This is a genomic window from Kribbella sp. NPDC051952 (assembly GCF_040680855.1).
Lineage (GTDB): Bacteria > Actinomycetota > Actinomycetes > Propionibacteriales > Kribbellaceae > Kribbella.
The window spans coordinates 56717-112443 of the sequence record NZ_JBFAXQ010000021.1 but is presented as its reverse complement, the minus strand read 5'-3'; the positions used below and the strand labels follow the sequence as shown (position 1 = coordinate 112443).

Here is a 55727-nt window from a genome sequence, read left to right as displayed (position 1 = left end):
GGACGGCGTACATCGAGCCCGCGCTGGCCGAGAAGGTCCGGGTACTGCGGGACCACCAGGTCAAGCCCTGCACCGGCGGGACCCTGCTCGAGATCGCCTGGCTGCAGGACCGGGTGGACGAGTTCTTCGAGTTCGCCACCTGGGCCGGATTCGAGTCTGTCGAGGTGTCGCGGGGCAGCACGGACATGCTGCTGGCCGAGAAGCACCGGATCATCCGGCAGGCCCGGTCACTCGGTTTCGAGGTCTTCGCCGAGGTCGGCAGCAAGAACCCGGGCGACGTGGTGTCCGCGGCGGAGTGGACGGCCGAGCTCGAGAGCGACCTGGAGGCGGGCGCAAGCTGGCTGGTCGCCGAGGGTCGCGAGAGCGGCACGGTCGGCCTGTACGACGCGGGCGGCGAACTGCGCGACGACCTGCTCGACCGGCTCGCCGCATCGGCCGCAGCCGGGCTGCTCATCTACGAGGCCCCGCAGCGATCGCAGCAGGCGGTCCTGATCCGCCGGCTCGGCCCCGAGGTGAACCTCGGCAACATCGCGCTCGACGACGTGATGGGCCTGGAGACACTGCGGCGTGGACTCCGGTCCGACACGATCGGGATCGGCGCCGGGCTGGAGAGCTCGGTCCGTGCGCACTGACGAGCGGATCGAGAGCCGGCCGACCGATCTGGCCGCGCCGAACGTGGTCCCGTCCCGGTACCGGCAGGTCGCGGTTGCCGCCGTACCGACGCTCGACTCGGCCTGGCTGGTCGACCACTTCACCGACCGCGAGGTGTACTTCCGGACCCGGTTCGTCGTGGCCCGGCACGAGGGTCGGGTAGCGCTGGTGGAGGTCGATCGCAGGCCGTCGCCGGAGCTGTTCACGCTGACCGCCGACGCCAGGGTGCTGGCCGGACCGGATGACTGTGCCGTCCTTGTGGACGAGACCGTCGACACCGGGGTGCCGTCGCAGTTGGCCGAGGCCGCGGAGGCGTTTCCCGGCATGCGCTGCGTGGTGGTCGAAGGCTCGTACTCGCACGTGAGTTTCATCCTCAACCCGGCTCCGCTCCGGATCCGGCTGATCGACGTGATTCCACCGGGACCAGCCAAGCTGCTCGACCAGGTCCGCCGCGTGCTGGCCACGGCCGAGGACCTCCCGCCGGTGGTCGTCGTACCCGATCTGGTCGACAGTCGTCAGTTGCTTGCCGAGGCGTACGACGTGCCTCCCCAGGATGTGCTGATTCCCTGTCGTGGTTCGGGGATGGAGTTCCCGGGCAGCACCGTGTCGTTCCTGGACGAGCGACCGCCGGTGCGGGACTGGACCCTGCTCGGGTGTGAACGCTCCAACCAGATCCACCAATGGTTCTACGGCAGTACGCCGGAACGCGTCGACATCTGTCCGCGGCAATGGCTGGCCACGGGTGATCCACGCACGTTGACCCGGTGCTGTCTGCTCCAGGAGGGCATCGAGACGACGCCCACCGCGACGGTCGTGCCGTGGGGTGCCTCGCTGGCCGAGGTACGCGCGGCGATCGAGACGATCGTCGAACGGTCGGGGGTGGCATGGACGCACATCTGATCGACTCCGCGATCTTCGGGCATCAGTGGAGCACCGCCGAGAGCCGCGCGATGTTCGGGGAGCGAGCCCGGGTCGCCCGCTGGCTCGACGTGATCATCGCGCTCGCCGAGGCGCAGGCGGACGTCGGAATCATCCCGGCCTCCTCGGCAACCGCGATCGCCGGGCTGCGCGGAACCGAGCTGGATCTGGACGCGATCGCGGAAGGCACGCGGACCACCTCGCACTCGACCCTCGGCCTGATCCAGGTGCTGCAACGGTTGCTGCCGACGGACGCGGCCGAGCATGTGTACTACGGCATCACGGTTCAGGACATCTCCGACACCGCGCAGGTGCTGGAGATCGCTGAGGTCGGCAAGCTGTTCTGGCGGCAGCTCTGGGCGATCGAGGCGGACCTGCTGGCGTTGGCCGCACAGCATCGCGAGACGCCAATGGTTGGTCGCACCCACGGTCAGCCGGGAGCGCCGATCACCTTCGGGTTCAAGGCCGCGACGTGGGCCGACGAGGTCGGTCGCAGCCTGGAGCGCCTGGGCCAGGGTCGCGATCGGTGGCTGGTGGGCGAGCTGGGCGGAGCGGTCGGCGTACTCGGGTTCTTCGGGGAACAGGCGATGCCACTGCGAGCAGCGTTCTGCGAGCGGCTCGGGCTGGTCGAGCCGGCCATCTCGTGGTTGACGACGCGGGATCGGCTGGCGGAGTTCGCGCAGGTGCTGGCTTCGGCGGTCAATGCGATGGCCCGGATCGCGAACGAGGTCTACGTGCTCGCGCGCGCCGAGTTGGCCGAGGTTCGCGAGCCGACGGCGTCGACCACGGTCGGCAGTATCTCGATGCCGCACAAACGCAATCCCGAGGTGTCCGAGCAGATCGTCACGCTGGCCAGGCTGGTCCGATCGTCGGCCGGCGTCCTCAGCGAGACGTCGATCGGCGAGCACGAGCGGGACGGCCGGTCGTGGAAGACGGAGTGGGCGGTGTTGCCGGAGCTGAGCCATTACGCGCTCGCCGCGGCGGGCATGACCAGGACCCTGGTGCGCGATCTCGAGGTCGACCCGGAGCGGATGCTCGCGAACCTGCGCTCGACCGGGACCGCGTCCTCCGAGCGGCTGTTGAGCGTGATGTCGGCCCGGTTGGGCAAGCACACGGCGCAGGCCACGTTGCAGGACGCGTACCGGGTCGCAATCGGTTCCGGCCTGTCGTTGACCGCCGTACTCGAAGGTCAGATCGAGGCCGGCGAGCTGGCTGAGCTTGATCGGTTCGACACCGGCGCCGCGGCGGAGATGGCCGACGAGGTGGTGGCCCGCGCCGTCCGCCGCCGCGCGAGGGAGGGTTCGTCGTGGCGCTAGCGGATCTCCCGCGGGTGCCGCTCGGGATCTTCCCGACCCCGGTGCAGCAGGTCGCGGATCTCGCCGGTACGCCGGGCCTGCGCGACCTCCTCGTCAAACGCGACGACCTGACCGGGTTCGCCTGGGGTGGCAACAAGGTGCGGACACTCGAATACGTCCTCGGGGACGCGCTGTCGCTGCAGGCCGACACGATCGTGGTTGCGGGTGGACCAACCTCCAACTTCGCCGGTTTGCTGGCGGTGGCGGCGGCCGGCCAGGGGATCGACGTCGTACAGGTCTGTTACGGCGAACCGCGCGGTGGTGCGGCCGCGTTGGCACTGTCGAAACGGGCTGGGGCTCGGGTCGAGTTCACCGGCGTTGCCGATCGCAGCAGCATGGATCAGTACGCGGGCGAGCTGGCGGGTCGCCTGCGCGCCGAGGGCCGGCGTCCGTACGTCGTACCGCGCGGGGGAGCGACTCCGATCGGTGCCTGCGGATTCGCTGTCGCCGCGACTGAGTTGATCGAGCAGTTGGGCGACCGCGGCATCACCGTGGTGATCCCAGTCGGTTCGGGCGGCAGCATCGCCGGATTGCTCGCGGGACTCGCATCCACGCAGGTCGACGTCGTGGGCGTGTCCGTCTCCCGGCCCGTCGACGAGATCGAGGCACAGGTCTCACGTCGTACGGCGGAATGCGCAGAACTTATCGGCTCCGCCGGTCCGCCACCACCGTGGCGCGTGGTCGACGGACGCGGACCCGGGTACGGCGGTGGTTGGCCCGAGGCGGACGAGTTGGCCCGGACCCTCTTGGCGTACAGCGGTTTCGTCGCCGACCCGGTCTACAACGCGAAGGCGCTGTACTGGCTCAACGGCCATCGCGACGAGCTTCCCGGACCCGTCCTGTACTGGAGCACCGGTGGGGCACTCGCCGCCGCCGACGAACTCACCACCACACCATCGGTGGTCGGCAAGGAGGCGTCGTCATGACCGCTGTGAACTCGGCCCGCCGGGTCGAAGGCCCGTCCAAGGACGGTCCTGCCCAGCAGCTCATCGACGCCGGGTTCGCCTGGGAGATCGCCGACGCGCCCCTGCTCCACCACGGCCTGAACATGGCCGACATCGCGCACGTCCTCGACCTCCGGCACCGCCGGATCATCCCGGAACGTGCCGCCGCGTCGCTGCTCGGCGTACTGCTGGACACGCATCAGACCAAGCCGGAGGACTTCCCGTACGACGCCGCGTACGGCGAGCCGTACAACTCGCGGGAGCGGCACTTCGTCGCCACCATCGGGGACGACGCCGGCTGGCTGCACGCCGGCCGGCCGCGGCGGGAGGCGGCCCGGGTCGCGCTCCGGATCCTGCTGCGCGGGTTGACCGCCCGGCTCGCGGTCGGTGCGTCGGAGTTCGCGGCCACTACCTGCCGGACCGCGGCGAAGTACCGCGAGGTCTACATGCCGGATCAGACGTACCTCCAGCAGGCTCAGCCCTCGACGTTCGGCCATTACCTGCTCGGGTTCGCGCCGCCGGCGATCCGGGACTGCGAACGCCTGCTGGATGCCCTGTCCCAGCTCAACACCAGCCCCGGTGGCGCGGGGTGCGTCAACGGCAGCCGGTTGCTGGCGGACCGGCGCGTGATCGCGGACCTGCTCGGGTTCGACGACGTCATCACGCACACCCGCGACGCGATGTGGCAGACCGACACCTTCGTGGACGTGCTCAGTACGAGCGTCAGCCTGCTGTCCAACCAGTCCAAGCTCGCCGAGGACCTGGAGATCTGGTCCAGCCAGGAGTTCGACTACGTCGATCTGGCCGGGCCGTACACCCGGGCGTCGGTCCTGATGCCGCAGAAGCGCAACCCGTACGCCCTCTCGATCGTCCGCGGTGGTGGCGGCGTCCTGATCGGACGGCTGACCGGATTCCTGGCCGTGGTGAAGAGTCCCTCGGCCCGCAGCGACAACCTGATCTTCGCGTACGGCGAGATCCCCAAGGCGGTCGAGTTCGCCACCCGGATCACTGCCCTGATGGAGGGCGTGGTCGACACCCTCAGCGTCAACGAGGCGCGGATGTGGGAGCGTCTGGAGGAGGGGTACACGCAGGCCACGGACCTGGCCGAGTTCGTCATGCTCCGGTGCGGGCTGGACTACCGAGCGGCGTACCTGGTCGTCGGTGAGGTGGTTCGAGACGCCAGTGGGCGCGGGGTTCGCGGGGTCGACATCACCTCGGAGGATCTGGATCGCGCCGCCACCTCGGTGGTCGGGCGGACACTGGGCCTCGATGCCGAGGAGATCCGGACCGTGCTGGATCCGCGGGCCATCGTCGCCACCCGTAGCGCACTCGGCGGCGCCGCGCCGGAGGCCGTCGACGCGATGACCGAGGAGTACCTCGCCCGGTCCGTGGACCTCGGGTACCGGGCCAACCATGCGCTGGAGAAGTACGCCGCGGCCGAGGCCCGGCTGCTCGCCGAGGCCGAGCAGGTCGCCGCCGGACGGGGTGCCTGAGCTGCCTGGACGAGGTGCCTGAAGCGGCGTTGCAACGCCGTGCAACAGCTGTGCAACAGCGGGCGGCAGTATCCGTTCATGGACACGTACACCGCTGGACCCGAGTGCTGTGGATGCCGCTTCGAGCGGCGCGCGCCGGCTCATCACCGGCGCCTGGTCGCGTTGGAGGCGCAGCCGATGAACTCCCTGGTCGAGCTCATCGAGATGGCCGCCACCTGGGGCGAGATCGAGTACGGCGAGATCGAGCCGGTGATCCCTCCGGACGAATGGATCGACTTCGCCGAGGCGCACGCCTGGGACGACGGTAATCGCGTGTTCGACGCGCTCGTGGCACTCGCCTCCCTGGTGCCACGGGCGCGCACCACAGCTGCCAATCGGTCGGCACCACTCCTGGTGTCGGTGTGATCCGCGTGAGGAGGCCCCGATGACGGAGTCCGCAGCGACGGCGGCACCCCGGATCGCGATCAACGGCCTCGGCCGGATCGGGCGCGCGCTGCTGCGTGCCGTCATCGCCCGCGACTCGTTCGTCGACGTGGTCGCCGTCCACGACCTGACCCCCGCGGCGACGCTGGGCTACCTGCTCCAGCACGACACCGTGCACGGCAGGCTCGGCGTACCGGTTGTAGCTACCGACGACGAGCTGCTGGTCGGCGACCGGCGGATCCAGGTACTGCGCTCGAACCATCCGGGGAACCTGCCCTGGGGCTCGCTGGGAGTCGACGTCGTCGCCGAGTGCAGCGGCCACTTCACCAGCAGAGAACGGGCCGGCGGTCACCTCCGGGCCGGCGCGAAACGGGTGATCGTGTCGACCCCGACCGACTCGGCCGAGGCGACGGTCTGCCTCGGCGTCAACGAGTCGACGCTGGACCCGAACTCGCACCGGATCATCTCGAACGCGTCCTGTACGACGAACTGCGTGGCACCGATCTTCGCGATCCTGGACGAGGCGTTCGGCGTCGAAGGTGGCTGGGTCGACACCGTCCACGCCTACACGAACGACCAGCAACTGCTCGACCTGCCGCATCACGATCTGCGTCGGTCCCGGGCCGCGGGTCAGAACATCATCCCGACCGGCACGGGTGCGGACAGCGCACTGGCCCAGGTGATGCCGCAACTGAAGGGCCGCGTGCACAGCGTCGCGGTACGGGTTCCGGTGCCGGACGGCTCTCTCAGCAACGTGGTCGGCATGCTCCGCGGCCGGGCCACGACCGAGGAGGTACGCGACGCGTTCATCCAGGCGTCGCTGTCGGAACGGTGGGCCGGCATCGTCGGCGTCAGTGACATGCCGATGGTCTCGAGCGACGTGATCGGCGACCCACGGTCGTGCGTCGTGACGCTGCAGGACATCGAGTCGCACGGCAACGCCGTACGGGTGTTCGGCTGGTACGACAACGAGTGGGGCTATGCCAACCGTTTGCTCGACCTGATCGAGATGGTGACACTCCGGACGAACGTCAGGCGACCGTCGACCGAGCGCGGCACGCCTCGATCAGCCCTGGTGCCCTGATCACCCGCGGCCGTGCTTGATCAGCCGCGGCGCTCCGGCAGGGACATCCAGACGATCTTGGTCGACCGGGAGGACGGATTGCGCCATTGCTGCAGGTCCTCGGTCCGGACGTGCAGCGAGTCGCCCGCGCTGAGCCGGTAGGTCTGCTCGCCGACGGTCGCCTCCAGCGTGCCTGACTGGATGTGCAGCAGCGTCTCGCCGGTCGCCCGCCGGTCCTCCTCGGCGGACTGCGCACCGGCGGCGAGCTCCGTGATGCTCGCGGTCAGCTCGAACGGGCCGGAATCGGCCGAGATCGAGCCGCGGACGACGTCGCCGTCGGGCGAGGTGAGCACCCGCCGCTCGTTCCGCGGCGTGAAACTGACCGGCGTGGCCGGAGCGTCGGCCTCGTCGATGAAGTGCGCCACCGGCACCTGGAACGCCGCCGCGAGCTTCAGCAGCGTGGTGATCGTCGGCACCATCGTGCCCTGCTCGACCTTGTGAATCGCGGCCGGCGAGACGTCGGAGCGCTCCGCGAGCTGCTGCAGCGACAGGCCCAGCCGTCCGCGTAGCACCTTCAGCCGTGGCCCGATCCCGGACACGACCGCGGAGACCTCGGACTCCGACAGTGGCGCAGCGCGCTCGGCCGGTTCGTCGTCGCGGGCCCGGGCCGGGCGCTGCGCTGGAGGTGTCACCGGTGGCTCCTTCGTCGTCCGCCGATCCGCTTCGGCGTTTAGTGGACGGAGTATATCGGATGGTTGACGGATGACTGTGTCTCTCATAGTGTACTAGCTTATCGGATACGAGATTTCTGTCATCCCCACCGGGGCAAGGAGTTTGTTCGTGGACGGTGACCGGAGCGTCGAAGCGGTCTGGCACGGCGGGTACCACACGACCGTCGCGGCCGGCTCTTTCACGATCGAGGTCGACGAACCGGAGTCGGTCGGCGGCACGAATCTCGGGCCGCAACCGACCGACCTGTTCCTGGCCTCGATCGCCTCCTGCTTCACCCTGGCGCTGAGCTACGCGGCCCGGAAGCGGTCGATCGAGCTGACCGAGCTGTCGGTCCGCGCGATCGGCACGTACGACGGCCTGCAGTTCGGGGCCGTCGAGGTCGAGGCCCGGATCGGTGCTCCCGAGGCCGAGCTCCAGCGCCTGGTCGAGACGGCCGAGCGGGTCTGCTATGTGACCAACACCCTGCGCTCCGGACTGAAGCTGACCACCCGAGCGGTGTCCGCCACCGCCGTTCCTACTGACGGAAGTGAGATCCCGTGAAGATCGTTGTGATCGGCGGCGGTGCCGCCGGCCTGGGGGTGGCAGGCGCCGCCAAGGGCCAGGACCCGTCGGCGCAGACCGTCGTCTACACCGAGTACGAGGACGTGGCCTACAGCCCGTGCGGGATCCCGTTCGTGCACGGCAAGGAGATCGAGTCGTTCGAGAAGCTGTTCCTCGCGACCAAGGAACAATATGTTGCTCAGGGCATCGATGTGCACTACGAGACCACGGTCGAGAGCATCGACACCCGGTCCCGCGTCATCAAGGTGGCCGGCGAGGGTGAGGTCAGCTACGACAAGCTCGTGCTGGCGACCGGCTGGAACTACGGCACCCCAGACGTCCCCGGCGCGGAGCTCGGCGGGATCTACCACGTCAAGAACATCCGGGCCGCGATGGAGTGGGACAAGTTCCTCGACACGGTGAAGTCGGCCGTGGTGGTGGAGTCCGGCCCGATCGCGATGGAGATGGTCTCCGCCCTGCAGCACCGCGGTATCAACGTCACGCTGGTCGATCCCGGTCCGTGGCCGATGGCCGACGTGATCGATCCGGACATCGTCGAACCGGTCCGCAAGGACTGGGAAGAGTCCGGCGTGACCCTGAAGTTCGGCGAGCGGGTCACCGCCTTCCGGGGCACGGACACGCTCACCCATGTGAACACGACCTTCGGCGATGTCGAGGCCCAGCTGGCCATCATCGGCAGCCACAAGGTCGCCAACACCGCCCTCGCCGGTGCGGCCGGTCTCAAGCTGGGCAGTACGGGCGGTATCGCGGTGGACCCGCACATGCGCAGCTCCGACCCGAACGTCTACGCCGCGGGTGACTGCGCCGAGATCCCGCACGGTGTCTCGAACGTGCCACTGCAAGGACTCTCGGGGAGCCACGCGTACGCCCAGGGCAAGACCGCGGGCATCAACGCGGCCGGCGGCACCCGACTGCACAACCCGGTCTATGTGCCATGGGGCATGCTCGCCGGTCAGTGGATGATCGGCGGCGTCTCGTTCGGCGAGACCCTGGCCACCGCGCTAGGACTGCCGTTCGTGACCGGCGTGGCCGACGGCATCACCCGGGCTCGCTACTACCCGGGCGTGAAGCCGATCAAGGTCAAGCTGCTCGCGGACCCGACGACCCGCCGGCTGATCGGCGCCCAGATGGTCGGTGGCGAAGGGATCAAGGAGCGGGCGGACTTCCTCGGCATCGTCGCCCGGACCGGCGTCACGATCGACACGCTGGCCACGATGGAGAACGTCTACTCGCCCGCGATCGGCGCGCTGAACGAGCCCATCGCGATGGCCGCCCAAGCGCTCGTCAAGAAGCTCTGAGGCGGCCGCCATGCCCTTCTTCCGCTGGCTCCGCTCGAACTCCGAGCACGCCCTGCTCCGGGACGCGCAACGCCGCGTCGCCGCCAAGTACGACGCCAACCCGCCGGCCGGCCCGCACGGGCTCGCCGACCGGTGGTGGCGCCAGGTGTTCGCACCCGTCTACCGATTCCTGCCCTGGGGACTGCGCCGGGCCACCATGCAAGCCATGCCCGGCAGTCACCGGATGGGATGGCCGAAGCCGGAGTATCTCCCGCCCGGCGACCACTGAACCCCTGCCCCCGACCGGGCGCAGGTCATCCCACCAACTCCGTACCGTCAACACCCGAAGGAGTCAGCATCATGCCGAAGACGGTCACCATCGAGCCGCCCCAGGAGGGCGACATCCTCTTCGACGTCGAGGAGAAGGTCTTCCCCGACTTGCAGGCCAACGAAGGCGACAAGGCGTACGTCTTCATGCACACGGTTCCCTTCGAGGGCTCCGTCGGCCTGGTCAACATGCTCACGGCCACCAGGCTGCAGCGGAAGGGTTTCGACCTCACGTTCGTCCTCTACGGCCCGGGCGTCCTGATGGCCTCGGCGGCCCGCGGGTACCCGGCCGTCGGCAACGAGGGTTTCCCGGGCAACCTCGGCTACAACAAGCAGTTGCGGACGCTGATCGACGAAGGCGCGAAGGTGTACGCCTGCCGGTTCGCGATGGGCGCCCTGTACGGGATGCGCGAGGACGACCTGATCAAGGGCGTCACCCCGTTCAACCCGCTCGACGTACTGGACGCGAACATCCAGGCCTGGCGGGACAAGGCCCTGGTGCTCGCGACCTGGACGGTCTGATCACCCGACACATCGATGCCCCGCAGCCTGGCTGCGGGGCATCGTCATACTCGCTGCTGGAACCAGGCCGACAGAGGCGGATCCTCGAACCCGGCCGCGATCAGCTCCGCCCCGGACAGGTCGTCGTCGTGGGTGTAGTCGTTGTGGACAGCAACCACCCGCAGGCCGGCCGCGACCGCCGCCCGGACGCCGTTCTGCGAGTCCTCCACGGCCACGCTCCGATCGGCCGGGCAGCCCGTCCGGCGCAGCACCTCCAGGTACGCCGCCGGGCTGGGCTTGAGGTCGGGTACGTCGGTGCCGGTGACAACGACCTGGAAGCGCGGGCCGAAGACCCGGTCCAGCAGCGGCTCGACCCAGGCGCGCGTACCGGTCGTGGCCACATGCATCGGTACGCCGCCGGCGTCGAGCTGATCGAGCAGCCGGTGCACTCCGGGTCGTGCCTCGATCTTCCCGGCCTCGATCAGCTCCCGCATGATCGCGGTCTTGCGCCCATGCAGTCGCTTCGCCAGCCGCTCGGCTTCATCTGGCGACCGGCCGACGCTCCCGAACCACGATGCCAGCCGGCGAGCTCCACCGGTGATCCGCAGCAGACGCCCGTACGTCGGGATGTCCCAGCGGTCCGGCAGTCCCGCCTCCTCGAAGGCTGCGTTGAAGGCGACCCGGTGGCCGTCGCGTTCGCTGTCGACCAGTGTGCCGTCGACATCGAACACGACCGCGGCCAGCCGGTTCACCGCAGGTACCGCAGGTGCTCGCGGATGCGGGCGACCACCGCCGGGACGGTGAAGCCGTGATAGGCCATCACCTCGTCCCCGGGGCCACAGGTGCCGAACTGGTCGAGCCCGATGGCCAGGTCGACCAGTCCGCGCCAGCCCGTCGTACTCCCGGCTTCCAGGCTGACGGTGGTCGCGTGCGGATCCGGCGCGTAGGCGGACCGGTCCAGTGCCGAGACGAGGCGTACGTCGTACCCCTCGGATCTCAGGGCTTCCGCGACCTCGGCACCGAGAGCGACCTCGGAGCCGGTCGCGACGAGCTCGACCGTGGCGCTCGATCCGTCGTCGACCAGGCTGGTCTGGGGGAGTGTCTGCCGGGACAGGATCAGGGCGGTCGGTCCGTCGGTTCGCTCGAGCGCGAGCTGCCAGGCCAGCGCGGTCTCGGCGTCGTTGGCCGGCCGGAGCACCTGCAGTCCCGGGATCAGACGCAGCGACTCGATCTGCTCGACGGGTTGATGTGTCGGGCCGTCCTCGCCGACCGCGATCGAGTCGTGCGTCAGCACGTGGATGACAGGCTGCCGCATCAGCGCGGCGAGCCGCAGCGCCGGACGCAGGTAGTCGGCGAACACCAGGAAGGTGCTGCCGTACGCGCGGAACCCACCGTGCAGGCTGAGCCCGTTCATGACCGCGGCCATGCCGAACTCCCTGATGCCAAAGGCGATCGCGGACCCCGAGTAGTCGTCCCGGGCCACGATCGCGCCGCCGAGCGCGGTCCCGGTGGAGCCGGCCAGGTCGGCCGAACCACCGACGAGCTCCGGCATCAAAGCCGTGATGGCCTTCAGACAAGCCTGGGACGATTGCCGCGTGGCCCGTGGGGAATCCCCGGAGACCGCGAGCAGCGCATCCCCGAGGCCCTCCGGCAACCCCCGATCGCGGCTGCGGTGGAACTCCGCCGCCCGCTCCGGCGACGCAGCCTCGAAGTCGGCGAGCCTCGCCTGCCAGGCAGTATGCTCGCGGGCGCCGCCGGCTGTCAGTTCTGCGCAGACTTGCCGCACGGGCTCCGGGACGCTGAACGCTGGATGTTCCCAGTCGACCAGTCGCTTGGCCTCCGCAGCCAGTTCCTCACCGAGGGGCGAGCCGTGGGCCTTCGACGTACCGGCAATGCCTGGTGCGCCGTGGCCGATCATCGTCCGGACCGCGATGAAGCTCGGGCGCGGGTCGGCCTTGGCGCGGATGATCGCGGCGTCGACCGCCTCGATATCGGTGCCATCAGCAACTTCTTCGACATGCCAGCCGTACGCCGCGAACCGGGCCGACTCGTCGTCGCTGCACGACCGGTCGACCGAGCCGTCGATCGTGATCGAGTTGTCGTCCCAGAGCACGACCAGCCGGCCCAGACCGAGGTGCCCGGCCAGCGAGGCCGCTTCGTGACTGATGCCTTCCATCAGGCAGCCGTCGCCGACGATCGCGTAGGTGTGATGGTCGGTCAGCTCGGGGTACCGCGCGGCCGTCATTCGCTCCGCGAGCGCGATCCCGACCGCCATGCCCAGCCCCTGTCCGAGCGGACCGGTGGTGCACTCGACGCCGGCGGTGTGGCCGTACTCCGGATGTCCGGGCGTGCGCGACCCGAGCTGCCGGAAGCGGCGCAGCTCGGCCTCGGGGAGGTCGTAGCCGAAGACGTGCAACAGGCCGTAGAGCAGCGCGGAACCATGCCCGGCCGAGAGCACGAAGCGATCGCGATCGGCCCAGTCCGGCGCCGACGGATCGTGCCGCAGGTGCCGGCTCCACAGCGTCCAGGCCATCGGGGCAGCGCCCATCGGCATCCCGGGATGCCCCGAGTTGGCCGCCTGCACCATGTCGACGGCCAGGAACCGCAAGGCGTTGACGGCCAGCCGATCGGTCTCAACCACGGACCTTTGCAGAAGCTCGGTCATCAGGCCGCCACCTCATTCCGTACGGCGTCGACGGCAGCGCGGAGCTCCTTCACAGCCGCCGCCTTCCCATCGGGATGGGCATACATCCACGAGCCGGAGATGAACGCGTCGGCACCGGCCGCCGCCGCGCCGCTGATCGTGGCCGCGGTGATGCCGCCGTCGACCTCGAGCTCGATCGGCAGACCGGACTCGTCGATCATCCGCCGCAGCTGCGCCACCTTCGTTTCGACGGCAGGGATGTACTTCTGCCCGCCGAACCCAGGGTTGACCGTCATCGCCAGGATCAGGTCGGTCTCGGTCAGCACATGCTCGACCAGCCCGGCCGGCGTGTGCGGGTTCAGCGCGACACCACTGCGTACGCCGAGGTCCCGGATTCGGGCCAGGGTGCGATGAAGATGAGGGCAGGCCTCGGCATGGACGATGATCAGTTCGCACCCGGCATCGGCGTACCGCGACAGCAGTTCGTCGGGGTTCGCGACCATCAGATGCGCCTCGAAGGCGACCCGGCTGTACTGCTGTGCGGCCGCGATCATGTCCGGTCCGAAGGTGAGGTTCGGGACGAACACCCCGTCCATCACGTCCCACTGGATCCGGTCGACGCCCGCGTCGCACAGGTCGCGGATCTCGTCGCCGAGCCGGGCGAAGTCCGCGGGCAGCACCGAGGGGATGATCAGCGGAGGTGGAACCCGCGGAGTGGGGTCGGTCATGGAAACGGCCCTTCCTGCTCGGAGACCTCCAGCCCACCGCGCGCAGCCCTACCGGCACTCACCCGACCGGGTGGAGCTGTGGGTGAATCCCTTTGTGAACAGGCGGATTCGGCGCCTGCTCCGCTTACGCTGGGACCTATGGCGACCCCGTTGCGGCTGGTTCTCGTGGACGACCACGAGATGGTGCTGCACGGCCTGGTCGCGATGCTCGGCCACTTCGCCGGCGAGGTGGTGATCACCGGACAGGCGACGACGGCCGCGGCGGCGCTCACGCTGGTCGCGGACGAGCATCCGGACGTGGTGCTGTGCGACGTACGGATCGGCAAGGAGAGCGGTCTCGATCTGTGCCGCCAGATCACCACGCAGTACCCGCAGACCAAGGTCGTGCTGCTCACGGTGTACGACGACGAGCACTACCTCTACCAGGCCCTCCGGGTGGGTGCCTCCGGCTACATCCTGAAGCGAATCGACGGTCAGGAGCTGGTCGCGCATCTACGCCGGGTGCGCGACGGCGAGACCGTGATCGATCATGCGCTCGCGGGTCGCGTGGCCCTGTCCGCCGCCCGGCTCAGTGCGGGGGAGTTCTGGCCGGGCGCGCATCTCGGGCTCACCCAGCGCGAGTCGGAAGTCCTTGAATTGCTGGTCTCCGGACATTCGAACAAAGGCGTCGCGGGCAAGCTCGTCGTCAGTGAGGACACGGTGAAGACCCACATCCGCGGCCTGTATCGCAAGCTCGGTGTATCCGACCGCAGTGGTGCGATCGCGGTCGCGCTCCGCGAGGGCCTGTTCCGTTGACCGGCGCCGCACCCACCGCAGAGGAGCTTGCCAAGATCCTGGAGGCGGATGGCGTGCTGCTGCTCGCCAGCGACGGCCGAGAGCTGACGGTCGCCGACCTCTGGCCCCCGCACCCGTCGACCGCCGCGCTGAGCATGCCGGTCGGGTTCGGCGTGACCGGACTGGTCGCGCGGAACGGTACGCCGGTCATCCTCGGGTCCGACTCACCACGCAACGCCTTGCACCGTCAGCTCCTGCGCCTCGAGCCCCGGCAAACAGTCACCCGGCTGTGCCTGCCGCTGCGGGGGCTGGAGGACCGCATCGTCGGCGTACTGGCGGCGCATCGGAGTCCGCGGACGCCGTTCGGTCCCGACGACCTTGCTCGTGCTCAGGAGTACGCCGCCATGCTCGGCCTACGCCTGCACGCGGAGCAGCTGTGGCTCGCCGTGAACCGGCACCGGACCGAACGAGATCGCCTGATCAAGCAGGCGATCTCGGCCCAGGAGGCCGAACGCCGGCGGATCGCCTTCGACCTGCACGACGGCGTCACGACCGCGCTGGCCTCAATGGCCTTCCACCTCTCGGCCGCCGACCTGACGGTCTCGGAGCTCGCGGCGCGTGATGCCGCGGCCGGGCCGGAGTTCGAGGGTGCCCGGGCCGAGCTCGTCAGTGCCCGCGAACTGGCCGACCTGGCCTATCACCAAACGCGGGCGGCGATCTCGGGTCTGCACAGTCTGGTGCTGGACGACCTCGGTCTGGTCGCGGCGATGGAGTCCCTGGTGCAGACCGCGGCGAATGGCGAGGACGCTCCGTCGATCGACCTGCTGGTGGATCCGGCCGCGGCACTGGACGACATCCCCGATCACGTCGCCGCGGCGCTGTACCGGATCGCCCAGGAGGCGCTGGCCAACGCGGTCAAGCATGCCGAGGCGGATCGCGTCGTACTGTCGCTGCGCCGGGTCGGTGACTCGATGGTGCTCGGGTGCGCTGATGACGGAAAAGGGTTCGACCCCGCCGAACGGCGTACGGTCCGGGCGGGTGACGCGGACGGTGCGCAGCACTTCGGGCTCAGTTCGATCGCGGAACGCTGTGCGCTGATCGAGGCGTCGCTGCGGATCGAGTCGATCCCCGAGCGAGGTACGACGGTTTTGGTCGAGCTGCCGTTCTAGCGCGTGGCCTGGCCGGCCTGCCGGCAGTTGGCCACGAGGATCTCCTGTGCCGCCGCGACGTTCCGGACGTCGCCACCCCAGGCAGCCAACGCGTCACTCACCAGCGCACGCCCGAACGAGAACGTCACCGGCCACGGGCGGTCGCCGTTGCGATGCAGCTCGCGGAGGGACTCGCAGACGTCCGCGGTCGACTGGCCGCCGGAGAGGAAGGCGATGCCGGCCAACGACGCTGGCACGGTATCGGACAGGACCCGGAAGGTCGCGGCAGCCACCGTGCCTGCGGTGGCCGGCGCGCCCTCGAGACCTGGGGTGACGAAGTTCGGCTTGAGGACGATGCCCGACAGGTCGACGCCGGCTTGCGCGAGCTCGTCGAAGAGGGTCCGCAGGGCCAGGCTCGATGCCTGTGCCGACGCACCCAGATCATGGCCGCCGGTGCACAGAACCTCGGGCTCGACGATCGGCACGATGCCGTGCCGCTGGCAGAGAGCGGCGTACCGGGCGAGGGCATGACCGTTGGCCCGCGCGCTGTACGGCGTGATCGTCGCGACGTCGAACACCGCGCGCCACTTCGCGAACGCTGCCCCACGATCGGCGTACGACGCCAACCGGTCACCCAGCCCGTCGAGACCTTCGGTGATCAACGCGCCGCCGCCGTTCGGCAGCTTGCTCGTGCCGGTGTCGACCTTGATCCCGGGCAGGACGCCCAGCTCACGAGCGGCCTGCGGGAACGGGCGGCCGTCGCTGAGATCCTGCCCGAACGTCTCGTCGGACCAGATCACGCCGCTGACCCAGTCCGACAGACCCTCGGCGGTGATCAGCAGTTCGCGGTAGTCCCGGCGTGCGGCCTCACTCGCCGGAATGCCTTGCTGTTCGAGCCGGGACGACATGGTCTTGATCGACTCGTCCGCGGCCAGGATGCCGCGACCGGCATGGGTCAACTGCCGGGCGGTGCCGGCGAGGGTGGGCAGGTCGGTGCGCAGCGTCGTGGTCATGCAGAGCAGCATGCGGGCGCGGGCACAGCGCCGTACTCACCCCTTCGGGCGAGACCGGGTGTGAAACGCGGCCGCACCCACGCGGTCGGGATTGCAGACGTGCCGTAGGAACAACCGGCTCGCCGCGGTCGGTTCGGCGGTCGTGCACAGGTGCCACGGGCGATCGACCGGCGTCCCGGGGACGGCGTACGGCGCGAGCTCGCCGGCATCGACCTGGCTGCGGACGGCTTCCTCGTGGACCAGCGTTACGCCGAGTCCCTGACGTGCGGCGGCGACCGCGGCTCCCGACGTACCGAGGGTGAGCAGCGGCGGCGCGGCCTGAAGGCGGGTCAGCAACGAGAGCGTGGTGTCGCGGGTGCCCGATCCCTGGCCGGTGAGGAGCCAGGTGCTCGTGAGTGGGTCGTCCTCGCGGCCGGGCCTGCCAACGAGCACCAGCCGGTTGTCTCGGCGCGCCCGGGTGACCAGGCCCGAGCCGCGCGGTGGGCGGCCGGCCAGGACGATGTCGACGGCGTGGTCGCGGGCGAGAGCGAAGAGCTCGTCGCGGGGGAGGACCGACAAGGACAGCTCGACCTGCGGATGCTCATCGGCGAACGACGCCATCAACCGAGGCAGGACGTACTCGCTCGCGGTCGCGACCGCGCCGATCCGGAGCCGGCCCCGGTCGGCGTCGTGCACCGCGCCGGCTGCCTCGGCGAGCAGACCGAGCAGCTTGCGGGCGTACGCCGCGAACGTCTCGCCGGCGTCCGTGGTGACGATGCCGCGGCCCGACTTGGTGAACAGCGCCGTACCCAAAGCGTTCTCCAGCGCCGCGATCGCGGCGGACACAGCCGGTGGTGTCACGTGCAGGGTCTCGGCGGCCGAGCGGATGCTGCCGCTCTCGTGCACCGCGAGGAAGGTCTGCAACCGTCCCCAGGTCGCTGCCACCGGAAGATCCATTGTGCACCTATCGCTTAACAGTCAGCGGAGAAGTCTCAATTGTAGTTGATGTGTTGCCGGGCGCACGCTGGTGTCTCGACTCGCTGGAAGGAGCGACCGATGACCAAGGAACGCTGGGATCCGGGTGTGCAGAGCTACGCCGGGATGGGGTACTGGAATCCCGACTACGAGCCGAAGGAGACCGACGTCCTGGCCGTCTTCCGGGTCACGCCGCAGGACGGGGTCGAACCGATCGAGGCCGCCGCGGCCGTCGCCGGGGAGTCGTCGACCGCGACCTGGACCGTGGTCTGGACCGACCGGCTGACCGCGAACACCCACTACCAGGCCAAGGCCTACCGGGTGGACCCGGTGCCCGGCCGGCCGGGGGAGTACTTCGCCTACATCGCCTACGACATCGACCTGTTCGAGGAAGGCTCGATCGCCAACCTCACCTCCTCGATCATCGGCAACGTCTTCGGCTTCAAGCCGCTGAAGGCGTTGCGGCTGGAGGATCTGCGCATCCCGGTCGCGTACGTCAAGACGTTCCAGGGCCCGGCGCACGGGATCGTGATGGAACGCGAGATGCTGAACAAGTACGGCCGCCCGTTGCTGGGGGCAACCATCAAGCCGAAGTTGGGGCTGTCCGCCCGCAACTACGGCCGGGTCGTCTACGAGGCCTGCCGGGGCGGGCTCGACTTCACCAAGGACGACGAGAACATCAACTCCCAGCCGTTCATGCGCTGGCGTGACCGCTTCCTCTACGCGATGGAGGGCGTGAACAAGGCGGTGGCCGAGACCGGCGAGCTCAAGGGCCACTACCTGAACGTGACCGCCGGGACGATGGAGGAGATGTACAACCGGGCCGAGCTGGCCAAGGAGCTGGGCAGTGTCGTGGTGATGATCGACCTGACCATCGGCTACACGGCGATCCAGTCTATGGCGCTGTGGGCCCGGCAGAACGGCGTACTCCTGCATCTGCATCGGGCCGGGCACTCGACGTACACGCGGCAGAAGACGCACGGCGTGAGTTTCCGGGTGATCGCGAAGTGGTGCCGGTTGATGGGTGTCGACCACGTCCACGCAGGAACCGTGGTGGGCAAGCTGGAAGGCGATCCGGCCACGACGCGCGGGTTCTACGACACGCTGCGGGACGACCATGTGCCGGCCAACCTCGGCAACGGGATCTTCTTCGATCAGGACTGGGCCTCGATGCCCGGCGTACTGCCGGTGGCCTCCGGTGGTATCCACGCCGGCCAGATGCACCAGTTGCTGGACCTGTTCCGCGACGACGTGATTCTGCAGTTCGGTGGCGGCACGATCGGCCACCCGTTCGGGATCGCGGCCGGTGCGGAGGCCAACCGGGTCGCGCTCGAGGCGATGGTCAAGGCCCGCAACGAAGGCCGTGACCTGCTGCGCGAAGGGCCCGACGTACTGCGGATCGCCGCCAAGACCTGTGCTCCGCTCGAAGCCGCGCTCTCCACCTGGGGCGACGTCACCTTCGACTACACCAGCACGGACGCCCCCGACGTCGTCCCGACCGCGACCGCAAGTTACTGAAGGGAGCACGATGATGGAACTGCGCCACGGGACCTTCTCCTACCTGCCGGCTCTGACCGACGACGAGATCGCCGACCAGGTCCGGTACGCCCTCGGCAACGGCTGGCCGGTGTCGATCGAGTACAGCGACGACCCGCACCCACGCAACGTCTACTGGGAGATGTGGGGGCTGCCGCTGTTCGACCTGACCGAGCCCGACGGGGTGCTTGCCCAGATCAACGAATGTAGGGCGACGTACCCGAACCACTACATCCGCGTACTCGCGTACGACGCCGGCCTCGGGCGGCAGACGACCGCGATGCATTTCCTTGTGCAACGGCCGGCCGAGGAGCCTGGGTTCCTGCTGACGCGGGTCGAGGGGCCGGATCGGAGCCAGCGGTACGGATTGTCGCCGTACGCAACGACGCGACCGGCCGGAACTCGTTACCCATGAGCGGCTTCGGTGTCCCGGCACCTGTTGCTGAGCCAGAAGCCGAGCCGGAGTTGTTGGCGGACGATGCCGAACTCGACCTGTCGGTGGACGAAGCGGGGGCGAGGGTCGACGAGACCCTGGCCGCTCTCGACGCGGAATTGGTGGGGCTGGCATCGGTCAAGCGCCGGGTGCGGGAGATCGCCTCGTTGCTGCTGGTGGATCGGGCCCGGCGGCAGTTCGGACTGACATCGTCGAAGCCGACGCTGCACATGAGTTTCACCGGTGGGCCGGGCACCGGGAAGACGACGGTGGCGCTCCGGATGGCCGCGATCCTGCACGCGCTCGGGTACATCCGGGCGCCGCGCGTACACACGGTCACCCGGGACGACCTGGTCGGGCAGTTCATCGGGCACACCGCGCCGAAGACCAAGGAGGCGATCGCGCGGGCGGCCGGTGGCGTGCTGTTCATCGACGAGGCGTACTACCTGTTCCGGCCCGACAACGAACGCGACTACGGGCAGGAGGTGATCGAGATCCTGCTGACCGAGATGGAGAACGAGCGGGGCGATCTGGTGGTGATCTTCGCCGGGTATCCGGACCGGATGGCGACGTTCTTCTCGGCGAATCCCGGTCTGAGTTCGCGGGTGCCGCATCACATCGGCTTCGAGGACTACAACCACGGGCAGTTGGTGCAGATCGCCGAGCTGATGCTGACGTCGGAGAACTTCCGCTTCGACGACGCCGCGCAGACAGCGTTCTCGGAGTACCTGACCCGGCGGATGGGGCGACCGCGGTTCTCGAACGCGCGCAGTGTCCGCAACGCGATCGAACGGTCCCGACTCCGCCAGGCCCGGCGCCTGGTCGAACTGCGGCGGCCGTTGCGCAAGGAGGATCTCGTCACGCTGACGGCCGACGACATCTACGGCAGCAGCGTGTTCGTGGATTCGCCGTAAGGCATGGTGATCCGGCCCTCGACCTCGTCCCAGAGCGCGTCGAGCTTCGCGCACACCAGCCTCGCCACCTGACCTGGTACGCCGGTGTGGGGCAGGTGTGGGTGTGGCCGGGTCGGTGCCGTGGCGATTGCCCTCGTGAAGCGGTCGCGCAGCCGAGCCTCGTCGCCCGAGTCGAGATGTTCCCCGAGCATCGCGGCGAGCCGGCGCTCGGTGGCGATGGTCCGGGTCAGATGGTTGTGGACGCCGGACCACACCGATGCCCACGGCACGTGGACGGTCTGGGCCTGGCCGTACTCCTTGGCCTTCGCCTTCACCAGCGTGTGTTCCAGTCGCCGGATCGCGCGGAGGTGATCGCGGACTTCCTTCCGCCCGGCCGGCACGTGCTGTGCGAACGTGGGCAGCAGGATCCGGGTCGTCGCGGCCGCGTGCCGGCTGGCCTGGGCCAGGAACCGGTCGGTGTTCATCCGCGCCTCACCGGGCGGTGCGGGCGACTCGCGCCGGGCCGCTGTCCGCAGCAGGTCCAGCAGGGTGGCATGGCGTTCTTCGACGTCACTCAGGAGCGTTGGCATCACGGCACCTCGCGAACTCGGGGGCTGGGGTCTCCGAGTTTCCGGTCCGATTCACAAGCGCACAAGGCTGGTCTTCGCCTCACCTGCACGCTCACCCATCAGGGCGAGGCCGGCGGCCTGCAACCCGCGTAGAACTGCGGATGGGCCGCATCGCGCAGGCCCGACAATGAGTACATGCAGAAGCCGGAGTTGGCGGAATTGCTGGACCTCGAGCCGCACCCCGAGGGCGGCTGGTACCGGGAGACGTGGAAGTCGGAGGTCGAGTTCGAGCCCGAGGGGTACGACGGAGTCCGGGCCAGCGCGACCGCGATCTACTTCCTGCTCGCACCGGGCGAGGAATCGCGGTCGCATCGAGTCCGGTCGGCCGAGATCTGGCTCTGGCATTCGGGTGGTCCGCTGAGGCTCGAGTACGACGGCGAAGTGGTCACGCTCGGCCCGGATGTGGGCGCGGGGCAACAACCCCAGGTCGTGATCCCGGCCGGCGCCTGGCAGGCGGCCCGTCCGGCCGGGGATCAAGCGGTGCTGGTGTCGTGCGTGGTGTCGCCCGGCTTCGACTTCGCCGACTTCACCATGCGGTGAAATTGCGGGGAATTGCGGTGAGTCGCTAGTGCAGGACCGTGGCCAGGGCTTCGTAGCCGGGGAGAAGGTCGATGCCCTCGCGGCCGAGTTGCTGGATCGCGACGTGGTCCGCGCCCGCGTCCAGGTGGGCCTTCAAGCCCTCGGCGATGTCGACTGCCGAGCCGTGCAGAACCAAGGCGTCGACGAGGTTGTCGCTGCCGCCGTCGGCAAAGTCCTCGTCGGTGAATCCGAGGCGCTTGAAGTTCGACGTGTAGTTGCTGAGTTGCAGGTACGACGCCAGGTAGTCGCGGGCCGTCGATCGGGCGATCTCCGGGTCGGTTTCCAGGACCACCTTCTGCTCGGGTGCGAGCAGCACACCGCCGCCGAGCGTACGACGAGCCTCCCGCGTGTGCTCGGGAGTCGTCAGGTACGGCAGTGCTCCGGCGGTCCGCGTTCCGGCGACGTGCAGCACCTTCGGGCCGAGCGCGGCCAGCGCCCGTCGCTCGATCGGCACCTTCGCCTCGTCGAGGTCGTCCAGGTAGCTCACAATCGTCTCGTACGGCGACTTGTACCCGCCGGTGTGCTCCGGGTGACCGATGCCGACGCCGAGCAGGAACCGGCCCGGCTGCTCGTCCTCGAGCCGGTGGTAGGACTCGCCGACGGCCGCGGCCGGCGTCTTCCACATGTTCACGATGCTGGTGCCGACGGCAACCGAGTTCGTTGACGCGAGCAACACCTCCACGTCGCGCAGGCCGCCGTCGGGCGAGCTGCCCAGCCACAACGTTCCGTATCCGGCCTGCTCCAGTCCCGCCGCCAGTTCCGGTCCCCAGTGCTGGGGTCCGTGCCAGACGCCGTACCGTCCCAGTTCGACCGCCACGCCGTACTCCTCTCGTCGTCCCGTGCTCAGGTTCCAACGGAGAGCGGGCGGGCTCCATTCCGTGCACCTAGAAGCATCCCTGACGACGGGGTGGTCACGTCAATGATCGTTGTCACGTCAAAGGTGACTTGCGATCTCCGGGAGGCGCTGCCGGAGGTCCTTCAGGCGGACTTCGGTGCGGTCCGGTTCGCCGACTTTGGCGAGGTTGAGCATGCCGGGATCGCCCGCGAGTTGGCCGGCTCGGATGACGCGGGCCGACCGTTGGGCCAGCACGGGTGCGCCCTCGAGGATCTGCAGGGGCGTGAAGACCTCACCGCCGTACGACTCGGCCATCAGTCGCAGCCGCGCGGCCTGGTAGGCGGGGTCGCCCGGCATTGCGAGCGGGGCCGTGTTCCAGGCCGTGAACGCGATGTCGTCGAGCGGTACGCCGGGCCCGGCCAGGTCCCAGTCGATCACTCCGCTGAACCCGGCGTCGGTGCCGATCCAGTTGTAGTACCCGTAGTCGTGCATGCAGATGATCTGATCGGCAGCGAGTTCACCCCGGCTCGCCCGCCAGACGATCTCGCCCGAAGGCCGGTACGACGAGACGACCCGGTGATACTGCGCGAGCCAGTGCATCGCATCCGCCAGCACGTCGTCCGGCACCTCCGGCCCGTACGCCGACCCCGGTAGGAAATCGAGGATCTCGCGGCCGCGATCGTCGAAACCGAGCACCCGCGGGATGCCTTCGAGCCCGGCCGCGGCCAAGTGGTTGAGCAAGCCATGAACTGCCGGTGTCCACGGGCCGGTGGCGCGCCGGACCGTGTCGCCGACGCGGACCGCACCGCTGACGTTGCCGCCCGGCAGGACGATCTCGGAGTCCATGTAAGAACCTTTCCATCAGGGTTTCATTGCGGGTACCGGGCGTGCAGAAACAGGGGTATTTCCGGGCAGTGCAAGACTGGGGTTAAGACAGAAGTGGAGATTGCGTCAAGATTGCGCAAAGCCTGCCGGGCAAGGGATTCCGGTGCGAACGACACGGGGCGCCACGGCGTCTCATAGGAGTGTAACCGAACCGTCGGGCAACGATCCCGCGAGTCTCCACCCGATAGGACCATCCGGTCGGGTGGTATGAACCCTGCGGGCTTACACTCGGCAGCGACCTGGCAGCACACCCCTCACCGCCGGGCCGCGGACACAACGTCGTGAGCCGCACACCTGGAATGGGAAAGAAGGGCGAGTTGTGAAGGTCGGAGTTCCGAAGGAAGTCAAGAACCACGAGTACCGGGTGGCGATTACGCCGTCCGGCGTGCACGAGTTCGCACGCAACGGGCACGAGGTTCTGATCGAGCAGGGGGCGGGGGCCGGTTCGCTGATCCCCGACGACGAGTTCGTGGTGGCCGGAGCACGGATCGTGCCGACCGCGGACGACGTCTGGGCCGAGGCAGACCTCGTGCTGAAGGTGAAGGAGCCGGTGGCCGAGGAGTACCACCGGATGCGCAAGGACCAGGTCCTGTTCACCTACCTGCACCTGGCCGCGAGCGATGAGACCACCGACGCGTTGCTGAAGTCCGGCATCACCGGCATCGCCTACGAGACGGTTCAGCTACCGGACGGTTCGCTGCCGCTGCTGGCCCCGATGAGCGAGGTGGCCGGCCGGCTCGCCCCGCAGGCCGGCGCGTACCACCTGATGCGCAGCGGCGGCGGCCGCGGCGTCCTGATGGGCGGCGTCTCCGGTGTGCACCCGGCACGCGTGGTCATCATCGGCGCCGGTGTCGCCGGCATGAACGCGGCCGCGATCGCGCTCGGCATGCAGGCGCAGGTCCAGCTCTTCGACCGCAACATCGCGCGGCTGCGCCAGGCCGACCAGATCTACCAGGGCCACCTGCTGACGATCGCCGCGAACTCGTACGAGATCGAGCGGGCCGTGCTCGAGGCCGACCTGGTCATCGGCGCGGTGCTCGTGCCGGGTGCGAAGGCGCCGAAGCTGGTCAGCAACGACATGGTCAAGCGGATGAAGCCGGGCAGCGTGCTCGTCGACATCGCGATCGATCAGGGCGGCTGCTTCGAGGACTCGCGTCCGACCACGCACGCCGACCCCGTCTACACGGTCCACGACTCGCTGTTCTACTGCGTCGCGAACATGCCCGGCGCGGTTCCGAACACCTCGACGTACGCACTCACCAACGTGACGCTGCCGTACGCGATCGAGCTGGCGAACCTGGGTTGGCGGGAGGCGCTCAAGCAGGACCACAGCCTCGCGCTCGGCCTGAACACGTTCGACGGTCATGTCACCTACGGCCCGGTGGCCGAGGCGCACGACCTGTCGCAGCTGAAGCTCGACGAGGTCCTGATCTGAGCATCGCCCGTGCAGTCGGCGCGTACTTGGACCACCTGACGGTCGAGCGCGGGCTGGCCGCGAACACCTTGGCGTCGTACCGGCGTGATCTGCGCCGGTACGACGCCTACCTCACGTCGGCCGGGATCGACGAGCTCGGCCGGATCACCGAGGGCGTGATCGGCGACTTCCTGATGCGGTTGCGCGAAGGCGACGCCGACCATCCGCCGTTGACCGCGTCGTCGGCCGGCCGGACGGTGGTCGCCGTACGCGGGTTTCATCGGTTCTGTCTGCGGGAGGGGCTGACCGCGGTGGATCCGGCGGCCGCGGTGAAGCCGCCCGCACCGCCGCAACGGTTGCCGAAGGCCCTTTCTGTCGACGAGGTGACCCGGATCCTGGCAGCGGCCGCGGGTGCCGAGGCGGAGCCCGCCGTACTCGCGACTCGTGATGCCGCGCTGCTCGAGTTCCTCTACGGAACGGGCGCGCGGATCTCGGAGGCCGTCGGGCTGGACGTCGACGACATCGACCTCGAGACCGGCGCGGTCCTGCTCCGCGGCAAGGGCAGCAAGGAGCGCGTCGTCCCGGTCGGGACCTACGCGCGCGACGCGGTCTCGGCGTACCAGGTCCGCGGCCGTCCCGAGCTGGTACGCCGGGGGCACGGGACGCCGGCGCTGTTCCTCAACGCCCGTGGCGGCCGGTTGTCCCGGCAGAGCGCGTGGACCGTCCTGCGCCGGGCCGCGCAACGGGCCGGGATCGCCAAGGAGATCTCGCCGCACACCATGCGCCACTCCTTCGCAACCCATCTCCTCGATGGCGGAGCCGACGTACGCGTCGTGCAGGAGCTGCTCGGTCATGCCTCCGTCACGACCACGCAGATCTACACCCTCGTCACGGTCGACAAACTCCGCGAGGTCTACGCAACAGCGCATCCGCGAGCTCTCTCGTCCTAAAATTCAGGTGTGCCGACCCCGCCGCAGGTCTTCGTCGATGTCCTCGCCCAGCGTCTCGCCGACTACAGCGGCCGTGACTATGCCGACGTACGAGCGACCGTCATGTATGCGGGAGATGAGCTGCCCGTTCGTATCGCCGACCTCATGCTGGCGGACGCACGCGACCATGCCGCGGATGAGAGCAACCCGCAGCAGGCGCGGAACCAGCTCGAGTACGAGAGTGCTCGGCGCCGGCTGATCGAGGTGGTGCAGGGTCAGGTGCGGCCGGAGGTGGGCGATGGCATCCGCACCGAGGTTCAGGCGCGCCAACACGCGCGCGCCGTTGCGGAGCGGATCTTCGCTCTGGCGGTCGACGTGGTCGAGCCGATTGCCGTGGACATCGGGGTGCCGCAAGCACTTGAGCGCCAACGGGAGACCCGGATCGCGGCCGCGCTGGGCACGCTGCGCGGGCTGCCCGCGGCCCGGATGCTGGCGCCCCTGACCCTCCGGGAGTGGCTGAAGGATGCGGACCGCCTGACCGACCCGAAGCTGGACGACGGCGCGCGCGATCGCGGCGGCCGTCTCCTGGCGAACGACATCGAACTGCGCCGGATGGTGGCGGCCGGCTACCAGGTCTACGAATCCAAGGCGAACCCGCGGTCCCCGGACGAGACCATCCGGGACGGAGTGGCCATCGCGTGGTCGAACCGGACGCGGGCGGAGTTCACGGAGGCTCTCGGAGTTGCGAGCGTCCTCGGTCCTCCACAGACGCCGGAACGGCTGGCGCCGAGGATGGTGACCGGGCTCGTCCAGTCGATTGCGGAGCGGACCGGGACCTCCGAGCAGGAGCTGCTCGAACGACTCTGTACTGCCGGTGGAGAGCACTTGCGGGGTGAGGACCAGTGGCGGACCGTGAGCCGATTGCTGGTCCCGGACGAGTCGCTGCAGCAGGCCGATGAGGTTGAGCCGTCCCACGCTCGCCAGCTGATCACCGACGCGCTACGCACTGAGTTCTCGCGGCAGTACGGCGACCCCGATCGGTCGCCCGAGTGGTCTCCCGAGGAGGGCGGTGCCCGGATCACGACCGCGGGTGCAGAGCTGGCGGCGAGTCTCGGCATTGGCGGTCGAGGGTGAGCCGCACCGCTTAGGCTCCTACGCGTGACCGAGCAGACGGAGGCGGCCGAGGGGCGGCATGCGAGTTGGCTGGAGCTGTTCTTCGATCTGACTGTGGTTGCGGCCGCGGCGCAGATCGCGCATCGGTTGCACTCGGCTGAGAGTGTTGGGCAGATCGCCGCGTGTGGGGCGATGTTCTACGCGATCTGGAGTGTCTGGACGACCACCAGCGTCTACGCGAACGTCGCGGGCGAGCGGACCCGGCAACGCGCCGTACTGCGGACCATGCTCGGGATCGCGATCATGGCGGCTGCGGTGCCTGGTGTCTGGCCCGAGCTGCTGCCGGGGGAGCACGACGATGCGCCGCGCGGGCGGACGGCCGCGTTCGTGGTCGCGTTCCTGCTGTGTCGGTTGATCGCGGCGCGTTCGGCGGCGCGGGACGGACAGCTGGTGACGTTCTGGCCGGCCACGCAGAGTGTGGCGGCGACGCCGTGGATCGCATCGATCTTCGTGCCGCCGACGATCGCCTACTGGCTCTGGGGGTTCGCGATCGCGACCGACCTGGCCTTCTCGATGGTTGGCGCGGCCAATCCGCGCTCGGTCGCCGAGATGACCGAGCGGTGGCGTAAGCGGACGGAGGAGCAAGACCGGCGGAGTGCGAACCGGCTGGCCCAGCTGATCGAGCGCGGGGTCTCACCGGACCGGCTCCCGGATGCCTCGCCCACGTTGATGTCGGTCGCCCAGGTGCAGTCCGGCCATCTCAGTGAACGCCTCGGGCTCTTCGTCATCATCGTGCTCGGTGAGGCGCTGGCGCAGGTCGTCGCGGCGAACACTGAGCTCGAGTGGACGTACGCGGTGATCGCCGCCTCACTGGCCGCATTCCTCTTGCTGGTGCAGCTGTGGCGGCTCACTTCGCTGTACGGGTTCACGCCGGCGCCGCGCAGTACCAAACCATTGGAGCCGTGGCAGGCGCTGCCCGCGCACCTTGGCGTCACTGCGGCGATCGTCGTGGTCGCCTCTGGTCTGGGCGGGCTGATCCCGGAGGCGGCTGAGCACCTGCACGCCAGGGACCGGTGGTACATCTTCGGCGGGTTGGCGCTGTACCTGCTGACCAGTGTGTTCGCCGGGCTGGCCGGACGGGCGCCACTGCGGTGGTACCTGGGCTGGGTCCTTCCCAGTACGGTCGTCGCCGTGCTGGCCGGCGTACTGGGGCATCTGGTGCCGGGGTGGTCGCTGGCCATCGTGGCGTGGGCGGTGCTGGCGTGGTTCGCGTCGTACGACAAGCTCGGTTCGCGGCGTACGGCGACGGACGACCCCAGTGCCGGCTGATTGCGGACGGTGTGCGATCATCTGGCTACGGTTGGTCACCTGGTCGGTGTGATCGACCCAGTCCGGAGCTTTGTCGACAAACAGCCCCACCCCGGTGCGGAGTGGCTGGTTGAGAGTGCTTGAATGCACGCTTACAGTCGCTGGGATCGCCCGTATCGGTTGAAAGGTTTGACGAGTCATGAACGAGTCGACATTCCCGGGCACCGAGCACCTTTCGGCACAGATTCCGGGGCACATTCCGGCACCGGAGCCGGCCCAACCGATCAGCGCCCCGCCCAGCACGCCGCCCCGCCCGGCGACGCCGCAGCGCAGCCTGACCCCACCCGAGAACTATGCGGAGATGCCGCGGCCCACGGCCAAGCTCACCGCGGAGGACCTTTCACCTGTGAATGACGCGCACGGCCCGAGGAACAAGATCGGGCCGACGGGCCGGCCGTTGCCGGACCTGCCGGAGCCGAAACCGCCGACGAAGACCGGCCCGGCGCAGGTCATTGCGATGTGTAACCAGAAGGGTGGCGTCGGCAAGACGACGACCACCATCAATCTCGGCGCCGCGATCGCGGAGACCGGCCGCAAGGTGCTGCTGATCGACTTCGACCCGCAGGGTTCGGCCTCGATCGGCCTCGGCGTGCAGCCGCACGACCTGGAGCTGTCGGTCTACAACCTGCTGATGCAGCGCGACATCACGCCGGACGAGGTGATCCGGGCGACCCGGGTGCCGAACCTCGACCTGCTGCCGGCCAACATCGACCTGTCCGCGGCCGAGGTCCAGCTGGTCCAGGAGGTCGCCCGCGAGTACACACTGCAGCGGGTGCTCGAGCCGATCATCCCGAACTACGACGTGATCCTGATCGACTGCGCACCGTCGCTCGGTCTGCTCACCGTGAACGCGCTGACCGCGTCGAACGGCATCGTCGTACCGCTGGAGTGTGAGTTCTTCGCGCTCCGCGGCCTGGCCATGCTGACCGACACGATCGGCAAGGTGCAGGACCGGCTGAACCCGAAGCTGGAGATCGTCGGGATCCTCGGCACCATGTTCGACGGGCGTACGACGCATGCCCGCGAGGTGCTCGATCGCGTCGTGCAGGCCTTCGACGAACGCGTGTTCCACACCGTCATCCGGCGTACCGTCAAGTTCCCCGAGACCACGGTCGTCGGCGAACCCATCACGACGTACGCACCGTCATCGTCCGCGGCGCACCAGTACCGCGATCTTGCCAAGGAGGTGCTGGCGCGTTGTCCCGCCGGGTGAGCCTGCCAGGTGCCAGTGAACTCTTCGGGGGTGCGGCACCGAAGCAGACCAAACCCGAGAAGCGCACCACCACTGACAGCACGGCCGGACCGTCTACCGTGCGGTCGCGCACGGCCGTCACCGACGACCGTAAGTCGAGTGGTCGGATCCGTCACGACACGAAGATCACCGTGTACGTGACGGAGGAGGAGCTACTCGGCTTGGAACAGACCAGACTCGCGCTCCGGGCCGAGCACGGCCTGATGGCCGACCGTGGCCGGATCGTTCGCGAGGCGATCGACGTACTGCTGGCCGACTTCGTCGACCACGGGCCCGACTCCGTCCTGGTACGGCGGCTCAAGGCCTCGGAGTGACTGTGTCGGACTCGCTACCCTTGGATCTGCCGTCGGGGGACGCTCCTGCTGTTGCCGAGGGCAAGGGTTTCAGCGTCCACCTGGTCAACTTCGAGGGTCCGTTCGACCTGCTGCTGCAGCTGATCAGCAAGCACAAGCTCGACATCACGGAGATCGCGCTGTCGGTGATCACCGACGACTTCATCGCGCATATCAAGGCGCTGGGGTCGGAGTGGGATCTCGACCAGACGTCGGAGTTCCTGCTGATCGCGGCGACGCTGCTCGACCTGAAGGCGGCGCGGTTGCTGCCGAAGGGCGAGGTCGAGGACGACGAGGACCTCGCGCTGCTCGAGGCGCGGGATCTGCTGTTCGCACGGTTGCTGCAGTATCGCGCGTTCAAGCAGATCGCTTCGCTGGTGCAGGAGCGGATGGCGGCGGAGTCTCGTCGCTTCCCGCGGGCGGTCGGGGTGGAGCCGCGGTTCGCCGAGTTGCTGCCTGAGGTGTTGCTGGGGATCGATCCGGCTGGGCTGGCTGCGCTGGCGGCTCGGGCGTTGGCGCCGAAGAACAACATTCCGGAGGGTGTGTCGCTCGCCCACCTGCACGCGCCGGCGGTGACGGTTCGCGAGCAGGCGCTGGTGATCGTCGATCGGTTGCGGCGGCAGCGGAGTACGACGTTCCGTGCGTTGGTGTCTGATTCTCCTGACACTGTCACTACTGTTTGCCGGTTCCTTGCTTTGCTGGAGCTCTTCCGTGAGGCGGCTGTCACGTTCGACCAGGTGACGCCGCTGGGCGAACTCACCATCCGCTGGACCGGCACCGACGAGGGCGAGATCGACGTCTCCGACGAGTTCGACGAGGAGACGAAACCCGAGCCGGAGGACGGTGAGGCACCCTACGTCTCCGACGACACCCCGTTCCTCGAGGCCGGCGAAACCCTCACCGACGAAGACGATGTCCCGCCCGCCCCCCACCCGGCCGAACCCCCCACCGAGACGGCAACCCAGTGACCGAACCAACCCCCACCATCCCCACCCCACCGGCCGAGCCTGGGGAGGATCGTGCCCCCGAATCGGCCAGCAATCCTCCCCACACCAACGCTGTGGTCGGCGACGAGGGCACGGAGTTCCCACCAGTCGGCAACGAGCACCCGGCAGACGAACCAGCCGAAAGCACGTCAACCACCGACGGGCAGTCGGCGGGGGGAGTAGCCGGAGGCACGTCAACCACCGACGGGCAGTCGGTTGGAGACGGGCAGTCCGTTGGGTCCGCGGCCGGAGGCACAGCAACCCGCACTGGCGAGGCTTCAGAAGCACAACCCGAGGCCGGTACGACGGAGGTCGCCGGCCCGGGTGCCGAGGACGGGGACGCCGCAGCCACCTCGGAGGGTGATGAGGAGCCGGCTGCGGATGTGGTGATGGGAGAGACCACGTCTACGGGTGGGGACGACCCCGTAGCGGGTGAGGACGTACGGGGTGAGGGCGATCCGCGGGACGACGTACCAGGTGATGATGCGCCTGTGGGCGACGTACTAGGTGAGGGTGTGCCGGGGGATGAGGATCACCTGCCGCCTGGGCAAACCGCTGTCCCGGTGGGGGATGAGGTTGTTGTTGATGACGAGACGATGCGGCGGGCTATCGAGGCTATTTTGATGGTGACGGATGAGCCGTTGCCGGTCTTGACGTTGGCTCGGGCGGTTGGTCGGCCGACGGGAGATGTGGCTGACGCGTTGGCGGCGTTGGCTGCGGAGTACACCGAGCAGGGCCGAGGGTTCGACCTTCGTGAGGTGGGCGGTGGTTGGCGTTACTACACCCGCGTGGAAGCAGCGGCGTACGTGGAGCGCTTCGTCCTCGACGGACAGCAGGCGCGCCTGACCCAGGCCGCGCTGGAGACGCTCTCGGTTGTCGCGTACAAGCAACCGGTCAGCCGAGCGCGCGTCTCCGCCATCCGCGGGGTGAACGTCGACGGCGTCATGCGTACGCTCGTCGCCCGCGGCCTCGTCGAGGAGGCCGGCGCGGACACCGAGTCCCAGGCGACGCTGTACCGCACCACGTCGTACTTCCTTGAACGCATGGGCATGCAGTCGCTGGACGACCTCCCCGAGCTCGCCCCGTACCTTCCGGACATGGACGACATCGAGGAAGAGTTGGCCGCCCAAACCCTCCCACCACCCACCCCAGAAGCCTCCAGTACGCCGGACGCCGACGAGTCAGGTACGCCGGACACCCCCGAAGCAGCTGGGAACGACGAGCACGCTGCTGCGAGTGAGCCGGACGAGGACCCGGGAATCGACGGGGATCTCGGAATCGAACCGACTGAGCTGGACGACGCGGACGAGTCGACCGAGGATGAGCTCGATGACGACCCAGGGATTGATGGGGATCTCGGCACCGAGCCGGTTGAGCTGGAAGAGGACGAGTCGGGTGCCGTTGAGCGTGACGAAGAGCCGGGGATCGACGGGGATCTGAGCCCGGAGCCCGCGGACTCGGAAGACGAGTCGTGGGAGGGTGAAAACGACTCGGCTGAGGATGAGCTCGATGACGACCCAGAGATTGATGGGGATTTTAGTGCGGTGCAGGGTGAGGGGGCGTTGAGGGATGGGGGATGAGGCTGGGATTCGGTTGCAGAAGGTGTTGGCTCAGGCGGGGGTGGCTTCTCGGCGTAGTGCTGAGTTGTTGATCGAGCAGGGGCGGGTCGAGGTTGACGGGACGGTGGTGACCGAGTTCGGGACGCGGGTAGATCCTGAAGTTTCGGTCATTCGGGTTGACGGTGAGCGGATCCCGCCCGTCAGCGCCCACGCGTACCTCGTGCTCAACAAGCCGCGCGGCGTCGTCACCACGATGGCCGACCCGCAGGGCCGGCCGTGCATCGCCGACTACGTTCAGGATCGTGACGAGCGCCTGTTCCACATCGGCCGGCTCGACACCGACACCGAAGGTCTCCTGCTCCTCACCAACCACGGCGAATTCGCGCACCGGCTGGCCCACCCGTCGTACGAAGTCTCCAAGACGTACGTCGCCGAAGTAGACGGCAACGTGAAACCAGGAGTACTGCGCCGACTCCTCGACGGCGTGGATCTCGAGGACGGCCCGGCCAGAGCCGACACCGTGAAGATCATCTCGAGCATCCGCGGCCGCACCCTCGTCCAGATCACCCTGCACGAGGGCCGCAACCGCATCGTCCGCCGCATGTTCGACGCGATCGGCCACCCGGTCAAGCGCCTCACCCGCACCGCGATCGGCCCGGTCCGCCGCGGCAATCTGCACACCGGCGAACTCCGCCCGCTCGACCCCAAGGAGCTAGGTCAGCTCCTCGACATCGTCGATCTCTAGCCGCCACACTGATCCCGACCTAGGGGAGGGCATCATGTGGGCAGTCATCGGGGTCTGGGACATCGACGCCTCAATGATCGACGCGTTGCGGGCGCAGGTCCCGTTGATGGCGTCGAGCAAGATCGGGCGACCCGGGTTCCTGCACGGGACCTGGACGGTGGACGGCCACATGGTCCAGGTCTTCGCGGATGAGGAGAACGCCCGCCGCTACCACCAGGACATGATCGACCAAGGTGCGGTCGACCGTCCCGGCATCCGCAGCGTCGTCTGGGCGGTCTCCGAGGTCGGCGCCGAGTCCGACACCACCGGCTGGACCGACCGTGAAGGGCAGAGCCACGACCCGTCGGACCAACCGGCGTCGACCCACTGAGAGCTCACTCCACCTCGGACTTCTCCGGTACGACGACCTGGTCCACCATCCGCTGGATCTGGTCGGCCGGTAGAGCCACTGCGATCGCCCAGAAGTAGATCGCCAGGCTGAACACCGCGACCACGAGGATGTCCCACCACAACGGGAACCACGGGTGCTTCAACGGCCCGAAGTCACTCAGGTAGACGATCAGCCCCATCCCGACGAGGTACGCCGGCAGCCACTGCGCCGCACGCAGATCGAGCTGCGGAGTGGTCGGGTTCAGCTTGAACACCCGGTTGCCGATCAGGATGACGTACCCGATCAGGATCGCGACGCCGAGCTTCCAGTCCGTCGCCCACCCGGACCACAGGATCAGCAGGTTGGCGACCACGAACGCCAGCGGCGACAGGATGCTCGCCCGCGGCAGCCGGTACGGGCGGTCCGCGTCGGGCAGCCGGCTCCGGAACACCCCGAGCGACAACGGCGCACCGGCGTACATCAGCACGCTCGCACTCGTGATCAGCCCGACCAGCGAGCGCCAGCTCGGGAACGGCAGGAAGCAGATGCAGCCGATCACGAACGCCGCGATCAGGCCGACCCACGGTACGCCGCGCTTGTTGGTCCGCTCGAACACCGACGGCACGTACCCGTTGCGGCTGAGACCGTACGAGACCCGCGAGCTGCCGGTGATGTAGATCAGGCCGGTACCGCCAGGGGAGACGACCGCGTCGATGTACAGGATCGCGGCCAGCCAGCCGAGGCTGAGCAGCGATGCGACCTGGGCGAACGGGCCGGTCAGGGTGGTGAAGGCCGCGGTGGCCCAGGTGCCCTTGACCTGGTCGGCGGGCAGCGCGGCGATGAACACGATCTGCAGCAGGATGTAGATGACCGCGCCGATCACGATCGAGCCGATCACCGCCCGCGGGATGTCACGTTTCGGGTTGCTGCTCTCACCGGCGAGCTGGTCGGCCTGTTCGAATCCGAGCAGCGCGAAGATGATGCCGCTGGTCGACACCGCGGACAGGATGCCCTTGGCGCCGTTCGGGTTGAAGCCGTCCGCGGCGGTGAAGTTGCTGCCGTGGAACTGTGCGATCGCGAGCACGAAGATGGTCAGCAGCGGGATGCCGACCTTCCACCACGTCGCGGTGCTGTTGGTCCGGGCCAGCAGCCTGATGCTGAGGAAGTTGATGGCGGTGATCGCAGCCATCAGTACGACGGCAACCACGATCCCGGACGCGGTCAGGATGTGCTGCCCGTTGGACGTTTTCAGCCAGCCGCTCGCGAATGAGTAGTGCTGGCCGTACGTGATCATCGCCAGCACCTCGATCGGCGCCACCGTCGCGGCCTGCAGCCAGGAGAACCAGCCGAAGGACGCGCCGGCGGCTCCGCCGAACGCGTAGTGCGGGAACCGGGCGGTGCCACCGGAGACCGGATACATGCCGCCCAGCTCCGCGTGCACGAGAGCCAGGATGAGGATCGCGACCCCGCCGATCACCCAGGAGATGATCGCTGCGGGGCCTGCCGTGGACAGGGCGCCTTGTGCGCCGAACAACCAGCCGGAGCCGATGATCGACCCCTCCGACGCCCAGATCAGTCCTACGAAGCCGATGTCGCGTTTGAGTCCCGGCCTACTCTGATGGGCGGACGGTGTCGCTTCCGAAATCGCCATACCAGCACCATCGCGCCGGGCGACCCACCACGGCAGTCACGCTGCCTGCACTCCCGCACCCCCTGCTAGCCGGTAGTCACTCGCCGAAGAGCTGGGAGTAGGTCTGGGTGTCGTCGTAGTAGCGGAAGTACGCCGGGTCGGTGAAGGTGCGGTTGACCTTGCCGATGCTCTGGATGACGGTGGCTGCGCCGTTCGCGTGGCCGATGGCGTACAGGTACGGCGCACCGGTCTCCTTGTCGATCGCAAGCAGCAGCGTCCCCTGGGTGCCGCACTTGGAGGCGACGAGGGTCTCGAACCCTTGCCACGTGGACGTCCGGACCTTCTTGACCACCGGCGCGCCGCTCAGCGGGATCCGGATCGTGTACAGCGCACCGCCGTACGTGTTGGCCAGGAACGTGTCGTAGCCGGCGGTCTGGCTGATCAGCGCCATCGTCTTGATCGCGGTGAATCCGGCGTACGTCGCTTTGCGCGTCCAGGTGTTCCCGTTCAGGGTCCAGCGGACGATCTTGTCGCCCTGCACCGCGTACGTGTTCTGCCGGACCAGTTTGCCGCCGGCGTTGAACTTGGAGTTCTCGAAGTACCGGATGTCGGTTCCCCAACCGCCACCGACGAACGTCTGCACCACTGTCCCCGGTACGACGTCGCCGCTGAACCCCTTCACGTCATAGCTGAGGCGCCACATCTGGTCGCCGGTCACGACGAACTGCCGGCGCTTCATGCCGGTCTGGTTGCCGGTGACCTCGAAACCGAGTCCACCCGCCAGCCGCGTCAGTCCTGGCGCCAGCAGGCCCTTGCCGCCCCAGGTGCTCGCACTGGCGGTCGGCGGCGTCGTGGCGGTGAGGCCGCGCAGGATGTGACCTCCGTCGGACGAGATCGCTCCCAAGGCCAAACTGCAGTACGTCACGGCCGACGTAGTTGGTGCGGCCTGTGCCGACGGTGCCTGACCCAACACACCCGCAGCCAGCGCGAGCCCCAGTAGTCCCGCTGCCTTCTTCAGCATGCCGTTCACTCCCCAGATAGTTTCGGCGCCTCCGGATCGGCGCCGTAGTAGCGGTAGTACGTCTTGTCGGCGAAGGCGGCGAACTCCGTGCCCACCGTGCCGAGGCCCTTGATGACTGTCGCCGTGCCGTTGGCGTGGCTGACGGCGTACAGGTAGGCGGTGCGGGTGTCCTTGTCGATGCCGAGCAGCAGCGTGCTCTGGTTGCCGCACTTCTCCGCGATCAAGGTCTCGAAACCCTGCCAGGTGGACGCTCGGACCTTCTTGACCACCGGTGCGCCGCTCAGCGGGATGTGGATCGTGTACAGCGCTCCGCCGCGCGTGGTGGCGAGGAACGTGTCGTACGTCGCGGTCTGGCTGATCAGAGTCATCGTCTTCACGGCCGAGAACCCGCTGTACGTCGCTTTGTTGCGCCAGACGCCGGCGTTCACGGTCCAGCGGTTGATCACACCGCCGTGCAGTGCGTAGGTGCTGGTCCGGGTGGAGTACCGCGACTCCTCGAGGTACGTGTACTCCGGAGTCCAGCCGCCGCCGACGCGGCGCTTGACGGACGAGGCGGGGTCGAGCTGGCCGGTCGTCTGGTCCAGGACGTACTGGTACGCGAAGAGGTCGTTGCCGATCGTCGCGTAGCCGCTGTACCGCCAACCGGACGGCGGATCGGGCTCGAACCCGAGCCCGCTCGCGAGCCGGACCGTGTCGACCGGGAACAGTCCTGTCGACACGAGCACCGGCTGCGTCACGGAGGCCGGACTCGTCGCGGTGACTTTCTGCCGTTTGTGATCACCCGCGGTCGTGACAGACCCGAGGCTGAGCGAACACGCTGCGCTCGCCTGCCCGGCCGCGGCCGACGCCGTCGCGGGCACCAGTGCACCCGCCAACACCGCCGTACCGAGTAGTCCGGCCGCGGCGCGAGGTTTCGTCATCTACATCTCCCCGGAGGAGTGGGTTTCACCCAGCACGATGCCGACTCTGGCCGAAAGGTTAGGCCCCGGATTGACATCAAAGGGGTAACGCCGGGAAACGGCGCGCCTGAGACATGGCCCGGTTGTCGGAGCGGCGCCGTAGTGTGGGAGATGTGAACCGGCGAATCTTCGGTCTGGAGAACGAGTACGGCGTCACCTGTACGTTCCGCGGTCAGCGGCGACTGACCCCGGACGAGGTGGCGCGGTACCTGTTTCGGCGGGTCGTGTCCTGGGGGCGGAGCAGCAACGTCTTCCTCCGCAACGGGGCCCGGCTCTACCTCGACGTGGGCTCCCACCCGGAGTACGCGACCGGGGAGTGCGACTCGGTCACCGACCTGATCGCGCACGACAAGGCGGGTGAGCGGATCCTCGAGGGTCTGCTCGTGGACGCGCAGAAGCGGCTGCACGACGAGGGCATCTTCGGCGACGTCTACCTGTTCAAGAACAACACCGACTCGGCCGGGAACAGCTACGGCTGCCACGAGAACTACCTGGTCAGCCGGCACGGCGACTTCGCCAAGCTGGCCGACGTGCTGATCCCGTTCCTGGTCACCCGGCAGCTGATCTGCGGCGCCGGCAAGGTGCTGCAGACGCCGCGCGGCGCGGTCTACTCGGTGTCGCAGCGGGCCGAGCACATCTGGGAAGGCGTCTCCAGCGCGACGACGCGGTCCCGCCCGATCATCAACACCCGCGACGAGCCGCACGCGGACGCCGAGCGGTTCCGCCGGCTGCACGTGATCGTCGGCGACTCGAACATGTCCGAGACCACGATGCTGCTGAAGGTGGCCAGCACCGACCTGGTGCTGCGGATGATCGAGGCCGGCATCGTGATGCGCGACCTGACCCTGGACAACCCGATCCGGGCGATCCGCGAGATCAGCCACGACATGACCGGCCGCCGCGAGGTCCGGCTGGCCAACGGCCGCGAAGCGAGCGCCCTCGACATCCAGGGTGAGTACCTGAACAAGGCGCGCGACTTCGTCGACCGCCGCGAGCTCGGGACGCCGGCGGTCGAGCGGGCACTGAACCTGTGGGAGCGCTGCCTGAAGGCGATCGAGTCCGGCGACCTGAGCGGGATCGAGCGTGAGATCGACTGGGTGATCAAGTACCGGCTGATCGAGCGCTACCGGCAGCAGAACAACCTCGGCCTGGCCAGCCCGCGGGTCGCGCAGCTCGACCTGGCGTACCACGACATCCACCGGCCGCGCGGGTTGTACTACCTGCTCGAGCGCCGGGGTGCGGTCACCCGGGTGGTCGACGACCTGCGCGTCTTCGAGGCGAAGTCGGTGCCGCCGCAGACGACGCGGGCGCGGTTGCGCGGCGAGTTCATCAAGCGCGCGCAGGAGCGTCGCCGCGACTTCACCGTCGACTGGGTCCACCTGAAGCTGAACGACCAGGCCCAGCGCACGGTCCTGTGCAAGGACCCCTTCAAGTCCCACGACGAGCGCGTCGAGAAGCTCATCGCGAGCATGTAGGCCGCTTCTAAATCGAGTGCTTGGCTCGGGGGCACCGCATAGAACGGTCGGATGGCGATCGAGATCCGGCCGGTGACCCGAGCCGAGACCAAGGAATACCTGCGCGTCCTCCCGTACGTGAACGGCCTGCCCCAGGAAGAGCCCGAGCCCTCGGCCTGGTACGCCGGTCGCGCGACCTGGCCACCGCAAGTCCGCCGGACCGAGCTCGACGCGTACGTCGACGACGTACAGAGCGAGTGGTATCGCCCCCAGGCGGCGTTCGTGGACGGCAAGATCGCCGGTGCGTCCGCGATCGTGTCGGTCGAGGTCACGCTCCCCGGCGGCAAGCAGGTCCCACTCGGCGGAGTGACGTCCACCGGTGTGCTGCCGACGTACCGGCGGCGCGGGTTGTTGCGGAAGATCATGACCGCGATGCTCGCCGACTGCCGGGAGCGCGGTGAGTTCCTGGCCGGGTTGAGTGCGAGTGAGGGCACGATCTACGGACGGTACGGGTTCTCGCCGGCGACGTTCCAGCATCGGTGGGAGGTTCGTCGTACGGACGCTTCGTTCCGGAAGGACTTCACTGACCCGGGTTCACTCGAGCTGGTGGACGGCGTGGTCGCGGCTGAGGTGTGGCCGGTGCTGCACGAGCGGGTGCGGGCTGTGAGGGTCGGGGAGGTCAGTCCGCTGCCTGGCAAGTGGGATGGGCTCGCCACCGACGCACTGCCGGCGGACGGGTCCGGACCGGCACATCACCTGGTGCATCGCTCGGCTGACGGTGTTGTTGATGGTGTGGCGTTGTTCCGGCTGCCGTGGTCACCGGATCCGGCAGAGGCCGGCGTACTGCAGGTAGAAGCGTTTGAAGCACTCACTCTGGATGCGTATCGGGCGCTTTGGGGCCTACTGCTCGACTTCGACCTCACCAAACGAGTGGTGGCGGCGAGGCGACCGGTTGACGAGCCCCTGCGCTGGATGCTGACCAATCCACGGGCATTGAGGCTCACTCGCACCCGTGACAACCTCTGGCTGCGAATTCTCGACGTACGTGCGGCCTTGGAAGCACGCACGTACGCCGCAACCGGTGCGCTGGTCCTGGACGTGTCGGACGACCTGTGCCCGTGGAACGCCGGACGCTGGCGCTTGGACGCTTCGCCTGATGATGCGAGCTGTTCACCGACGGAAGGTGCTGCCGACCTCAGCCTGACTGTGAACGAGCTGGGATCGCTTTACCTCGGGGGAGTCGCGGCAACCGTTCTCTCGCACGCGGACCGGATCACCGAGCACACACCCGGCGCGCTGGCATTGCTGGATGCCCTGCTCCACCAGGACCGCGCCCCACACAACGCAGTCGGCTTCTGAACCCTGTGACTGTACGTGGTGTGACCCAACGGTGACGCGGGCGGCCGATGGCGCAGTTGGCCCTGCAGGCTAGGGTGGGCCGCGTTGTTGCCCCCTGAGTCGAGCGGCGCCGTGCGCGTCGGGATGTTTCGAGGTGCTGGTTTCGTGCGCAAGTTGTTGAGTCTGGTCGTCGTCGTGGCCCTGGGATCGTCCCTGGTCGCGTGCGGCAACGAAGCGAAGTTCGGCGAGGGCGGGATCAAGGTGACCTCGGACTTCGGTGCGAAGCCGACCGTCACCCACCGCGATGGTGACCCGGAGAAGGGCCTGGTGACCGAAGTCCTGAAGCAGGGCGACGGGCCGGAGGTCAAGAAGGGTGAGCTGCTCACCGCGAACTACCTGGGCCAGATCTGGCGCGACGGCAAGGTCTTCGACAACTCCTACGACCGGGGTGCGCCGTCGTCGTTCCCGATCGGGGTCGGCGGGGTCATCTCCGGCTGGGACGAGGGCCTGGTCGGCAAGAAGATCGGCAGCCGCGTGATGCTGTCCATCCCGTCGGACAAGGGCTACAAGGAGCAGGGCAACGAGCAGGCCGGCATCAAGGGTGACGACACGCTCATCTTCGTCGTCGACCTGATCGGTGTGGCCGCCAACGACACCCCGCTGGACGCGAACCCGGTGTCCCCGTCGACGCCGACGAAGATCACCGTCAGCGGCCCACTGAACGCCGAGCCGAAGGTCACGGTCGCGGCCGGGACCAAGCCGCCGGCGAAGCCGGGCAAGCCGGTCGTGTTCGCACTCGGCAAGGGCAAGCCGATCGAGAAGGGCAGCCAGCTGATCGGCCGGTACGCCGTCTTCGACTACACCGGCAAGAAGCAGGCCAGCACCTGGGACGGTCAGCCCGCCACCGAGCAGGCCCCGGCCCAGCCCGGTGCCCCGACCGACCAGCTCCAGGTCGGCCCTGGCCCGACCGGCCAGACCGGTGCCCTCGACGCCCTGGCCGGCGTCCCCGTCGGCAGCCGGGTCCTGGTCGAGCTCCCGGCGACCAAGGACGCCAAGGGCAAGGCGGTCAACGCTTTCGCCGTCATCGACGTACTGAACGCTTTCCCGGCGCCGAAGCAGACGGGTCAGTAGAAACAACGGTTGTGCGAAGGGCCGGTCTCCTACTTGGGGGACCGGCTCTTCGCGTTGAACCAGCGGGCGGTCTGCGGGTGCAGGCTCAGCGCCAGCGCCGACAGCACGGCTGTCAGGTGCACGGTTCGGAGGACAGCGATCGTCACGGACGTGGCGGTCCAGTCGACCGTGGTGAGGTCGCCGTTGCTGACCAGCCAGTCGATCGGCTCGGAGACCAGAGAGGCCACGCCGACCGTCCCGAGCAGACCGGCCACGAAGTAGCGGGACCAGCGCACACCACGCCGGAAGTACCGGTCGATGATGACGAACAGGGCGCCGTAAATGACCGCCCGGATGGCGATCTGCCCAGCCAGCGACGACATCGAGTCGCCATCACCAAGGGCGTTGGTCACCTGGACCACGGTCTCCACGACTCCAGCGCCGACAGCGACCAGCCAGAGTGAGGTGGCCAGGCGAGCTGTCTGTGGTGCTGTTCCTACCTGAGCGAGCGTTGTCATACACCCAGAGTGGTCGCGCCGCCCGCCCAAATCAGGAGTACTGCGACCCCACTCCAGGTGGTGGTACATCCACCAGACCGGCGGCGTGGCGGCCCGCGGCGGCTGCCGCTTCGAAGTAGGCGCGGTCGGTGTCGAGGTCGCGGCCCATCGTGGACAGCTTGACCGGTGCGGCCTGCATGGCCTCGTACAGACCGTCCACGCCAACCCGGACGACGCGATGCCGCGCCTTGAGTGGTTCGGCCGCGTCACGGACGGCGTCGCCGAAGTCGCCGGACAGATCGGGTACGACGACATCCGCCGGCTGTAGCGCGACCCGGCCGTAAGCGGTGAGGCTGTGGTGCGAGATCCCGCGGTGCCGTGGTCGGGGATCGGCCTGGGAGATCCGCAGCGATGCGACCGCCCGTCCGCCCAGCGTTCCGACCGCGTTGATCGCCTCACCCGACTGCACCCCGGAGAACCCCCACCGGGTGCCCGTACCCAGATTGCCCGGCCCCTGCGTCAGTACGACGAGCTCTGCCGCCAGCACGTGCACGGCGGTCAACAGCCCGGTGTGAACCGTCACCGCCTCGCGGTCCCCGCCGTACGCCTGTCCGACGGTCACTGTGCCGCTCAGCCAGCCACTCTCCCGCAGCGACGCCACAGTCCGCGAGAACGCGAGTGGTAGCGCCCCACCGTCCGTCATCACGTACACGACCCGCGTCGTCGGCCTCGCCTCGTACACCCCGGCCAGTACCGCGGGCAGGGCGGAGTGCAGGTCTGCCACGACTACCGGCGTACCGAAGAGGTCGTCGGCATCCCGCAGTACGTCGTGATCGGGGGAGTCCTGCTCGTCCGCACCCATCACCATCGCTTGCAGCGGCGTGTACCGAGCCTTCACCAGATGGCCGTGCTCAGGAGGGTCAGCAGGCAGCCGATCCGGTACGGCGACGACCAACGCGTACCCGCCCGTGCCCAGGCCACGGTCGAGGGCGCCGACGTTGAGGAGGACCCGGTCGCCGGGCTCCGGCGTACCGACCAGGTCTGGGTAGGCCAGGGCGCGCACTGGCTGCTCGCCGACCATCACCGTCAGCTCAACCGCACCGGTCCAGCTCCGCCCGACCGCACTCACCACACCATCCCGCCAGCGAATCACACAGGGAGATTAGCGGGTCGAACCCGTGTTCGAAGGTTTTGGTGCGGCAGAGCGGGTTTTGACGCTCGAAGGCCGTAAGGTGGTCGGGTGTCGGCGCGGAAGAGTGAGCGACTGCTCAATGTGGTCATCTGCCTGCTGGTCGCGCGCACTTATGTGACCAAGGAACGCATCCGCGAGGTGGTCGAGGGGTACGCGGGCCAGACCGACGATGCGTTCGAGAAGATGTTCGAGCGGGACAAGGACGAGCTGCGCGATCTCGGCATCCCGATCGAGATGGGCACCATCGACAAGTTCTTCTCCGACGAGGTCGGCTACCGGATCCGCCGGGACGTGTTCGAGCTGCCCGAGGTCCACCTCGAGCCGGACGAGGCCGCCGTACTCGGCGTTGCCGCCCGGGTCTGGCAGCACGCCAGCCTGGCCGAGGCCACCACGTCTGCGGTCCTCAAGCTCAAGGCAGCCGGCATCCAGACCGACCAGTCCGCGCTGAGCGCGATCGAGCCGCATGTGGGCGCGTCAGAGCCTGCGTTCGACCCACTGTGGTCGGCTGTGGTGAGCCGGACGGTGGTGAAGTTCCAGCACCTGCGCAGTGGTGCCTCTGAGGCGATCACGCGGACCCTGGAGCCCTGGGGCATCGTGTCCTGGCACGGTCGCTGGTACGTCGTCGGCCGGGACCGGGACCGTGAGGCCACCCGGATGTTCCGGCTGTCGCGGATCGGCGGGGACGTGAAGACGGTCGGCGAGCCGGGTGCGTTCACGGTGCCGGAGGGGACCGATCTGCGGTCGCTCGTGTCCGAGTTGGCGCCGCCCCGGCCGACGTCCGAAGCGAAGATCCGGGTGCGTACCGGGTCGTGTGTCAGCCTGCGGCGGCGGGCGAACGCGGTCGAGGAGTACGAGGAGGGCTGGGACCTGCTTCAGGTCCCGTACGCCGATTCCGCCGTACTGGCTGAGGAGATCGCGTCGTACGGTCCGAACGCCGTGGTCGAGGGACCGGGCGACGTGCTGGACGGCGTGCTGTGGCGGTTGCGGGCGGTGGCGGGCGCATGAGTAATGCGCGTGACCAGGTGCAGCGGCTGCTGGCTCTGGTGCCGTATCTGCGGGAGAACGACGGTGCCCGGGTCGACGATGTGGCGGCGGAGTTCGGCGTACGGCCGAAGCAGATCATCGCGGACCTGAAGGTGCTGTGGTTCTGCGGTCTGCCCGGTGCGCAGATGGGCGATCTGATCGAGATCGACATCGAGGCGGCTGAGGGTGACGGGGTCATCCACATCAACAACGCCGACTACCTGGCGCGGCCGCTGCGACTGGCTGCGGATGAGGCGCTCGCGCTGCTGACCGCGCTGCGCACCTTGCGCGAGGTGACCGCCGGGCCCGACCGGGATGCGGTGGATCGGGCGATCGGGAAGCTGGAGCGTGCCGCGGGGGAGGCGGCCGCGGCGAGCGAGGGCGCGGCGGCACACGTGCACGTCGAGCCGGCCGCACCGGAGATCGCCGAGACGGTCAACAATGCGCTCGCGGGCAAGCGGCGGTTACATCTCACGTACGACGTTCCTTCGCGCGACGAGACCACCGAGCGGGACGTGGACCCGATGCGCCTGGTCGTGTCGGAGGGCCGCACGTACCTCGAGGCGTGGTGCCGACTGGCCGAGGACGTCCGGCTCTTCCGGCTGGACCGCATCGCCGGCGTCAAACTCCTCGACCTCCCCAGCGAACCGCCGCCCGAGGCGACACCGCGCGACCTCTCCAACGGCATGTTCCAGCCGTCCGAGTGCGACCTGCTGGCAACGGTCCGGCTCGCACCTCCGGCCCGCTGGGTCGCCGAGTACTACCCCAACGAGTCCGTCGAAGAGGGCCCCGAGAACTCCCTCATCGTCAAACTCCGCGTAGCCGACACCGCCTGGCTCCAACGCCTCGTCCTCCGCCTGGGCGGAGCCGCCACAGTCCTGGACCCAGTCGACCTCTCCACCCAAATAGCCACCACAGCCCAAGAAGCCCTAACCGCCTACGACAACTAGCCCTCCCAAGCGCACCACCACCACCGCCCCCGCCTCCGACCCCGCGCCTCGGCCCCCGGCATCTCCGGCCCCGCATCTCGGGCCCCCGGCATCTCGGGCCCCCGGCATCTCCGGCCCCCGGCGTCTCCGGCTCCGCGCCTCGGGCTTGCCGCTCCGGCCCCGGCACCTCGGGCCCGCCGCTTGCGGCTGATTGCCTGCTGCCTCCCGCCCGGCTGTTTCGAATGGATATCCGTTTGAGGTGAGGGTTCTGGGGCTGCACACCAGTGGAGAACCGGTATGTCGCGTGGATATCCCCGTGAGTGATCGTTCTGTGGTGCTGTGAAGGCAGAAGAACCCGCACCCGCAAGGGATATCCAGCCGTGTTTGTCGTGGGGGTATCCCAGTCCGACCGCTCGTTCCTGCTGCCCTGAAGCGATTGTCGCGACGCCACTTTGTGCACGGTTCGTCCACGGAATCGCCCGCAGCATGAACATCCGGTGCACAAAGTCGCCCGCCCGGGCTCTCTTTGCGCCGGTTCGGGAGGCGGAGCTGCGGCACTCAGCAAGCTCGGGCCAGACCGTCTGTACACGCTCGGACCGGGGGCCTCGGCGACCTGGCCGCCGGGTTGGTGAGTGTCACAGGTCCACACCAGTCACATAGCCGGGCAATCCGGGATCCACACAGCGACATACCAGCATCCACGGAAACAACACAAGAGCCGGCTATCCCTCGAGCCCGCGGTGCCAGGCGGGGGTGGCGGGGCGGCGAGGGTGGCGGGCGGCGGGGTGGCGGGGGCGGCGACGTGGCGATGTGGAGGTGGAGGTGGGAGGTGGAGAGGTGACGCGGGGTGGCGGGGGCGGCGACGTGGCGATGTGGAGGTGAGGTGAGAGGTGGAGAGGTGACGCGGGGTGGCGGGGGCGACGACGTGGCGATGTGGAGGTGGAGGTGGAGGTGGAGGTGAGGGGTGACGCGGGGTGGGGTGGGGGGCTAGCTCTGGCTGAGGTGTTTTTCGAGGGGGGAGCGGAAGCGGGGGGTTACTCGGACGCCGGCTAGCCAGGTGGTCCAGCGGGCGGCTTCGGACTCGATCAGGTCGTGGGTTTCGGTGCCTACGTCTTCGAGGAGCTCGTAGCGGACCTCGCCGGACTCGGGTTGCCCCCAGCCACCCACGATCCGGCCGTCGGCCCAGATGCTCGGACCGATGTTGCCGGTGTTGTCGAAGATCTTCGCCTTGTGGGCACCCAGGTACCAGCCGCGCTCCTTCCACCCCATCGGGGTCGGATCGAGCCCCGGCAGGAACGCGACCCACGGCTCGATCGGGATCTCCGGCGCCTCGTCACCCGGCAGCACGTACCCGACCTGCCCGTCCAGATCGACCGGAACCGCCTCCACCGCGGCAAGGGCCTTCTTTGTCTGCCCGGCCGTCCACCCGGACCACCACTGGAGATCAGCCGCCGTACCAGGCCCGAACGACGACAACCACGCCCGCGCCAACGTCACCCGCGCCTCATCCACCGCCGGCCGCTCAACCAGCCCACCCGGCAGCCAGTCCTCCGCCGGCGACCACTGGTGCTGACCACTCAGCCACGTCCCCAACGGCCGCCCTCGCACGATCCGGCCCTCAGCCGCCAGCTGGAACAACACCCGACTAGTCACATACGGCTGAGCGGAGTACGTCTTCCCCTCCGCCATGCTCAGCCGGGTCCGCAACCGCGGCTCATCCGCAGACAGCTCCTGCGCCGTAGCCGAACCACGCAACGCCAGCGCGGTCGCCGTCGACTCCTCGACCGCCCGCAGCCACTGCCCGGACGCCTCCACGTCCGCCGCGACCCCAGCCTCGGTCAGGTGCTTCACCAGCAACTTCCGCTGCTTCACCGCAATGTCATCCGTGCACGCCGCCTGCACGATCGGCGCGAACGGAGTCGGTACGACGAACACCGTCCGGCGCATCCCCAACATCCGGATCAGCCCACGATCCTCGTACAGCGCACGCTCCGTGCCCGCGACGTCACTCCCCGGCACCCGCGCGCCAACACTCAGGTGGACCGTCGCCGGATCGGTCGCATGTAGCGCAACCATCGCCGCGGCAGCCTCGATCGGATCGGCTGCCTGACACCCGGGCCCAAGGCGGTGCCGCCGCCCGAGCCGTGCCCGCCGCTCGTCGACTCCGATCCGCAACATCCCGCCGCCCTTCGCCTCGCCGTACGCCTGCCGTGCCCGCATCCCCGAGATCCTGCCGCACCGCGAGACCGGCGGTAACACTGCGGAGACACTCGGTTTTACCATTACGTTCCGACACCGTTGTCTGCTCAGACTCCCCGCGGGACGTGGGCCGCGCCCAGGAACCGGCTAGGCTCCTGGGTATGTTCTGGTTCCTGCTCTTCCTCGCGGTGGTCGCGATCTGGACCCTGGTCCTCGCGCTGCTCGCGAAGAGGCTGTGGGGCAAGACCAAGGCACTGACACGTGAGTTGGTCGCCGCCCAGTCCAAGCTGGACGCTGCCCAGTCCACGGCCGGGTCTGGACAGACCCGCCAGGACGAGCACGCCCCGGCGTAGTATTCGGCCCACGAACTCAGCGTTGAGCCTCGAGTAGATGTTGTGAAAAGGAGATCGACATGACACCACCGCTCCTCGGTATGCCCCAAGGCGCTGAGTGGCTCGTCATCCTCGCGATCGTCGTGCTGCTGTTCGGTTCGGCCAAGCTGCCGGCCCTGGTGAAGCAACTCGGCAAGTCGAAGAAGATCTGGGAGGAAGAGGTCGGCCCCAAGAAGAAGGAGGCCGAGCTCACCGAGGGTGACATCCGTCCCGCCCAGGCTCCGACTCAGCAGGCGCAGCCGCAGGCCGCCCAGCAGCCGAACCAGGTGAACGGCCAGGCGCCGGGCGACGGCCTGCCGCCGACGCACACGGCCAACTGAGCCGAGTGCACCGCCGGTGTCAATGGTGAGGATCGGTAGGCGTAAAGCAAAGAAGGAGCGCCCACCGGTAGACGAAGAGGGTCGGATGACCCTGCGCGAGCACATTGTCGAGCTGCGCAACCGGCTGCTCATCGGCGTGCTCGCGATCGTGGTGTGCACGGTGCTCGGCTGGATCTTCTACAACGACGCCTTCAAGTTCCTGACCCAGCCGTTCCACACCAGCGTCGGTGACCTGGCCCGCGAGCAGGGCAAGGAACCGATCCTCACCTTCCCGGGCGTCGGCGACGCGCTGACGTTCCGGATCAAGATCTCGGCGTTGTTCGGTCTCGTGCTGGCCAGCCCGGTCTGGCTCTACCAGCTCTGGGCTTTCGTCGCGCCGGGTCTGCACCGCAACGAGCGCAAGTGGGCGTACATCTTCTCCGGGATCGCGGCGCCGCTGTTCGCGGGCGGGATGGCCGTCGCGTACTGGACGCTGCCCAAGGGCATCGCGATCCTGATCAGCTTCACGCCGCTCGACATCCAGAACCTGATCGAGCTGCCGACGTACCTGGACTTCGTGATCCGGACGATGCTGGTCTTCGGTGTCGCGTTCCTGATCCCGCTGGTCGTCGTCCTGCTGAACATGGTCGGCGTCGTGCCGGCCAAGGCGCTGAGCAAGTTCCGGCCCTACATCATCCTGGTGATCTTCGTCTTCGCCGCGGTCGCGACACCGTCCGGTGACCCGTTCACGATGTGCCTGCTGGCGATCCCGATGTGCCTGCTGTTCTTCGCGGCCGAGGTCATCGCGCGGATCAACGACAAGCGTCGTGGACGACAGCAAGACGAGCTCCTGGCGGAGTGATGAGTAGGCGTATCGCGCTGGTGGTCAACCCCACCAGCGGTCGCGGCTTGGGTGCTCGGCTCGCGCCGGTGGTGCGGGAGCGCCTCGCCGCCGCCGGTCTGACCGTCGACGTTCACGCCACCACCTGCGCCGACGACGTCGGCCGGATCTCCGCCGAGGTCGTTGCCTCCGGCGCCGATGCGGTCGTGCTGATCGGTGGTGACGGCACCATCCACCTCGGCGCCCAGGTGCTGGCGAAGTCCGGGATGCCGTTCGGCGTGATCCCGGCCGGTACCGGCAACGACTTCGCCCGCGGTATCGGCGTACCGCTGAAGGATCCGAACGCGGCCGCCGACCTGATCGTGGCCGGCAAGACCCGCACGGTCGACCTCGCTGTAGCCAAGGACGAATTCATCACCACGGTCGTCGCGGGCGGCTTCGACTCCCTGGTGAACAAGCGCGCGAACGCGATGAGCTGGCCGAAGGGCAACTCGCGCTACACGCTCGCCACGCTCGCCGAGCTGCGCACGTTCAAACCCCTCGAGTACGTCGTGACCGTCGACGACGAGGTGATCGAGACCCGCGCCATGCTCGTCGCGGTCGGCACCGGACCGACGTACGGCGGGGGACTGCAGATCTGCGCCGGCGCCGAGATCGACGACGGCCTGCTCGACGTCACGATCATCCAGCCGGTGTCCCGGTTCACGCTGCTGCAGATGTTCCCGAAGCTGTCCAAGGGCACCCACGTCGGCCACCCGATGCTGCGCACGCTGCGGGGCCGGTCGGTCCGGATCGAGTCGCCCGGCATCACGGCGTACGCCGATGGTGAGATTCTCGGCCCGCTCCCGGTCGACATCACCATCGCCCCGGGCGCCCTCACCATTTTTGCCTGAGCGGCTACACACAACCTTCACACTCTGAGATTCTCCGACCCCTGGCTGTCATGGGTCTGGTCTGATAGGAAAGCTTCCTAACAGTTTCACCTCGGACGCCCACCGGAGGAGACATGCCGACCCGCCCCACCCGCAGGACCACGCTCCTGCTCGGACTCAGCCTCGCGGCCGCACCGGCCGCCGCCCTCACCGCCTCCCGCTACGCGCCGCACGCCGACGCGGCCACGCAGGCGGTCGGTCTCGACGATCCCGCGAAGAAGGAGATCGCGATGAAGATCGTCTGCAGCGCGGAGAACTCCTCGCTGGACTGGAAGGCGCAGTACAAGTACATCGAGGACATCGACGACGGCCGTGGCTACACCGCGGGCATCATCGGGTTCTGCTCGGGCACCGGCGACATGCTCGAGCTGGTCGAGCTGTACGCCGACCGCAAGCCGAACAACGTGCTGCAGAAGTACCTCCCCGCCCTGCGGAACGTGGACGGCAGCGACTCCCACGACGGCCTCGACCCGAACTACACCAGGGACTGGAGGACCGCCGCCCAGGACACCGTCTTCCAGTCGTGCCAGAACGACGAGCGGGACCGCGTCTACTTCAACCCGGCGGTGTCGCAGGGCAAGTCGGACGGGATCCGCACGCTCGGCCAGTTCTGCTACTACGACGCGATCGTCATGCACGGCCCCGGCAGCGACTCGACCAGCTTCGGCGGGATCCGCAAGCGCGCACTGGGCAAGGCCAAGCCGCCGTCGCAGGGTGGCAACGAGACGACCTGGCTCAACGCCTTCCTTGACGCCCGCGTCTGGGCTATGAAGCAGGAGGAGGCGCACAGCGACACCAGCCGCGTCGACACCGCTCAGCGCGTCTTCCTCCGCAACGGCAACTTCGACCTGAACACCCCGCTCGACTGGAAGGTGTACGGCGACCCGTACCACATCAGCTGATCCGCATCGATCGAACACGGGACTCGCAGCCGGACTCCCACCAACCACCAGGGGAGGGAGCCCGGCTGCGTCACGTCCGGGGCTCGGCCCGATCGGTACGCCGGTCGATCTCCGCACGCTGACGCAACATCGAGAGCATGGACCCGAGCTGCTCCAGGTTCTCGGCCGGGAGCACCGAACCCAGCCAGGTCTTCAGCTCTGCCTCGACCGCCGGTGTCGCAGCGGCCAGGATCTCCGTCCCGGCCGGCGTCAGCTCGACCAGCGAGGACCGTCGGTCGTGCGGATTCGCCGTACGACGAACCCGGCCGGCCGCCTCGAGCCGGTCCACGGCCTTGCTCGTCGCGCCGACCGTGATCGCCATCTGCTGGGCCAGGTCGTAGACCCGCGAGGTCCCGCTCGCCGCGATGAACCGCAGGAACTCGAACTGACCCATCGGCAGGTCATGCTCAGCCTTGAGCCGGGTGTCGAGCACGTTGTAGAGCCGCGTTTCCAGCCGGACCAGGTCGGTGAACAATGACGTGAGATCAGTCACAGCGCGAGCTCTGCTTCCTGGGAATTAGGTTCCTTGGAATGTAGTTATCAGGAACTGAATTCCTTGGAATCTATCAGCCTGAGCGACGGAGATCGACGATGAGTCAGGAACAACGCGCCGCGGCGCGATCGATGATGAGCAAGGGCGCCCTCGGCCGGACGCCGGACCAGGAGCGCGCGGAGTTCGACGAACTGTTCGCCGAGCGGCCGCTGGGCGACGACGTCAAGCTGATCGAGCGCACGCTCGGCGGCGTCCCGGCCTTGGATGTCGAGGTCGTAGGCGCTGACCGGGATGGCGTGATCCTCTATCTGCACGGTGGCGGTTACGTCGTCGGTTCGGCCCGGACCGGCGCCAACCTGGCCGCGCCGCTGTCCCGCCGGTCTCGCGTGCGCGCGGTGTCGCTGGACTACCGCCGGGCGCCGGAGCATCCGTTCCCGGCCGCGATCGACGATGCGTTGGCGGCGTACAAGGAACTGCTCGCAGGTGGTCGGCCGGTGGTGATTGCGGGGGACTCGGCCGGCGGTGGGCTGGTGCTGGCCACGCTGCTGGCCGCACGCCGTGAAGGCCTGCCGTTGCCGGTTGCGGCGGTCGTGTTCTCGCCGTGGGTCGACACGACGCTGTCGGGGGACAGCATGGATACCCGGGGCGATTTCGACCCGCTCTTCAGCCGCGCGCACATGGCCGAGTACGCCGCTCGCTACCTCGGTGGGCACGAGTCCCGCGACGCGCTGGCGAGCCCGGTGTTCGCGGACCTGACCGGTCTGCCGCCGCTGCTCATCCAGGTCGGATCGGCCGAGGTCCTCCTCGACGACGCGCTGCGGCTGGCGACCCGGGCGGCGCATCACGACGTCGACGTCAGCCTGGATGTCGTCGCCGGTGCACCGCACGTCTTCCAGTACATGGTCGGCGTGATGGACGAGGCCGACCAGGCCTTGGATCGGGCCGCACAGTTCCTGTCGATCTACTTGCCGTAGGCGCTGAGGAAGATGCGTACGCCGCGTCGGACCAGGTGATCGATCTCGTCCTGGCCGACGCGGACCGCGCCGTACCAGCTCCGGCCCTGGATCGGGCCGGTGACGAGCAGGCCGAGGAACTCGGCCGCCTCCACCGGATCGGGTACGTCGAGCAGCCCGCGCTCGTGCAGTGCCGCGAGCCGATCGGCCAGCGCGGTCCTGGTCGGGCGGTCCTTGAGCAGGTCGGGGAAGTGGCCGGCTTCGGCGATCATTAGGCGCACGATCGCGGTCCGCTCCTCCGAGCGGGACAGCGCGGTGGCGAACGCCTGGCCGAACCGGAACAGGGCGTCCTCGAGGTCGGCCGGGTTGTCGAGGGTTTCGTCCAGGAGCTCCTCGAAGCCCTTCTCGTGCCCGGCCCGCGTCTCCGCGATCGTCGACAGGAACAGCTGCTCCTTGCCGCCGTAGTAGTCGTAGACCGTGCGCTTCGAGACGCCCGCCTCGGCCGCGATCGCGTCCACCCCGGCCCGGGCGTAGCCCTCGGCGAGGAAGACCTTCAACGCCGCCCGTCCGATCGCCGCCCGTTTCGCCGGCGACCCTTCCCTGACCACAGCGGGTGCTCCTCCCGATCGTCTACACCGTGCAGTGTAGCGTTACTACACTGCACGGTGTAGTGTGATCGAATGCCTGAAACTGCCCTGGACCGGTCGATTCTCACGCTCGGGGGAGTGGTGGTCGTCGGGGCCCTCACTCCGCTGCTCGACATGACGATGGTGACCGTGGCGCTGTCCCGGATCGCCGACGACCTCGACGCCTCCGTGGTCACCGTCCAATGGGTCAGCGCCGCGTACCTGCTGTCGATCGCGATCACCATTCCGACGACCGGCCGGCTGCTGGAGCGCTTCGGTGCCCGGACGATGTGGCTGACCGCGCTGGCGATCTTCTGTGTCGGCTCGGCGTTGTGTGCCACGGCCTGGTCGGCGGGCAGCCTGATCGCGTTCCGCGTCCTGCAGGGTCTCGGTGGCGGCATGATCGTCCCGCTCACCATGATGATCCTGGCCAAAGCCGCCGGCCCTGATCGTCGCGGCCGGGTGCTGAGCTTGGTCGGCATACCCGCCCAGCTCGCGCCGATCGCCGGTCCGCTGCTCGGTGGACTGGTGGTGGACACGATCGGCTGGCAGTGGATCTTTCTGATCAACCTCCCGATCGGACTGACCGCGATCGCGCTCGCCTGGCGGACCATCCCGGCTGACGTCGTACGGCGATCTGCTGGGCTGGACCTGGTCGGGTTGGCGCTCGTCTCGCCGGCGATCGCGCTGCTCGTGCTGTCCCTGAGCGGTACGGCGACCTGGCCGGCGGCGATCGGTGGATCGGTACTGCTCGCCGCGTTCACGGTGCGCGCGCTGCGGTCGTCGTTGCCCCTGCTCGACGTGCGCCTGTTCAGCCACCTTCCGGTGACGGTGGCGACCGTACTGAACTTCCTGTCGCGCTTCTCGGTGTTCGGCGCGATGCTTCTGATGCCCCTGTATTTGCAGCAGGTTCGCGGTCACAGTGCCCTGGAGGCCGGTCTGCTGCTCGCCCCGCAGAGTCTGGGTACGGTGGTCGCCCTGCCGGTCGTCGGCCGGTTGACCGACCGCCTCGGCGCGCGGCCGGTGGCTCTGGTCGGAGTCGGGATCATCGTCGTCGCGACTGTCGCCTTCACGCAGGTGACGGCTACGAGCTCCTTCGTCCTTCTGGGGGTCGCCTTCCTGGTCTGGGGCGCCGGGATCGCGGCGGCGACCGTACCGGTGTCGGTCGCCGCCTACCACGGTCTGGATCCGGCGGACATCCCGGGCGCGACGAGTCTCATCACCACCGTGACGACCATCGGAGCCTCCGCCGGGGCGGCGGTCGTGACCGGAATCCTGCAGTCCCGTCTCGGTCACCACCCCGCGGATCCCGCCGCCGCGTTCGCGGACACCTTCTGGTGGGTGCTCGCCTTCTCAGCACTCAGCGTGATCCCCGCACTCCTGCTCCCGAGCCGGACACGAACCGCCTCCGACAAATCTGTAGGCGGCGTCGCATAGATTGGGGGGTATGAGTACCCCGTCCGAGAAATATGCTGTCTTCCGCTCGGACCAGGAGCACCCCGCGGTGCGGGAGTTCCGGGCGCTCTACGACTTCAAGCTGGACGACTTCCAGCTGCGGGCCTGCGCCGCGCTCGAAGACGGTCACCAGGTCCTGGTCGCCGCGCCCACCGGCTCCGGGAAGACGCTGGTCGGCGAGTTCGCCGTACACCTCGCTCTGCAGCGTGGGCAGAAGTGTTTCTACACCACACCGATCAAGGCGCTGAGCAACCAGAAGTACGCCGACCTGGTCAGCCGGTACGGCGCGGACAAGGTCGGCCTGCTCACCGGCGACAACTCGATCAACTCCGAGGCTCCGATCGTCGTGATGACGACCGAGGTGCTCCGGAACATGCTGTACGCCGCCTCGAGCACCCTGCTCGGTCTTTCGTACGTCGTGATGGACGAGGTGCACTACCTCGCCGACCGGGCCCGCGGCGCGGTCTGGGAAGAGGTGCTGATCCACCTGCCGGACTCCGTCTCGGTGGTGTCGCTGTCGGCGACCGTGAGCAACGCCGAGGAGTTCGGTGACTGGCTCGAGACGGTCCGTGGCAACACTGTCGTCGTCCTGGAGGAGAAGCGGCCGGTGCCGCTGTTCCAGCACGTGATGGTGGGCAAGCGGCTGCACGACCTGTTCGCCGGGGAAGCCCCGACGGCCCGGGTCGGCGCGCCGTCGAAGTCCGGCAACCCCGCGAAGGCGAACCAGGTCGACCTGAAGGATCTGGTCAACCCGCAGCTGGTCCGGATCGCCCGTGACGACAACCGGATCTTCCGGGACGACTCACGTAAGCCGCGCCGTCGCCGGGACCTCCCGAAGGGGCGGCCGACGCGGACCCACTTCACGCCGTACCGGTCCGATGTGGTCGAGGAGCTGGATGCCGGTGCGTTGCTGCCGGCGATCTACTTCATCTTCTCCCGCAAGGGCTGCGAGGACGCGATGATGCAGTGCCTGCGTTCCGGTCTGCGGCTGACCAAGCCGTCGGAGCGGGACGAGATCAAGCGGGTGCTGGCCGAGCGGACCGCGGACCTGCCGGACGAGGACCTCGGCGTACTGGGGTACCACGACTTCGCCGAGGCGCTCAGCCGTGGCATCGCGGCCCACCACGCCGGCCTGCTGTCCGCCTTCAAGGAGGTCGTCGAGGAACTGTTCGCGCGCGGCCTGATCAAGGTGGTGTTCGCCACCGAGACGCTTGCCCTGGGCATCAACATGCCGGCGCGGACGGTCGTCCTCGAGAAGCTGTCGAAATGGAACGGCGAAGCGCACGTCGACATCACGCCGGGGGAGTACACCCAGCTGACCGGTCGGGCCGGTCGCCGCGGCATCGACGTCGAGGGGCACGCGGTCGTGCTCTGGCAGCCGGGATTCGATCCGCGCGCTGTTGCCGGCCTGGCCAGCACCCGTACGTATCCGCTCCGCTCGTCGTTCTCCCCGTCGTACAACATGGCCGTCAACCTGGTTCGCCAGGTCGGGCGGACCAGGGCGCGCGACATGCTCGAGCTCTCGTTCGCGCAGTTCCAGTCCGACCAGGCCGTGGTCGGGCTGGCCCGGCAGGTGCAGCGCAACACCGAGGCGCTGGAGGGGTACAAGGAGTCGATCGACTGTCACCTCGGCGACTTCCTCGAGTACGCCGCACTCCGCCGGCGGATCGGGGACCGCGAGTCCTCGGGCTCGAAGGCGCGCAAACAGGACCGGCGGGTCGAGGCGCAGGAGTCGATCGAGAAGCTCCGGATCGGCGACATCATCCGGATCCCGGCCGGACGCAGCGCAGGCTGGGCACTGGTGCTCGACGCAGGCATGCGGTCGGAGCGCGAAGGACCGCGGCCGACCGTGCTGACGCTCGACCGGCAGGTGCGGAAGCTGTCGATGATCGACTTCCCGACCCCGGTCGAGGCGATCAGCACGTTGCGGGTCCCGAAGAAGTTCAACCCGCGCAACCCGCAGCAGCGGCGTGAGCTGGCGCAGGTTCTGCGCAACCGGACCGACATGCTCGGCGAGGACGGTCCGCCGTCTCGCACCCGCGGCCGCGATGTCGTCACGCACGCTGACGACCCGGAGCT

57 protein-coding genes (2 of these 57 running past the window's edge) are annotated in these 55727 nt (G+C 68.5%); 40 read left to right on the top strand and 17 right to left on the bottom strand.

Annotated elements, in window-relative coordinates:
- The 7 genes from AB0L70_RS31680 to AB0L70_RS31650 all read left to right on the top strand — a co-directional run.
- Positions 1 to 632: the 3' portion of a phosphosulfolactate synthase gene (locus AB0L70_RS31680; protein ID WP_363690440.1), read on the top strand. Its footprint begins 163 nt before the window's first position; 632 of the gene's 795 nt are visible here — the last part of the coding sequence; the start codon falls outside the window, past its left edge; the stop codon is at positions 630 to 632.
- Positions 622 to 1551, top strand: coding sequence for a hypothetical protein (locus tag AB0L70_RS31675; RefSeq protein ID WP_363690439.1), 930 nt, complete (start codon positions 622 to 624; stop codon positions 1549 to 1551). The genes AB0L70_RS31680 and AB0L70_RS31675 overlap by 11 nt, the downstream gene beginning before the upstream one ends.
- Positions 1536 to 2885: an adenylosuccinate lyase family protein gene (locus AB0L70_RS31670; protein ID WP_363690438.1), complete on the top strand. Its 1350-nt coding sequence runs from the start codon at positions 1536 to 1538 to the stop codon at positions 2883 to 2885. The genes AB0L70_RS31675 and AB0L70_RS31670 overlap by 16 nt, the downstream gene beginning before the upstream one ends.
- A complete protein-coding gene (locus tag AB0L70_RS31665) occupies positions 2876 to 3850 on the top strand; it encodes a pyridoxal-phosphate dependent enzyme (protein ID WP_363690437.1) in 975 nt (324 codons plus the stop codon). Before AB0L70_RS31670 ends, AB0L70_RS31665 begins: the two co-directional genes overlap by 10 nt.
- Entirely contained in the window at positions 3847 to 5361 is a 1515-nt protein-coding gene (locus AB0L70_RS31660) for a lyase family protein (RefSeq protein WP_363690436.1), read from the top strand. Before AB0L70_RS31665 ends, AB0L70_RS31660 begins: the two co-directional genes overlap by 4 nt.
- A gap of 78 nt (positions 5362 to 5439) precedes the next feature.
- Positions 5440 to 5766 (top strand): hypothetical protein, encoded by a 327-nt coding sequence (locus AB0L70_RS31655; RefSeq protein ID WP_363690435.1) that lies wholly within the window; start codon positions 5440 to 5442, stop codon positions 5764 to 5766.
- A gap of 19 nt (positions 5767 to 5785) precedes the next feature.
- Positions 5786 to 6868, top strand: a complete 1083-nt coding sequence (locus AB0L70_RS31650; protein WP_363690434.1) for a type I glyceraldehyde-3-phosphate dehydrogenase — start codon at positions 5786 to 5788, stop codon at positions 6866 to 6868.
- Between the two features lie 20 nt (positions 6869 to 6888).
- On the opposite strand, the gene AB0L70_RS31645 is transcribed toward AB0L70_RS31650, so the two are convergent.
- Positions 6889 to 7539 carry a helix-turn-helix domain-containing protein gene (locus AB0L70_RS31645; RefSeq protein WP_363690433.1) on the bottom strand — a complete coding sequence of 217 codons (651 nt, stop codon included), beginning with the start codon at positions 7537 to 7539 and terminating at the stop codon, positions 6889 to 6891.
- 148 nt (positions 7540 to 7687) lie between these two features.
- Between AB0L70_RS31645 and AB0L70_RS31640 the strand changes: the two genes are divergently transcribed.
- The 4 genes from AB0L70_RS31640 to AB0L70_RS31625 all read left to right on the top strand — a co-directional run bounded on the left by AB0L70_RS31640 (position 7688) and on the right by AB0L70_RS31625 (position 10266).
- Entirely contained in the window at positions 7688 to 8119 is a 432-nt protein-coding gene (locus AB0L70_RS31640) for an OsmC family protein (protein ID WP_363690432.1), read from the top strand.
- Positions 8116 to 9438 (top strand): FAD-dependent oxidoreductase, encoded by a 1323-nt coding sequence (locus AB0L70_RS31635; RefSeq protein WP_363690431.1) that lies wholly within the window; start codon positions 8116 to 8118, stop codon positions 9436 to 9438. The genes AB0L70_RS31640 and AB0L70_RS31635 overlap by 4 nt, the downstream gene beginning before the upstream one ends.
- Positions 9439 to 9448: 10 nt before the next feature.
- Positions 9449 to 9706 (top strand): hypothetical protein, encoded by a 258-nt coding sequence (locus AB0L70_RS31630; RefSeq protein WP_363690430.1) that lies wholly within the window; start codon positions 9449 to 9451, stop codon positions 9704 to 9706.
- A gap of 71 nt (positions 9707 to 9777) precedes the next feature.
- On the top strand, positions 9778 to 10266 hold the full coding sequence (locus tag AB0L70_RS31625) for an MSMEG_0572/Sll0783 family nitrogen starvation response protein (protein WP_363690429.1): 489 nt from the start codon (positions 9778 to 9780) through the stop codon (positions 10264 to 10266).
- A gap of 44 nt (positions 10267 to 10310) precedes the next feature.
- Here the strand turns inward: AB0L70_RS31625 and AB0L70_RS31620 are convergent, their stop codons facing one another.
- The 3 genes from AB0L70_RS31620 to rpe are packed head-to-tail and all read right to left on the bottom strand — an operon-like array spanning position 10311 to position 13617.
- Positions 10311 to 10997 (bottom strand): HAD-IA family hydrolase, encoded by a 687-nt coding sequence (locus AB0L70_RS31620; protein ID WP_363690428.1) that lies wholly within the window; start codon positions 10995 to 10997, stop codon positions 10311 to 10313.
- Entirely contained in the window at positions 10994 to 12910 is a 1917-nt protein-coding gene (gene tkt, locus AB0L70_RS31615; protein ID WP_363690427.1) for a transketolase, read from the bottom strand. Before tkt ends, AB0L70_RS31620 begins: the two co-directional genes overlap by 4 nt.
- The gene (rpe, locus tag AB0L70_RS31610; RefSeq protein WP_363690426.1) at positions 12910 to 13617 is read right to left on the bottom strand and encodes a ribulose-phosphate 3-epimerase; all 708 of its coding nucleotides are present in this window, start codon (positions 13615 to 13617) and stop codon (positions 12910 to 12912) included. Before rpe ends, tkt begins: the two co-directional genes overlap by 1 nt.
- 138 nt (positions 13618 to 13755) lie before the next feature.
- On the opposite strand from rpe, the gene AB0L70_RS31605 reads away from it, so the two are divergent.
- Together AB0L70_RS31605 and AB0L70_RS31600 are read left to right on the top strand one after the other, a co-directional pair.
- Positions 13756 to 14412, top strand: a complete 657-nt coding sequence (locus AB0L70_RS31605; protein ID WP_363690425.1) for a response regulator transcription factor — start codon at positions 13756 to 13758, stop codon at positions 14410 to 14412.
- A complete protein-coding gene (locus AB0L70_RS31600; protein ID WP_363690424.1) occupies positions 14409 to 15560 on the top strand; it encodes a GAF domain-containing protein in 1152 nt (383 codons plus the stop codon). The genes AB0L70_RS31605 and AB0L70_RS31600 overlap by 4 nt, the downstream gene beginning before the upstream one ends.
- On the opposite strand, the gene AB0L70_RS31595 is transcribed toward AB0L70_RS31600, so the two are convergent.
- Positions 15557 to 16552 (bottom strand): class I fructose-bisphosphate aldolase, encoded by a 996-nt coding sequence (locus tag AB0L70_RS31595; protein WP_363690423.1) that lies wholly within the window; start codon positions 16550 to 16552, stop codon positions 15557 to 15559. The genes AB0L70_RS31600 and AB0L70_RS31595 overlap by 4 nt on opposite strands.
- Before the next feature lie 36 nt (positions 16553 to 16588).
- Positions 16589 to 17476: a LysR family transcriptional regulator gene (locus tag AB0L70_RS31590; RefSeq protein ID WP_363690422.1), complete on the bottom strand. Its 888-nt coding sequence runs from the start codon at positions 17474 to 17476 to the stop codon at positions 16589 to 16591.
- A gap of 111 nt (positions 17477 to 17587) precedes the next feature.
- Between AB0L70_RS31590 and AB0L70_RS31585 the strand changes: the two genes are divergently transcribed.
- The 3 genes from AB0L70_RS31585 to AB0L70_RS31575 are packed head-to-tail and all read left to right on the top strand — an operon-like array spanning position 17588 to position 20389.
- Positions 17588 to 19024 (top strand): form I ribulose bisphosphate carboxylase large subunit, encoded by a 1437-nt coding sequence (locus AB0L70_RS31585; protein WP_363690421.1) that lies wholly within the window; start codon positions 17588 to 17590, stop codon positions 19022 to 19024.
- 10 nt (positions 19025 to 19034) lie between these two features.
- Positions 19035 to 19457 carry a ribulose bisphosphate carboxylase small subunit gene (locus AB0L70_RS31580; RefSeq protein ID WP_363690420.1) on the top strand — a complete coding sequence of 141 codons (423 nt, stop codon included), beginning with the start codon at positions 19035 to 19037 and terminating at the stop codon, positions 19455 to 19457.
- Positions 19454 to 20389 (top strand): AAA family ATPase, encoded by a 936-nt coding sequence (locus AB0L70_RS31575; RefSeq protein ID WP_363690419.1) that lies wholly within the window; start codon positions 19454 to 19456, stop codon positions 20387 to 20389. The genes AB0L70_RS31580 and AB0L70_RS31575 overlap by 4 nt, the downstream gene beginning before the upstream one ends.
- On the opposite strand, the gene AB0L70_RS31570 is transcribed toward AB0L70_RS31575, so the two are convergent.
- Positions 20356 to 20958 carry a hypothetical protein gene (locus tag AB0L70_RS31570; RefSeq protein WP_363690418.1) on the bottom strand — a complete coding sequence of 201 codons (603 nt, stop codon included), beginning with the start codon at positions 20956 to 20958 and terminating at the stop codon, positions 20356 to 20358. The genes AB0L70_RS31575 and AB0L70_RS31570 overlap by 34 nt on opposite strands.
- A gap of 174 nt (positions 20959 to 21132) precedes the next feature.
- Between AB0L70_RS31570 and AB0L70_RS31565 the strand changes: the two genes are divergently transcribed.
- Positions 21133 to 21537 (top strand): cupin domain-containing protein, encoded by a 405-nt coding sequence (locus tag AB0L70_RS31565; RefSeq protein ID WP_363690417.1) that lies wholly within the window; start codon positions 21133 to 21135, stop codon positions 21535 to 21537.
- 25 nt (positions 21538 to 21562) lie between these two features.
- Here AB0L70_RS31565 and AB0L70_RS31560 read toward each other — a convergent pair whose 3' ends face one another.
- Together AB0L70_RS31560 and AB0L70_RS31555 are read right to left on the bottom strand one after the other, a co-directional pair.
- Positions 21563 to 22393 (bottom strand): LLM class F420-dependent oxidoreductase, encoded by an 831-nt coding sequence (locus AB0L70_RS31560; protein WP_363690416.1) that lies wholly within the window; start codon positions 22391 to 22393, stop codon positions 21563 to 21565.
- Positions 22394 to 22510: 117 nt separating this feature from the next.
- Positions 22511 to 23257, bottom strand: coding sequence for an aminoglycoside phosphotransferase (locus tag AB0L70_RS31555; RefSeq protein ID WP_363690415.1), 747 nt, complete (start codon positions 23255 to 23257; stop codon positions 22511 to 22513).
- A 358-nt stretch (positions 23258 to 23615) separates the two neighbouring features.
- Here AB0L70_RS31555 and ald point away from each other — a divergent pair, with 358 nt between their 5' ends.
- The 10 genes from ald to AB0L70_RS31505 all read left to right on the top strand — a co-directional run bounded on the left by ald (position 23616) and on the right by AB0L70_RS31505 (position 33364).
- Positions 23616 to 24731, top strand: a complete 1116-nt coding sequence (gene ald / locus AB0L70_RS31550) for an alanine dehydrogenase (RefSeq protein WP_363690414.1) — start codon at positions 23616 to 23618, stop codon at positions 24729 to 24731.
- On the top strand, positions 24728 to 25660 hold the full coding sequence (gene xerD / locus AB0L70_RS31545) for a site-specific tyrosine recombinase XerD (RefSeq protein ID WP_363690479.1): 933 nt from the start codon (positions 24728 to 24730) through the stop codon (positions 25658 to 25660). The genes ald and xerD overlap by 4 nt, the downstream gene beginning before the upstream one ends.
- A 9-nt stretch (positions 25661 to 25669) precedes the next feature.
- A complete protein-coding gene (locus tag AB0L70_RS31540; protein ID WP_363690413.1) occupies positions 25670 to 26773 on the top strand; it encodes a hypothetical protein in 1104 nt (367 codons plus the stop codon).
- Positions 26774 to 26797: 24 nt separating this feature from the next.
- Positions 26798 to 28081, top strand: a complete 1284-nt coding sequence (locus tag AB0L70_RS31535) for a low temperature requirement protein A (RefSeq protein ID WP_363690412.1) — start codon at positions 26798 to 26800, stop codon at positions 28079 to 28081.
- Between the two features lie 340 nt (positions 28082 to 28421).
- On the top strand, positions 28422 to 29333 hold the full coding sequence (locus AB0L70_RS31530) for a ParA family protein (protein WP_363690478.1): 912 nt from the start codon (positions 28422 to 28424) through the stop codon (positions 29331 to 29333).
- On the top strand, positions 29318 to 29686 hold the full coding sequence (locus tag AB0L70_RS31525; RefSeq protein ID WP_363690411.1) for a hypothetical protein: 369 nt from the start codon (positions 29318 to 29320) through the stop codon (positions 29684 to 29686). Before AB0L70_RS31530 ends, AB0L70_RS31525 begins: the two co-directional genes overlap by 16 nt.
- A 2-nt stretch (positions 29687 to 29688) precedes the next feature.
- A complete protein-coding gene (locus AB0L70_RS31520) occupies positions 29689 to 30672 on the top strand; it encodes a segregation/condensation protein A (RefSeq protein ID WP_363690410.1) in 984 nt (327 codons plus the stop codon).
- Positions 30669 to 32270: an SMC-Scp complex subunit ScpB gene (scpB, locus tag AB0L70_RS31515; RefSeq protein WP_363690409.1), complete on the top strand. Its 1602-nt coding sequence runs from the start codon at positions 30669 to 30671 to the stop codon at positions 32268 to 32270. Before AB0L70_RS31520 ends, scpB begins: the two co-directional genes overlap by 4 nt.
- A complete protein-coding gene (locus AB0L70_RS31510; protein ID WP_363690408.1) occupies positions 32260 to 32994 on the top strand; it encodes a pseudouridine synthase in 735 nt (244 codons plus the stop codon). Before scpB ends, AB0L70_RS31510 begins: the two co-directional genes overlap by 11 nt.
- A 34-nt stretch (positions 32995 to 33028) precedes the next feature.
- On the top strand, positions 33029 to 33364 hold the full coding sequence (locus tag AB0L70_RS31505) for a hypothetical protein (RefSeq protein ID WP_363690407.1): 336 nt from the start codon (positions 33029 to 33031) through the stop codon (positions 33362 to 33364).
- 4 nt (positions 33365 to 33368) lie between these two features.
- Here the strand turns inward: AB0L70_RS31505 and AB0L70_RS31500 are convergent, their stop codons facing one another.
- From AB0L70_RS31500 to AB0L70_RS31490, 3 genes are all read right to left on the bottom strand, one after another.
- Positions 33369 to 35015: an APC family permease gene (locus AB0L70_RS31500; RefSeq protein WP_363690406.1), complete on the bottom strand. Its 1647-nt coding sequence runs from the start codon at positions 35013 to 35015 to the stop codon at positions 33369 to 33371.
- Between the two features lie 76 nt (positions 35016 to 35091).
- Positions 35092 to 36015, bottom strand: coding sequence for a hypothetical protein (locus AB0L70_RS31495; RefSeq protein WP_363690405.1), 924 nt, complete (start codon positions 36013 to 36015; stop codon positions 35092 to 35094).
- Between the two features lie 5 nt (positions 36016 to 36020).
- A complete protein-coding gene (locus AB0L70_RS31490; protein ID WP_363690404.1) occupies positions 36021 to 36935 on the bottom strand; it encodes a hypothetical protein in 915 nt (304 codons plus the stop codon).
- Between the two features lie 152 nt (positions 36936 to 37087).
- Here AB0L70_RS31490 and pafA point away from each other — a divergent pair, with 152 nt between their 5' ends.
- The 3 genes from pafA (at position 37088) to AB0L70_RS31475 (ending at position 40897) form a co-directional block, all read left to right on the top strand.
- Positions 37088 to 38449, top strand: coding sequence for a Pup--protein ligase (pafA, locus tag AB0L70_RS31485; protein WP_325056951.1), 1362 nt, complete (start codon positions 37088 to 37090; stop codon positions 38447 to 38449).
- 51 nt (positions 38450 to 38500) lie between these two features.
- Positions 38501 to 39787 carry a GNAT family N-acetyltransferase gene (locus AB0L70_RS31480; protein WP_363690403.1) on the top strand — a complete coding sequence of 429 codons (1287 nt, stop codon included), beginning with the start codon at positions 38501 to 38503 and terminating at the stop codon, positions 39785 to 39787.
- A gap of 144 nt (positions 39788 to 39931) precedes the next feature.
- A complete protein-coding gene (locus AB0L70_RS31475; protein ID WP_363690402.1) occupies positions 39932 to 40897 on the top strand; it encodes an FKBP-type peptidyl-prolyl cis-trans isomerase in 966 nt (321 codons plus the stop codon).
- A gap of 29 nt (positions 40898 to 40926) precedes the next feature.
- Here the strand turns inward: AB0L70_RS31475 and AB0L70_RS31470 are convergent, their stop codons facing one another.
- Together AB0L70_RS31470 and AB0L70_RS31465 are read right to left on the bottom strand one after the other, a co-directional pair.
- On the bottom strand, positions 40927 to 41394 hold the full coding sequence (locus tag AB0L70_RS31470) for a hypothetical protein (protein WP_363690401.1): 468 nt from the start codon (positions 41392 to 41394) through the stop codon (positions 40927 to 40929).
- 31 nt (positions 41395 to 41425) lie between these two features.
- Complete coding sequence (locus tag AB0L70_RS31465) at positions 41426 to 42526, bottom strand: DUF3866 family protein (protein ID WP_363690400.1); 1101 nt, start codon at positions 42524 to 42526, stop codon at positions 41426 to 41428.
- An 87-nt stretch (positions 42527 to 42613) separates the two neighbouring features.
- Here AB0L70_RS31465 and AB0L70_RS31460 point away from each other — a divergent pair, with 87 nt between their 5' ends.
- Together AB0L70_RS31460 and AB0L70_RS31455 are read left to right on the top strand one after the other, a co-directional pair.
- Positions 42614 to 43570 (top strand): WYL domain-containing protein, encoded by a 957-nt coding sequence (locus AB0L70_RS31460; RefSeq protein WP_363690399.1) that lies wholly within the window; start codon positions 42614 to 42616, stop codon positions 43568 to 43570.
- Entirely contained in the window at positions 43567 to 44538 is a 972-nt protein-coding gene (locus tag AB0L70_RS31455; RefSeq protein WP_363690398.1) for a WYL domain-containing protein, read from the top strand. The genes AB0L70_RS31460 and AB0L70_RS31455 overlap by 4 nt, the downstream gene beginning before the upstream one ends.
- Positions 44539 to 45504: 966 nt before the next feature.
- On the opposite strand, the gene AB0L70_RS31450 is transcribed toward AB0L70_RS31455, so the two are convergent.
- Positions 45505 to 46737, bottom strand: coding sequence for a winged helix DNA-binding domain-containing protein (locus AB0L70_RS31450; protein ID WP_363690397.1), 1233 nt, complete (start codon positions 46735 to 46737; stop codon positions 45505 to 45507).
- Positions 46738 to 46877: 140 nt separating this feature from the next.
- On the opposite strand from AB0L70_RS31450, the gene AB0L70_RS31445 reads away from it, so the two are divergent.
- The 5 genes from AB0L70_RS31445 to AB0L70_RS31425 all read left to right on the top strand — a co-directional run bounded on the left by AB0L70_RS31445 (position 46878) and on the right by AB0L70_RS31425 (position 50082).
- Positions 46878 to 47069 carry a hypothetical protein gene (locus tag AB0L70_RS31445; RefSeq protein WP_363690396.1) on the top strand — a complete coding sequence of 64 codons (192 nt, stop codon included), beginning with the start codon at positions 46878 to 46880 and terminating at the stop codon, positions 47067 to 47069.
- A gap of 59 nt (positions 47070 to 47128) precedes the next feature.
- Entirely contained in the window at positions 47129 to 47428 is a 300-nt protein-coding gene (locus AB0L70_RS31440; protein ID WP_363690395.1) for a twin-arginine translocase TatA/TatE family subunit, read from the top strand.
- A gap of 85 nt (positions 47429 to 47513) precedes the next feature.
- On the top strand, positions 47514 to 48269 hold the full coding sequence (tatC, locus tag AB0L70_RS31435; protein ID WP_363690394.1) for a twin-arginine translocase subunit TatC: 756 nt from the start codon (positions 47514 to 47516) through the stop codon (positions 48267 to 48269).
- Entirely contained in the window at positions 48269 to 49141 is an 873-nt protein-coding gene (locus AB0L70_RS31430) for a YegS/Rv2252/BmrU family lipid kinase (protein WP_363690393.1), read from the top strand. The genes tatC and AB0L70_RS31430 overlap by 1 nt, the downstream gene beginning before the upstream one ends.
- 113 nt (positions 49142 to 49254) lie before the next feature.
- Positions 49255 to 50082, top strand: a complete 828-nt coding sequence (locus AB0L70_RS31425) for a chitosanase (protein ID WP_363690392.1) — start codon at positions 49255 to 49257, stop codon at positions 50080 to 50082.
- A gap of 70 nt (positions 50083 to 50152) precedes the next feature.
- Here the strand turns inward: AB0L70_RS31425 and AB0L70_RS31420 are convergent, their stop codons facing one another.
- Positions 50153 to 50614: a MarR family winged helix-turn-helix transcriptional regulator gene (locus AB0L70_RS31420; RefSeq protein WP_363690391.1), complete on the bottom strand. Its 462-nt coding sequence runs from the start codon at positions 50612 to 50614 to the stop codon at positions 50153 to 50155.
- Between the two features lie 98 nt (positions 50615 to 50712).
- Between AB0L70_RS31420 and AB0L70_RS31415 the strand changes: the two genes are divergently transcribed.
- Entirely contained in the window at positions 50713 to 51588 is an 876-nt protein-coding gene (locus AB0L70_RS31415) for an alpha/beta hydrolase (RefSeq protein ID WP_363690390.1), read from the top strand.
- Here the strand turns inward: AB0L70_RS31415 and AB0L70_RS31410 are convergent.
- A complete protein-coding gene (locus tag AB0L70_RS31410; RefSeq protein ID WP_363690389.1) occupies positions 51576 to 52175 on the bottom strand; it encodes a TetR/AcrR family transcriptional regulator in 600 nt (199 codons plus the stop codon). The genes AB0L70_RS31415 and AB0L70_RS31410 overlap by 13 nt on opposite strands.
- A gap of 72 nt (positions 52176 to 52247) precedes the next feature.
- Here AB0L70_RS31410 and AB0L70_RS31405 point away from each other — a divergent pair, with 72 nt between their 5' ends.
- Both AB0L70_RS31405 and AB0L70_RS31400 read left to right on the top strand, forming a co-directional pair.
- Entirely contained in the window at positions 52248 to 53630 is a 1383-nt protein-coding gene (locus AB0L70_RS31405) for a DHA2 family efflux MFS transporter permease subunit (protein ID WP_363690388.1), read from the top strand.
- 10 nt (positions 53631 to 53640) lie between these two features.
- Positions 53641 to 55727, top strand: partial view of a DEAD/DEAH box helicase gene (locus AB0L70_RS31400; protein WP_363690387.1) — the 5' portion only. Its footprint extends 721 nt past the window's final position; 2087 of the gene's 2808 nt are visible here — the first part of the coding sequence; its start codon is at positions 53641 to 53643; its stop codon lies off the right edge, out of view.

What these genes read in the sequence shown, in the direction of transcription:
- AB0L70_RS31450 (WP_363690397.1), bottom strand. Translation starts at nt 46,737, where the DNA reads ATGCGGGCACGGCAGGCGTACGGCGAGGCGAAGGGCGGCGGGATGTTG.
- tatC (WP_363690394.1), top strand. Translation starts at nt 47,514, where the DNA reads ATGACCCTGCGCGAGCACATTGTCGAGCTGCGCAACCGGCTGCTCATC.
- AB0L70_RS31430 (WP_363690393.1), top strand. Translation starts at nt 48,269, where the DNA reads ATGAGTAGGCGTATCGCGCTGGTGGTCAACCCCACCAGCGGTCGCGGC.
- AB0L70_RS31555 (WP_363690415.1), bottom strand. Translation starts at nt 23,257, where the DNA reads ATGGACTCCGAGATCGTCCTGCCGGGCGGCAACGTCAGCGGTGCGGTC.
- AB0L70_RS31445 (WP_363690396.1), top strand. Translation starts at nt 46,878, where the DNA reads ATGTTCTGGTTCCTGCTCTTCCTCGCGGTGGTCGCGATCTGGACCCTG.
- AB0L70_RS31660 (WP_363690436.1), top strand. Translation starts at nt 3,847, where the DNA reads ATGACCGCTGTGAACTCGGCCCGCCGGGTCGAAGGCCCGTCCAAGGAC.
- AB0L70_RS31480 (WP_363690403.1), top strand. Translation starts at nt 38,501, where the DNA reads ATGGCGATCGAGATCCGGCCGGTGACCCGAGCCGAGACCAAGGAATAC.
- AB0L70_RS31630 (WP_363690430.1), top strand. Translation starts at nt 9,449, where the DNA reads ATGCCCTTCTTCCGCTGGCTCCGCTCGAACTCCGAGCACGCCCTGCTC.
- AB0L70_RS31650 (WP_363690434.1), top strand. Translation starts at nt 5,786, where the DNA reads ATGACGGAGTCCGCAGCGACGGCGGCACCCCGGATCGCGATCAACGGC.
- AB0L70_RS31455 (WP_363690398.1), top strand. Translation starts at nt 43,567, where the DNA reads ATGAGTAATGCGCGTGACCAGGTGCAGCGGCTGCTGGCTCTGGTGCCG.
- AB0L70_RS31495 (WP_363690405.1), bottom strand. Translation starts at nt 36,015, where the DNA reads ATGCTGAAGAAGGCAGCGGGACTACTGGGGCTCGCGCTGGCTGCGGGT.
- rpe (WP_363690426.1), bottom strand. Translation starts at nt 13,617, where the DNA reads ATGACCGACCCCACTCCGCGGGTTCCACCTCCGCTGATCATCCCCTCG.
- AB0L70_RS31530 (WP_363690478.1), top strand. Translation starts at nt 28,422, where the DNA reads ATGCCGCGGCCCACGGCCAAGCTCACCGCGGAGGACCTTTCACCTGTG.
- AB0L70_RS31625 (WP_363690429.1), top strand. Translation starts at nt 9,778, where the DNA reads ATGCCGAAGACGGTCACCATCGAGCCGCCCCAGGAGGGCGACATCCTC.
- tkt (WP_363690427.1), bottom strand. Translation starts at nt 12,910, where the DNA reads ATGACCGAGCTTCTGCAAAGGTCCGTGGTTGAGACCGATCGGCTGGCC.
- AB0L70_RS31565 (WP_363690417.1), top strand. Translation starts at nt 21,133, where the DNA reads ATGCAGAAGCCGGAGTTGGCGGAATTGCTGGACCTCGAGCCGCACCCC.
- AB0L70_RS31605 (WP_363690425.1), top strand. Translation starts at nt 13,756, where the DNA reads ATGGCGACCCCGTTGCGGCTGGTTCTCGTGGACGACCACGAGATGGTG.
- AB0L70_RS31510 (WP_363690408.1), top strand. Translation starts at nt 32,260, where the DNA reads ATGGGGGATGAGGCTGGGATTCGGTTGCAGAAGGTGTTGGCTCAGGCG.
- AB0L70_RS31595 (WP_363690423.1), bottom strand. Translation starts at nt 16,552, where the DNA reads ATGACCACGACGCTGCGCACCGACCTGCCCACCCTCGCCGGCACCGCC.
- AB0L70_RS31570 (WP_363690418.1), bottom strand. Translation starts at nt 20,958, where the DNA reads ATGCCAACGCTCCTGAGTGACGTCGAAGAACGCCATGCCACCCTGCTG.
- AB0L70_RS31470 (WP_363690401.1), bottom strand. Translation starts at nt 41,394, where the DNA reads ATGACAACGCTCGCTCAGGTAGGAACAGCACCACAGACAGCTCGCCTG.
- AB0L70_RS31575 (WP_363690419.1), top strand. Translation starts at nt 19,454, where the DNA reads ATGAGCGGCTTCGGTGTCCCGGCACCTGTTGCTGAGCCAGAAGCCGAG.
- AB0L70_RS31405 (WP_363690388.1), top strand. Translation starts at nt 52,248, where the DNA reads ATGCCTGAAACTGCCCTGGACCGGTCGATTCTCACGCTCGGGGGAGTG.
- AB0L70_RS31580 (WP_363690420.1), top strand. Translation starts at nt 19,035, where the DNA reads ATGATGGAACTGCGCCACGGGACCTTCTCCTACCTGCCGGCTCTGACC.
- AB0L70_RS31440 (WP_363690395.1), top strand. Translation starts at nt 47,129, where the DNA reads ATGACACCACCGCTCCTCGGTATGCCCCAAGGCGCTGAGTGGCTCGTC.
- AB0L70_RS31500 (WP_363690406.1), bottom strand. Translation starts at nt 35,015, where the DNA reads ATGGCGATTTCGGAAGCGACACCGTCCGCCCATCAGAGTAGGCCGGGA.
- AB0L70_RS31415 (WP_363690390.1), top strand. Translation starts at nt 50,713, where the DNA reads ATGAGTCAGGAACAACGCGCCGCGGCGCGATCGATGATGAGCAAGGGC.
- AB0L70_RS31505 (WP_363690407.1), top strand. Translation starts at nt 33,029, where the DNA reads ATGTGGGCAGTCATCGGGGTCTGGGACATCGACGCCTCAATGATCGAC.
- AB0L70_RS31585 (WP_363690421.1), top strand. Translation starts at nt 17,588, where the DNA reads ATGACCAAGGAACGCTGGGATCCGGGTGTGCAGAGCTACGCCGGGATG.
- AB0L70_RS31670 (WP_363690438.1), top strand. Translation starts at nt 1,536, where the DNA reads ATGGACGCACATCTGATCGACTCCGCGATCTTCGGGCATCAGTGGAGC.
- AB0L70_RS31425 (WP_363690392.1), top strand. Translation starts at nt 49,255, where the DNA reads ATGCCGACCCGCCCCACCCGCAGGACCACGCTCCTGCTCGGACTCAGC.
- AB0L70_RS31490 (WP_363690404.1), bottom strand. Translation starts at nt 36,935, where the DNA reads ATGACGAAACCTCGCGCCGCGGCCGGACTACTCGGTACGGCGGTGTTG.
- AB0L70_RS31655 (WP_363690435.1), top strand. Translation starts at nt 5,440, where the DNA reads ATGGACACGTACACCGCTGGACCCGAGTGCTGTGGATGCCGCTTCGAG.